Here is a 56,790-nt window from a genome sequence, read left to right on the forward strand (position 1 = left end):
CCGCACGCCGACGCCGCGCTCGGCGGCCCTGCGCTCCAGCGCGAACAGCGAGTCGGGGCTCGGGTCGACGACGGTGACCGCGTGGCCGAGCTCGGCCAGCGGTACGGCGAAGCCGCCGGTGCCGCCGCCCGCGTCGACGATGTCGAGCCGTTCGCGGCCCGTCTGCTTCGCCCGCGCGGCCAGCACCGCCCGCAGCGCGTCCCAGACGACGGCGGTGCGCACCGCCGGGGTCGCCTGCTTGGTGATGCTCTCAGCACGCAACGTCGGCTCGCCTCCTCGATTCGGCCGCGCCCGTGAGCGACGGTGTCGCCGAACGCGTTGTGTCCTTGCACGCGCGCGACGCCTTCCACGCCTGGAGAGCCGCCGCGACATGGGCCAGCCTACGCCGTCTCGCGAGGGCTGGGCATACTAGATCACGGGGAGGTAACGGTGGAATCCGGACACGGGCACGGCCAGGCGAGCGCGACCGCGCGCCACCGCGGGCGGATGATCGCCGTCATCGCCATCACCTCGCTCGTCTTCGTGGTGCAGGTGATCGGCGGCATCGTGGCAAGCAGCCTGGCGCTGATCTCCGATTCGCTGCACGTGGCCACCGACATCACCGGTGTCCTCATGGCGCTGATCGCCGCCCACTTCGCCGCCAGGCCCGCCTCCGACAGGAGGACCTTCGGCTACTACCGGCTGGAGATCCTGGCCGCGGTGGTGAACGCGGCCGTGCTGTTCGGGATCGCGATCTGGGTGTTCAGCGAGGCCTCCAGGCGCCTGTTCGAGCCGCCCACGGTGTCGGCCGGCCTGGTGCTCGTCATCGCGGTCGCCGGGCTGGTGGTGAACGGGATCTGCCTGGCGCTGCTGCACGGCGGGCAGAAGGAGTCGCTGAACGTCAGGGGCGCCTACCTGGAGGTCATGGGCGATCTGATGGGCTCGGCGGCCGTGGTGGTGGCGGCGATCGGCATCCAGCTGACCGGCTGGCAGGTCATCGACCCGATCGCCTCGATCGTCGTGGCGCTGATGATCCTGCCGAGGGCGTGGCGGCTCATGCGCGAGGCGATCGACGTGCTGCTGGAGGCCACACCCAAGGGGATGGACCTGAGCGAGGTGCGCAGGCTGATGCTGGCCGCCGACGGCGTGCTCGACGTGCACGACCTGCACGCCTGGACGCTGACCAGCGGGCTGCCCGTGCTGTCGGCGCACGTGGTGGTGGAGGAGGCGCGCCTGCAGGACACCGGACGCCTGCTCGACGCGTTGCACGGGATCCTGGTGGGCCGCTTCGACGTCGAGCACTCCACGATCCAGGTCGAACCCGTCGGCCACGCCGAGCACGAGGGCGCCAGGCACGCCTAGCTCCTGGCCGCCGCTCAGCCGCCGAAGGCCGCCAGGACGCGTTTGGGGGCGCGCAGCCGCCAGGCGTCGGTGAGCAGTTCGGCGAGCTCCTCGACGCCGACGGCGGCGAAGCGGACCAGCACGGCCGCGTAGCCGTCGTAGTGCGGAAGGGTGAAGAAGACGCCGGGGTCGGCGGCGATCAGCTCCTGCCTGTGCTCCTCAGAGGCCACCGGCAGGACCAGGACGTCGCCCTCCTCCCTGATCCGCGCGAACCACCTGGCCTTGACGTAGAAGGCGGGCGTGCCGTACATGGGGCGCTCGGTGGTCTCCGGCAGCCCGAGCGCGATCCGCCGTACGTCGTCGTCGGTCACCATGCCCCCCATCCTGTACGGCACGCCGCCCCGAAGCCACCCACCGCGGGAAGCGGAACCCGCGGGATGCGGAACCCGCGGGATGCGGAACAGGGTGCGGGCCGTACGACAGACGGGGCGGTCAGAGGGTGAGGCTGGGCTTGAGCTGCTTGAAGCGGGCCAGCAGGCCGTTGATGAACTGGGGCGACTCGTCGGTGGACAGCTCGGAGGCCAGGTGCACCCACTCGCTGATCACCACGCCCTCGGGCACGTCGGGCATCCAGAGCAGCTCGTACGTCCCGCCCCGCAGCAGGTTGCGGTCGACGGCGGGCATGCGCTCCAGCGTCCACCCCTCGGCGTAGGTCGTGATCAGCTCGTCGATGCGCTGGGAGTGCCTGGCCACGCCCTCGACGATCGCCGAGGTGTACTCGTTGACCGGCGGCTCGCGCCGGTCGACCCGCTCGGCGAGGATCTTCAGCGGATCCTCGCCGCGCAGCTCGGCCTCGAAGAGGATGTCGAGCGCCCGCCTGCGTGCTTTGCCTCGCGCGGACACTCAGGCCCGGCCGAGGTATTCGCCGCTGCGGGTGTCGACCTTGACCTTCTCACCGGTGGTGATGAACAGCGGGACCTTGATCTCCGCGCCGGTCTCCAGCGTGGCGGGCTTGGTGCCGCCGGTGGAGCGGTCGCCCTGCAGGCCGGGCTCGGTGTTGGCGATGAGCAGCTCGACCGCGGCGGGCAGGTCGACGTAGAGCGCGGCGCCCTCGTTGAAGGCGATGGTGGCCAGAGTGTTCTCCAGCATGTAGTTGGCGGCGTCGCCGACGGTCTTGGCGGGCACGGTGACCATGTCGTAGGTCTCGGTGTCCATGAAGACGAAGTCTTCGCCGTCCTTGTAGGAGTACTGCATCTCGCGCTTGTCGACGTTGGCCACCTCGACCTTCACGCCGGCGTTGAAGGTCTTGTCGACGACCTTGCCCGACAGGACGTTCTTGAGCTTGGTGCGCACGAACGCGCCGCCCTTGCCCGGCTTGACGTGCTGGAACTCCACAACGGACCAGAGCTCACCGCCGTCGAGCTTCAGCACGATGCCGTTCTTGAGGTCGTTGGTCGTCGCCACTCGCTTCTCCCGGATGCGGCCGCTCTTACAGGACGAGCAGCTCCTTGGTCGTCTTCGTCAGGAGTTCCGCCCCGCCTTCACGCGTCACGAGCGTGTCCTCGATGCGGACCCCGCCCCTGCCCTGAAGGTAGACCCCAGGCTCGACGGTGATCGGAACTCGATCCTCTAGTCTACCGGTCCGCGAAGGGCCCAGGAACGGCTCCTCGTGGATCTCCAGGCCGACCCCGTGGCCGAGGCCGTGGCGGAAGTGTTCGGCGTGGCCCGCGCGCTCGATGACCGACCGGGAGGCGGCGTCGATCTGCGCGGCCTCCGCGCCGGGGCGCAGCGCCCGGCGGCCCGCGCGCTGGGCCTCGCGGACGAGGTCGTAGATCTCCCGCTGCCAGTCCGCGATCGCGCCGATGGCGACGGTGCGGGTCATGTCGGCGTGGTAGCCGCCGTAGAGGGCGCCGAAGTCGAGGGTGACCAGGTCGCCCGCGCGCAGCTCGCGGTCGGTCGGCGAGTGGTGGGGTATCGAGCCGTTCTCACCGCTGGCCACGATCGAGTCGAAGGCGGGCTTGTCGGCGCCGAGCTCGACCATGCGGGCCTCGAGGACGCGGGCGATCTCGCGCTCGGTCACCCCCGGCCGGATCTTCGGGCAGATGTCGGCGAAGGCCTGGTCGGAGATGGCGCACGCGGTGCGCAGCAGCTCGATCTCGGTGTCGTCCTTGACCACGCGCAGGCGTTCGACCAGCGGCTCCAGCGGGACGATGCCCTCTCCGAGCTTGTTGAAGACGGCCACCGTCATGTGCGCGGCCTCGATGCCGACGCCGGGGGCGGCCAGTTCGCCGGTGACGTCGGGGGCCTCGACGGTCTCGATCCCGAGCTCGCGGGCCATCTCGATGTAGCGGGAGTCGGTGGCGAGCTTCGCCGTGCCGTCCGCGCGGACCAGGACGGCGGCGTTGGAGCTGTCGAGCCCGGTGAGGTAGCGGACGTTGACCGGCTTGGTGACGAGGATGGCGTCGACGCCCGCCAGCAGCGCGGCGAGGTTGGCCCGGCGCTGGGCGAAATCGGTGGTCATTTCACCAAGTATTGACCACGTTCGCCGCCGCCAGCTACGGTCTCGATTTGAAGGTTAGGAAGGTTTACTAACTCGTGGAGCAGCCGATGCGGATCGCCTTAGCCCTCACCCTCGCCCTGACAGGAGCCCCAGCCATGGCCTCCGCCGCGCACGCCGCCGAGCCCGCCTCCGCGCGCGCATCCGGGCACATCCGCGTCGACCAGGTCGGATTCGCGCCCGGCGAGGCCAAGCACGCCTACCTGATGACCAGCGGGCGCCCCGCCCCCTTCGCCGTGATCGACCACAGGGGACGGCAGGTGCTGAAGGGTACGGCAGGCCGCGACCTCGGCGCCTGGAACGCCAGGTACGGCCACGTCTACGACCTCGACCTCACCAGGCTGAGGAGAGCGGGCACCTACCGGATCGTCTCCGGCGGCCTCACCTCCGCGCGGTTCACGATCGCGCCCTCCGCCCAGCTGGCGCAGCCCGCCTCGAAGATCGTCACGTTCTTCGGCGGCCAGCGCGACGGCGGCAGGCGGCACGCCAACGACCGCGCGACCCACGTCTACGACTGGCCGACCTTCACCGGGCCCGACACCGACCAGATCAAGGGCGAGCTCACCAAGGTCGGCGGCCCCGTCGACGTCGAGGGCGGCTGGTTCGACGCCGGCGACTACCTGAAGTTCACCCACATCCTGGCCTACGTCGACACGCTGATGTGGGCGGCCCGCAGGGATGGAGGGGCGTCGGCCGATCCGCGCCTGAAGTCGGAGTCGCTCCACGGCCTCAAGTACCTGGACAAGATGTGGGACGGCGCGAGCAAGACCCTCTACATCCAGGTCGGCATCGGCGCGGGCAACGCCGAGGGCACCTTCGCCGGCGACCACGACCTGTGGCGTCTTCCCGAGTCCGACGACTCCTCCTCCGAGAAGTACATCCGCAACCGTCCCGTCTTCCGGGCGGCCGCGCCAGGCCAGCCGATCAGCCCGAACCTCGCCGGCCGTACGGCGGCGGCCTTCGCGCTGGCCGCGCAGGTCGAACCGAACAGGCGGCGGGCGCAGGCCTGGCTCGACCAGGCCGCGGAGATCTACGCGATGGCCAAGACCACCGACGTGGGACAGCTGGTGACCTCGCTGCCGCACGCCTTCTACCCCGAGAGCGTCTGGCGCGACGACATGGAGCTGGGCGGCGCCGAACTGGCGCTGGCCGGTCAACGGCTCGGCGACTCCAGGGCCGGGCAGTGGCTGGAGCAGGCCCAGCGCTGGGCCACCGAGTACATCGCCGGCGACACCGGCGACACCCTCAACCTCTACGACGTCAGCGCCCTCGCGCACGCCGACCTGATCAGGGCGGGCGCCTCCATCAAGGGCGCGCTCGTCGCCGACCTCAGGGCGCAGCTGGAGATCGGCGCGTCCAGGGCCGCGAAGGACCCGTTCAGGGCGGGGGCGCGCTACGACGCCTTCGACTCGGTGCCGCACGCCTTCGGCCTGGCCGCCACCTCGCGGCTCTACCGCGCGGTCTCGGGCGACCGGTCCTACGACGCCTTCGGCACCCAGCAGCGCGGGTGGGCCCTCGGCGCGAACGCGTGGGGCGTGTCGTTCGTGCAGGGCGTCGGCGACAACTCGATCGCCTGCCCGCACTACCAGATCTCCAACCTGACCGGCCGTCCCGCGACCGGCGCGGTCGTCAACGGGCCGAACGCGGCCTCGCTGTTCGACGACGGCCTCGGCGGCCACTTCGAGGAGATGGCCAAGTGCCCCGCCGACCAGGTGGACCGCTACGAGGAGTTCACCGGCAGGGGCAGCAGGTTCGTCGACGACGTGCGCTCGTGGCAGGCCTCCGAGCCCGCCGACGACTTCGCCGCGATCGGGCTCTACGCGCTCACGCTGATGGCCAGGGACTGACCCGCGGCCCCGAGCGGCGTCTCCCTGCGGGGAGACGCCGCTCCGCCGTCCCACAAGCCGCTCAGCGCTTGCGGGCGAGCCCGCCGTACTGGTGGACCTCGCGGTCGGTGTATTCGGTGGCCGCGTCGGGGTACCAGCGCGGCAGCGAGACCACGCCGGGCTCGACCGGGTCCATCCCCGCGAACAGCGCCTCCAGCTGCTCGGGAGTGCGCAGCCTGATCTCGGTCGCGCCGCTGGCGTTCCACTTGGCCGCCGCGTCGTCCATCGACTCGCTGTGGACGCTGTGCGAGACGACCAGGTAGCTGCCCGACGGCATGGCGTCCATGAGCGTCGACATGGCCAGGCGGACCTGCTCGTCGTCCGGCACGAACTCCAGCACGCCGAGCACCATCAGCGCGATCGGCTGGGAGAAGTCGAGCGTCTTGGCCGCCCCCCGCAGGATCGTCTCAGGCTCCCTGAGGTCGGCGTCGAGGTAGTCGGTCGCGCCCTCGGGGGTGCTGTGGAGCAACGCGCGGGCGTGGGCGAGCACGATCGGGTCGTTGTCGACGTAGACGATGCGCGAGTCGGGCGCGGCCCGCTGCGCCACCTGGTGGGTGTTGTCGGCGGTGGGCACGCCGGTGCCGACATCGAGGAACTGCCTGACCCCCGCCCCGACCAGATGCCGTACGGCGCGGCCGAGGAACTGCCTGTCGGCCCTGGCGACGACGACGAGGTCGGGCATGACCTGGAGGATCTCGTCGCCCACGGCCCTGTCGGCCGCGTAGTTGTCCTTGCCGCCCAGCCAGTAGTCCCACACCCGTGCCGGGTGCGGCACGCTGGAGTCGATCCTGTCGAGCCTGTCCCGCGAGTTTTCGGTCACCGATGAGTCCCCCCGCTCGGCCTCGTCTGGTCATGATCAATCTAATGGATGACCTCAAGGCTGGGTATCCCTAGCCTGAAGGCGTGCTGCGACGGACAATCAACGCAATGGACATCGAGTCACCCGAAAAACTGGTCGAGCTGCTCGACCAGCACGCATATCTGGCCGACCAGGGCCTGGCGACGGCGGCCTTCCTGGCGCTGCGCATGGGGCGGCCGCTGTTCCTGGAGGGCGAGGCGGGCGTCGGCAAGACCGAGCTGGCCAAGACCATGGCCGAGCTCCTGCGCGCCCCGCTGATCCGGCTGCAGTGCTACGAGGGGCTGGATGCCGCCCAGGCCCTCTACGACTGGGACTTCGCCCGCCAGCTCCTCCACCTGAAGGCCGCCGAGGCCGCGGGCGTCCACGACGTGAGCAGGCTCGAAGGCGAGATCTACGACCGCCGCTTCCTCATCGCGCGTCCGCTGCTGAGAGCCATCGAGACCCAGCCCGCCGTCCTGCTCGTCGACGAGATCGACAGGGCCGACGACGAGTTCGAGGCGTTCCTGCTGGAGGTGCTGTCGGACTTCACGATCTCCATCCCCGAGCTCGGCACGATCAGGGCCGAGCGCCCGCCGGTGGTGGTCGTCACCTCCAACCGCACCCGTGAGGTGCACGACGCGCTCAAGCGCCGCTGCCTCTACCACTGGCTGGAGCACCCGAGCTTCGACAGGGAGGTGGCCATCCTGCTGCGCAGGCTGCCGGAGTGCACCGAGGCGCTGGCCCGCCAGGTCGCCCGTACGGCGGCGCGGCTGCGCGAGCGGGACCTGGTCAAGCCGCCCGGCATCGCCGAGACGCTCGACTGGACCGAGGCGCTGCTCACGCTCGGCGCCCGCGACCTCGACCCCGGCCTGGCCGCCGCGACGCTCGGCGCGGCGCTGAAGTACCGGGAGGACGTCGAGAGCGTGCTGGAGAGCGGGGTGCTGAAACGTGCGTGAGGTGGCCGCCACGATGACCGGTTTCGCCAGGACACTGCGGGCCGCCGGGGTCTCCGCCGACCTCGAGCGCACCCAGAATCTCATCGAGGCGATCGGCCGGCTCGACGTGACCCGCCGCGAGGACGTCTACTGGGCGGGCCGCCTCACGCTGTGCGCCTCGCCCGACGACCTGCCCAGGTACGACAGGTGCTTCGCCGCCTACTTCGGCGGCCATCGGGCCAGGCCGGGCCGTACCACCGCCAGGACGGTCACCAGGCACCTGGCGGCAGGCGACGGCGAGGCGGGCGAGGGCGAGGAGTCGATGGCCGCGACGGCCAGCCCGATCGAGGTGCTGCGCCATCGGGATGTGGCGGCGCTGACGGAGGCCGAGCGCGCCGAGGTGCACCGGCTGCTGGCGCTGCTGCGCGACCGCAGGGAGCGACGGCGCTCGCGCCGCCTGGTGTCCGCGCCCAGGGGCAGGCTCGACCAGCGCAGGACGATCCGCGAGGCGCTCAGGAAGGGCGAGGTGGCGCTGCTGCGCTACCGGCGGCACACCACCAGGCCGCGCAGGGTCGTGCTGCTGGTCGACGTCAGCGGCTCGATGGCGCCCTACGCCGAGACGTTGCTGCGCTTCGCGCACGCGCTGGTCAGGACCGAGCCGCGGGCGACGCAGGTCTACTCGATCGGCACCAGGCTGACGCCGGTCACCGTCGAGCTGCGCCACCGCGATCCCGGCACCGCGCTGGCGCAGGTGTCGAAGGCGATCCCCGACTGGAGCGGCGGCACCAGGCTCGGCGAGGAGCTGCGCGAGCTGCTGGGCGCGCGCAGCGTGCGCGGCGCCATCGTGGTCATCGCCTCCGACGGGTGGGAGCGCGGCGACCCGACACTGCTCGGCGAGCAGATGGCCAGGCTGGCCCGCCAGGCGCATCGGGTGATCTGGGCCAACCCGCACAAGGGGCACGTGGACTACCAGCCGCTCACCGGGGGGATACGCGCGGCGCTGCCGTACATCGACGACCTGGTGGCCGGGCACAGCCTGGCCGCCTTCGAGGATCTCTCCGAGAGGCTTTCCCATGCGCGACGTGCTGCCTGAGATCATGCGGTGGTGGGAGTCCGGCCTGCGGTTCGGGCTGGCGACCGTGGTGAGCACCTTCTCCAGCGCGCCCAGGCCGCCGGGGGCGGCCATGGCGGTGCGCGGCGACGAGGTGGTCGGCAGCGTCTCCGGCGGCTGCGTCGAAGGCGCGGTGTTCGAGCTGGCGAGCCAGATCGAGACCCCGATCCTGCAGCGGTACGGCGTGAGCGACGACGACGCCTTCGCGGTCGGCCTGACCTGCGGCGGCATCATCGACATCCTCGTCGAGCCCGTCTCCATCGAGACCTATCCCGAACTCGGCGAGATCGCCGCCTCGCTCGACGCGCACGAACCGGTGGCCGTCGCCACGATCATGGCAGGGCCCGGCGCTCTCGGCGCGCGCAGGGTGATCTGGCCGGGCAGGGCCGCGGGCTCGCTCGGCGTCGAGCGCCTGGACGAGGCCGTCGACGACGACGTGCGCGGCATGCTCGCCCAGGGCCTGACCGGCGTCAGGCACTACGGGGGGCACGGCGAGCGCCGCCTGGACGACCTGTCGGTGTTCGTGCAGTCCTTCGCGCCGCCGCCGCGCATGCTCGTCTTCGGCGCCATCGACTTCGCCGCCGCTGTCGCGCGCATGGGCAAGTTCCTCGGCTACCACGTCACCGTGTGCGATGCCAGGCCCGTCTTCGCCACCGCCAAGCGCTTCCCCGACGCCGACGAGGTCGTGGTCAAGTGGCCGCACGACTACCTGGCCGCCACGCCCGTGGACGAACGGACCGTGATCTGCGTGCTCACCCACGATCCGAAGTTCGACGTGCCGCTGCTGGAGGTGGCGCTGCGCACCAAGGCGGCCTACGTGGGGGCGATGGGCTCCCGCCGTACCCACGACGACCGGCTGGCCCGGCTGCGCGAGGCGGGCCTGAACGAGGAGGAGCTGAGCAGGCTGCGCTCCCCCATCGGCCTGGACCTGGGCTCGCGCACGCCGGAGGAGACGGCCGTGTCGGTCATGGCGGAGCTGATCCAGCTGCGGTGGGGTGGGAGCGGACGGCCGCTCAGCGAGACCGGCGGCCGCATCCATGGGGAGGTCTGATGACTCAGGTGGTGGGCCTGCTGCTGGCCGCGGGGCAGGGATCGCGCCTCGGCAGGCCGAAGGCGCTGGTGGAGTACGAAGGTGAGCGACTGGTCGACCGGGGGGTGCGGCTGCTGCACGAGGGCGGCTGCCACCCGGTGATCGTCGTGCTCGGCGCGGCGACCGTGCAGGTGCGCGGCGCGGTGGTGGTGCGCAACCCCGACTGGAGCAGCGGCATGGGCTCCTCGCTGCGCGTCGGGCTGCAGGCGCTGCCCTCGGACGCCACCGGGGTGGTGATCGCGCTGGTGGACCAGCCGTTCGTGGAGCCCGCGGCGGTGCGGGCGCTGATCGACAGCGGGGCCCAGGTGGCGGTAGCCACGTACGGCGGGCGGCGGCGCAACCCGGTGCTGGTCTCGGCCGAGCACGTGGCGCGGGTGGCGGAGCTGGCGGAGGGGGACGTGGGGGCCAGGGCGTTCATGCGGGCCCACCCCGAGCTGGTCACGGAGGTGGAGGTGCCGGGCGACCCGCGCGACATCGACACCCCTGAGGACCTGGCCGCCCTGACGACCCGGACCGACTGAACCCCGCGGGGGCTCAGAGCCGGAAGGAGGCCGTCGCGGCGCGGTGGTCGCTGCCGGTCGCGGGGGCGACCCCAGCGCGGGTCGCGGTCATCCCCTTGTAGAGGATGTGGTCGGGCCGGGTGATCGGGAAGCTCGACGGCCAGGTGAACCCGAACCCCTCCCCCACCTCCTCCTGCGCGTTCAGCAGCGGTGGCGCCAGGTTGGCCAGCCCCCTGTCGTCGGTGGCGGTGTTGAGGTCGCCCAGCAGCAGGATCCGCTCGCTCTTGTCGGCCTCGATCAGCTTGCGCGCCTCCCTCAGGGTCTTGTCCCTGGTCGCGGTCTGCCCTGGCCGGGCCGAGGCCAGGTGCATCACGTAGACGGTGACGTCGCCCGACGGCGTCTTGGCCACCGTCCTGAGCGCCCGTTCCCATCCGAGGCCCACGTCGAAGAAGTCGGGCTCCGACAGCGGGAACCTGCTCCACAGCCCGATCGTGCTGACGCTGCGGTGGTGGCGGAAGAGCTTGCTGAGCGCCTTGGCCGCTGGGCCTCCAGGCGTGAGCTCCTGCGCGGCGACCAGGTCGAGGCCGTCGGCGATGGCGCGCACCGCCGTACCGGAGGCGTTGTTGCGCACGCCCACGTTGACCGTGGCGACCGACAGGTCACTGTCGCCTCCTGGTGAGGAGCGCAGCACGTCGGAGCCGAACATCACCGCCCACACCAGCGCCGGAAGCACCACGACGACCGCGGCGCGGGACGAGCGGGCCAGCAGCGCCAGCAACAGCAGCACAGGTACGGCCAGCCCCAGCCAGGGCAGCAGGCTCTCCAGGATGGGGGTGAACCCCCCGAGTGCTGGAATGAGGCGGTGACCCGCCAGCACCGCCGCGACCACGATCGCCCCCACGATCACCGCACGCTTCAGCACACCGCTCCTCTCGTCCCCGGGTTCGCCCCCCGAATCGGCCCCCGGAGTTGACCAGGGTAGGCGCTCGCCGGGTGACACGCGAAGCAGTAACCTTGGGCCGAACATAGTTCGGTTACTAGGGAGTTCGGCATGCGGATCGGGATGGCGCTCAACTACTCAGGCGGCTTCAAGGAGACGGTCGCCGAGCTGGCCGACTACGAGAAGGCCGGGCTCGACATCGTCTTCGTGGCCGAGGCCTACTCCTTCGACGCCGTGAGCCAGATGGGCTACATCGCGGCCAAGACCGAACGGCTGGAGATCGCCTCCGGCATCCTGCCGATCTACTCGCGCACGCCGACCCTGCTGGCGATGACCGCGGCCGGCATGGACTACGTCTCCGACGGCCGCTTCACCCTGGGCCTGGGCGCCTCGGGACCGCAGGTGATCGAGGGCTTCCACGGCGTGCCGTACACCGCTCCGCTGGGCCGTACCAGGGAGGTCATCGAGATCTGCCGCAAGGTGTGGGAACGCGAGCGGCTCACCTACGAAGGTAAGCACTACACGCTGCCGCTGCCCGCCGACAAGGGCACGGGGCTCGGCAAGCCGCTCAAGCTGATCAACCACCCGGTGCGGTCGCGGATCCCGATCGTGGTGGCCGCGATCGGCCCGAAGAACGTCGAGCTGACCGCCGAGATCGCCGAGGGCTGGGAGCCGATCTTCTACATGCCGGAGAAGGCCGCCGACGTGTGGGGCGCCTCGCTGGCGGCCGGCCGGGCCAAGCGCGACGCCTCGCTGGGCGAGCTGGACGTCATCGCGCAGGCTGCGCTCTACATCGGCGACGACGGCGACGCCCTGCTGGAGCTCGGCCGGTCGATGGCGGCCCTGTACATCGGCGGCATGGGCGCCAAGGGCAAGAACTTCTACAACGAGCTGGCCCGCCGCTACGGCTACGAGAAGGAGGCCGAGCAGATCCAGGAGCTCTACCTGGCGGGCAACAAGAAGGAGGCCGAGGCGCTGGTCCCGCAGGAGCTACTGGAGCGGATGTCGCTCATCGGCACCGAGGGCTTCGTCCGCGACCGGGTGCAGGCCATGAAGGAGTCGGGCGTCACCACGCTGAACGTGACGCCGATGGGCCGTACCCACGAGGAGCGCATCCGGCTGCTGGAGAAGGTCAAGGAGCTGGCGGCCTAGCCTCCAGCGCGTGGAACCACCGCTGCTCGGGCCGTCCCCTGTCGCAGGCCGCCAGGCGCAGCCTGGGGTGGCGGGCGAGCAGGTCGTCCTGGTGCAGGCACCCCTCTGACGTGCTGATGAGGCCGCCGGGGGCGAGCTGCCATCGTTGTTCCTTTCCGCCGTCACAGGCGGCCAGGGCGGGCGTCCGTCGTGCCGACAGGCAGCGCCCGTTCATGGCGCTGCGGAGGGTGACGCCCTGGTGAGTGGAGCCGCGGAGGGTCGCGCTGTGGAGGCTGGCGCTGTGGAGGCTGGCGGCGCGCACGTGCCAGCGCTGGGCGGGCGTGCCGTCACAGGCATGTGTCCGTACGGCGCCGCCTGGCCCGGCCGCCAGGCAGCGCGCGGTGGTGGCGTCGTCGTTGGGCGCGTCGGTGCCGCCCATCCACGACACGATCGTGCCGGGCGCAGGTGAGGGCGGCTCCCGCCGGTACTGCCTGGCGACCCACTCGCGGTCGCCCGCCGCCAGCGTGCCGGCCGGGCAGGGGCCCGCTTTGCATCCGGCGTGCCCGACGTACGCGGCGAAGATCTCGCTCTTGCGCGCCCGCTCGCCGGGGCCGAGGTTGGCGGGCAGCGTCGTGATGCCGTACCCCCGGTAGAAGACGATGGCCGGTCGCAGGCCGGGCGTGGCGGCCATGGCCTGGCGGACGGCCAGCGCCGTGTAGCGCGCCGTCACCGCGTGGTCGCTGTGATCGACCGGCTCGGTGAGGCTGAAGCCGAGACGGGTGCTCTGGTGGTCCAGGGTGCGAACGGTGTCGGGCCGGAACCGCTCGACCAGCTCGCGCAGGGTCGCCACCAGCGTCCGCTCGTCGTAGCGGGCGGTGCCGTCCACCGTGGTGATGTGGTCGAGGTCGCCGCGGAACAGCTTGAGCAGGCTCTGCCGCCCCTGGGCCCGGCTGCCCCGCCCTCTGGGGTAGCCGTCGGGCAGGCCGAGGAACAGCAACTGGATCTTCCCGCCACCGAGGGAGTAGCCGCGGACCGCGCCCACGTCGGACCGCTGCCAGGTGTCTGGCGCCCCTGCCATGAGGGCGTAGGCGGCGCGGACCCCGGCCTCCCTGTCGCCGACGTAGCCGTCGGTGCGCCCGGCGTCGCCCGCCGTCAGGTACACCACGCGCAGGCAGGCCCCCGCGTCGTGGTCGCCGCTGATGGCGGGGTTGATGAACAGCAGGTCGTCGTCCTGGTGCGCCACCGCGACGAGCGTCGTACGCGCACACGCCGCCGCCCTGGTCGAGGCGGGTGCCGGGACACATCCGGCGAGCAGGAGCCAACATCCTGACAGCGCGAGCACAGCTCTGGTCACAGCGCTTCTCCTTCTCCGATTCGGACACTCTCGGTGACCGTTTGATTGTCCTGCGTGACGAGAGCGGGTCCGGCGACTTTCCGGCACGTGGGCGAGTCCTTGCCGCCCGGCGTCCCTGCCGCGGGCCAGCGCAACGTCAAGCCCTCGCCAAATCGCCGTCACGCCTTGGCCCGCTACCGCGCCGGCGCGCCGGGAGGACGGCACGATGGGCATCGCCGTATCCCATGATCGGCTCGCAGCGGCTCAGTGGAGAACCGATGAAGATCGTCTTTCTGATCCAGAATCTGTACGGCATCGGCGGGACGATCCGCTCGACCGTCAACCTCACCGCGGCGCTGGCCGAGCGGCACCAGGTGGAGATCGCCAGCCTCCTGCGGACCGCGGACGAGCCCTCCTTCGCCGTCGACCCCCGCGTCACCGTGCGCGACCTGGTGGACCTGCGCCCAGGCTCGCCGTACTTCGACGGCAAGGACCCGCGCCACTCGCAGCCGTCGACCGGCTACGCCAGGGGCGACACCAAGGGCTACGACCGGTGCTCGCGCCTGACCGACGAGCGCATGGCCGCCTACCTGGCCGCCTGCGACGCCGACGTGGTCGTCGCGACCCGCCCTGGACTGATCGTCTACCTGTCCAGGTACGGCACGCGGCGCTACCTCAAGGTCGGCCAGGAACACCTGATCCACGACGGGCAGAGCCCCGCGCTGCTGCCCGAGCTACGTGAGCACTGCCCCAGGCTCGACGTGCTGGTGACCATGTCAGAGGGCGACGCGGCCGTGTACCGGGCCAAGATGCCGTTCATCGGGACGGCAGTGGTCTCGATCCCCAACGGCGTCCCCGCGCCCGCCGTCGAACCGTCCACGCTCGACACCAGGGTGATCGTCGCCGCGGGACGGCTGACGCCCGTCAAGCGGTACGAGCTGTTGATCGAGGCCTTCGCCAAGGTGGCCGCCCAGCGGCCCGACTGGAGTCTGCGCCTGTACGGCAGGGGCAAGGAGGCTCCCCGGTTGCAGGAGCTGATCGACGATCTGGGGCTCAACGGGCGCGCCTTCCTGATGGGCGCGCGCTCCCCCATCGACACCGAGTGGGCCAAGGGGTCGATCGCGGCGGTGTCGTCCAAGCTGGAGTCGTTCGGCATGACCATCGTCGAGGCCATGCGGTGCGGCGTCCCGGTCGTCAGCGTCGACTGCCCCTTCGGTCCTCGCGAGATCATCGAGCACGGCGTCGACGGGCTGCTGGTGCGGGAGGCGACGGCGTCGGCGCTGGCCGACGGGCTGCTGCGGCTGATCGACGACGAGGCGCTGCGCCGCGCGATGGGCGTGGCCGCGCTGGCCTCCGCGGCGCGCTTCGATCCGGCCGAGATCGCGCTGCGGTACGAGCGGCTGTTCGCCGAGCACGTGCAGGCGCGCCGCCGCGGCCCGCTGGCCCTGCTGGGGGGCCTGCTGAACGGGAAGCGGAAGCTGGACGGCAAGGCGCTTGCCGGGAACGGGAAGGGGGCCCTCGGCGGGAAGGTGCGCTCGGGCGTGCGGGCGTTGCTGCCGTGGAAGGCGGCGGCCCGTCCGCGCGCGGCCAGGCGGCCGATCACCGGCCACTGTCTCGCGCACCCGGACGGCAGCCTGACGATCCGGCTCGACCGCGCCTCGTGGCCCGCGGGAAGGACTCCCGAGGGGTGGTCGCTGAAGCTGCGGCGGCACGGCGCCGACAGCGCGATCGAGGTGCCGTTCACCCCGTCGGGCGAGGCCGTGCTCGATCGGGGGCGGCACCAGCTCGTCGAGGGCCGCTGGGACGTGCACGTGGCCAGGCCTGGCCAGCGGCTGCGGCGGCTGGTCTCGGGGATGTGCGACACCCGCGCCCTGGTGAACGCCTTCCCCGATCTCCACCGGCCGCTGGAGACGTGGACGCCCTACGCCACCGAGCAGGGCGATCTGTCGATCTCCGTCCATGTCAGGAAGGCGCACGCCGAGGTCACCGATCTGGTGTCCAGTCCCGCCAAGCTCATCGTCCACGGCCTGCTGGTGAACCTCCCGCACGGCCCGCTGACCCTGCTCGCCCAGCGGCGCGGCACTGCGGCGGGCGCCGAGGACGACGGCGGGCAGGTGATCCTTCCCGCCCAGGCCCACCTCGACGGCCGGTTCAGCTGCGCGGTGCCGTACGAACGGCTGGTGGCGGCGCGCGAGCAGGAGCACGAGGCATGGGACCTGTATCTGTGCCCGGCCGATCAGGGCGGGCCCATGCGGCTCGGCCGCTTCTGCGACGACATCGCCGACCGGAAGGCCGTGGACCGCTACCCCCGCCATCGCGTGGACGGGGCCCTGGTGCGCGCCTCGTACACCTCGGGCAACGAGCTGTCCATTCACATCACCGCCCGCGAGACCGAGTGACGTGTCTGGAAAAGTCTTGATTTGTGAGGTAGATCACTCATACAGTCGGAATACTGTACTGTTCACTACGGTTTACTGATGCTGTGAGGTTTTCCGTCCTGTCTGTGTGGCTCGTCGAGCGGCTGCACATCGATCTCTGTCGTCTGACCGGCTCCCTCTGTCGCTGATCGCGCTCTGACGAGCGCTCGATCGCCCGACCCCTCACCCACCCCCCTTTCGCATGCCCTCGCCGTGGCATGCCGTCTTTCGGAGCCTTCCTCATCGTGAAGAGATTCTCGTTTTCCCTGCAGTTGCTGCTGGGCCTGGTCGCGGGCGTGGCCCTTGGCTTCGCGGCCCGCATCTGGGAGCTGGCCTGGCTGGCCGACACCCTCACCGAAGTCGGAAAGATCTTCGTCCAGCTGCTCAAGCTGGCAGTGCCGCCGCTGGTGTTCACCGCCGTGGTGGTCAGCGTCGCCAACCTGCGCAACGTCAACGGCGCGGCCAGGCTGGCGGGTAAGACGCTGTTCTGGTTCCTGGCCACCGGGCTGATCGCCGTCGTCGTCGGCATCGGCCTCGGCCTGATCCTCAACCCCGGCCAGGGCGTGACCCTGAGCACCGCGGGCGCGAAGGCGCCCGAGAGCGTCGGCACCTGGGTCGACTTCCTCACCGGCATCATCCCGACGAACATCGTCACGGCGTTCACCGAGCTCAACGTCCTCCAGATCGTCTTCCTGGGAGTCGTCCTCGGCGCGGCGGCCATGGCGGTCGGCGAGAAGGCCGAGCCGTTCCTCGCCTTCAGCCGTTCGATCCTCGACCTGGTCCAGAAGGCGCTGTGGTGGGTCATCCGCCTAGCCCCGATCGGCACCGCGGGCCTGATCGGCAAGTCGGTCGCCACCTACGGCTGGGACCTGCTCGCGCCGCTGGCCAAGTTCAGCCTCGGCGTCTACGTCGGCTGCTTCATCGTCCTGCTGGCCGTCTACCCGACGCTGCTGGCGGTGGTCGGCAAGGTCAACCCGATCACGTTCTTCCGCAACGCGTGGCCCGCGATCGAGCTGGCCTTCGTCTCCCGCTCCTCGGTCGGCACGCTGCCGCTCACGCAGAAGGTCACCATCGAGCGCCTGGGCGTCGACCGCGACTACGCCTCCTTCGCCGTGCCGTTCGGCGCGACGACCAAGATGGACGGCTGCGCCTCGATCTACCCGGCGCTGGCGGCGATCTTCGTGGCGCAGGTCTTCGACGTCCCGCTGGGGATCGGCGAGTACCTGCTGATCGCGTTCGTCTCCGTGGTCGGCTCGGCCGCGACGGCCGGACTGACCGGCGCGATCGTCATGCTCACGCTGACGCTCAGCACGCTCGGCCTGCCCCTGGAGGGCGTCGGCCTGCTGCTGGCCATCGACCCGATCCTGGACATGATCCGCACCGCGACCAACGTCGCCGGACAGATCGTGGTGCCGGTCCTGGTCGCCCGCGGCGAGGGCCGGATCGACGAGGCGGTCCTGAACGCTCCCCCGCAGCCGCTCGACGAGGCTCCGGTGAGCGCGCCGCGCGCCTCGGGTGAGCCCGCGATCGCCTGACGTCCTCATCCGGTACACGAGAAGACGGGGTGGCCCGCGCAGGGGCCGCCCCGTCTTCTCGTGTACCAGGATTGTTCCGAGATGGTGCCGGGAGGGGGTCCACCCAGGCCAAACTGGCCGAATTCCGGTACATTCACACAACCCCTGTCTGTGAATCCGGAGTACGCGCATGGCCCACCTGCTGGACACCTTGGACGACGAGGTCCCCATCACCTATGGGCAGTTCATGCTCCGGGGCGTGAGCGGGCTCCAGGGTGTCGACACCCGGGTCCACCTGGCCGAGCTCGACCGTCAGATCTACCTGTACGCCAGTGCCGAGCACAGCCGCGTCAGGGTGGAGGTGTGGGACGGCCCGCCCCCGCCGTGGGAGGGGCACGGCAAGCTGGTGGCCGACGCCCGGTGCGTGGCCGAGACCGGGGTCGTGGCCGTCACGCCGTACATGTTCGCGGGCTCGGGGCGCAGCGTGCTGATCGGCCCCGCCTTCTTCGAGTACGGCCTGCACCTGTACGCGCACAACGCCGAGCGGCTGCTGCGCTTCTGGCCCATCAGGGACGTCTTCGACCCCGCCCTGCACCTGCGACCCGACGGTGTGGACGCCGACGCGAAGCCGGTGGAGACGGTGGAGGCGCGCTCGACGTTGGGCGACTGGGTCTCCACCAGGGTGCTCGGCTCGTCGCTGCCGCCCGCCTCGCCCGCCTCGCCGAAGGCGGAGGAGGACTGGCCGCTCGACCACGAGCACGAGGTCAGGCTGGCCGAGCTGCTCGGCGACCTGCGGACGCGGCTGATGACCCGCCCGCCGACCTGGCTGCTCGACACCGACGAGGGCAACCGCAGCCGCTACCTCAACGAGCTGCGCAGCTCGGTGGCCACCGCCAGGCGGCTGAACCCGGACGGGCTGCCGACCTTCCAGCTGTCGTTCGGCGAACTGGTGGAGCGCCCGCAGCCGGGGCTGAGCTACCGGCTGTGGCAGTGGCGCCCGATCCTCCCGCCCGCCGATGCGGCCTCCGCAGGCCCGGGATTCCCGGACCGCGAAGGCGTCGCGGCCCCGGGGAAGGAGCGCGACGAGACGGGACACACCCGGACCGACCGCGCCGAGACCCACCGTGCCCTGGCCGACCCCACCGTGACCGATCCCACCGTGACCGATCCCACCGTGACCGATCCCACCGTGACCGATCCCACCGTGACCGATCCCACCGGGATCCAGCCCATCGGGACCGAACCCGTCGGGGCCGAGCGCCACGGGACGGTGTCCGCCGCTACGGCCGCCGTGACCGCGACGGCCGAGCTCGCCCCGCCCGAGCCGGAGCCCGCCGAGACCACTCCCGCCGTGACCACTCCCGTCGAGACCACTCCCGTCGTGACCACCCTCGCCGGGGCTCCCGAGACGCTCACCGCCGAGCGCGAGGTGCGGGCGCTCGACGCGCTGCGCAGGCGCATGCTGGTGACCGGCATCGTGACCGTGCTGCGCGAGGAGAACGGCGTCGTGGAGGCCCGCGACGCCGTACCCGCCGAGGTCACCAGAGTCCTGGCCGCGGAGAGGGCCTGGGCCCTCGACTGACCTACTCCCGCGCCTCGCCCTTGGCCCTGATGAGCGACTCCAGCTCGGCGGTGGCCCGGCGGGCGCGGGCCTTCTCGCTGCCCTGAATGCCCATCGCGCCCACGGTCATCCCGTCGGAGAAGTCGATCTTCGGCCACGGGTCGCCTTCGAGCAGCGTGACGTCGATCACCTCGGGCCAGGTGTAGCGGTGGGTACGCAGCGCGTTGACGAGCGTGATGCCCTCGTCGTCCGCCTCGACCCTGACCCTGCCGAGGCGGTGCAGCACCCAGGCGACCGCGCACCCGAAGACGACGATCATGATCTTGTCGGGGAGCTGGAAGGGCTCCGAGATCAGCAGCGCCATCACGATCGCGCCGACGACGACGACCGACGCGAAACCGTAGGCCACGTATCTCGCCCTGACCGGCCGCCAGGTGAGGGGCAGGGGCGGCGGACTGACTGGCTCAGGCATCTCGGCTCTCGCTGGGTCGAAAACGTACGGGTTGACCAAGGAAAGCTATCGCAGCCCGCGCAGCACCAGCGCCGTCTCCAGCGCCGCCACCGTCGACTCGTAGCCCTTGTCCTCGACGCTGTCCGGCAGCCCGCTCCTGGCGAGCGCCTGGTCGAGCGTGTCGCAGGTGAGCACGCCGTTGCCGACGGGCGTCTCCTCGTCGAGCGAGATCCGCGTGAGACCCGCCGTGACCGAGTCGCAGACGTAGTCGAAGTGAGCGGTCTCGCCGCGGATCACCGCGCCGAGCGCCACCACCGCGTCGTGCCTCCTGGCCAGGGCCTGGGCCACGACCGGGATCTCCAGCGACCCCGCCACGCGCACCACCGTGGCGTTCGCGCCGCTGTCCTGCGCCGCCTGTACGGCCCGCGCCACCAGCTGGTCGGTGATCTTCCCGTGCCAGCTGGCGGCCACGATGCCGACGCTCAGCCCCCCGGCCTCGACCGAGGTCGCCACCGGCCTGCCCTGTCCACTCACAGGCCCTCCTCCGTCGGGCCTGTGAGCCAGACTGCTGTGTTGACTGGTTCGCTCACAAGCTCGCTCACAATTCGTGCCCCAATCGGTCTCGTTTGGCCGCCAGATAGGTCTGGTTGTAGGGATTGACGGCCACCGGCATCGGCTCGCGGCCCAGCACCTTGATGCCGTAGCCGTCCATGCCGCGCAGCTTGGCCGGGTTGTTGGTGAGCAGCCTGACCGACCTGACGCCGAGGTCGGCCAGCATCTGCCCGGCGTTGGAGAACTCCCTCGCGTCGACCGGCAGGCCGAGCTCCAGGTTGGCGTCGACGGTGTCGCTGCCGTTGTCCTGCAGGCTGTAGGCCTTGAGCTTGGCCAGCAGGCCGATGCCCCTGCCCTCGTGGCCGCGCAGGTAGACGACCACCCCGCGGCCCTCCTTCGCGATGGCCGCCATCGCGTGGTCGAGCTGCACGCCGCAGTCGCAGCGCAGCGAACCGAACACGTCGCCGGTCAGGCACTCGGAGTGGGCGCGCACCAGGACGTTCTCGCCGTCGCCCAGCTCGCCGAGCACCAGCGCGACGTGCTCGCCGCCGTCGAGGGCGCTGGCGTAGCCGTAGGCCCGCCACATGCCGTGCTCGTTGGGCAGCCGGGTCTCGGCGACCCTGGTGACCATGCTCTCGGTACGCCGGCGGTGGTCGACGAGCTGCTCGATGGAGATGAGCGCGAGGTCGTGCTGGTCGGCGAAGGCACGCAGCTCGGGCAGCCTGGCCATCGTGCCGTCGTCGTTGACGATCTCGGCCAGCACGCCCGCGGGGCTCAGCCCTGCCATGCGGGCCAGGTCGACGGCGGCCTCCGTGTGGCCCCTCCTGGCCAGCACGCCGCCCTCGTGGTAGCGCAGCGGGAAGATGTGGCCTGGCCGTACCAGCTCCTGGGGTTCGGTGGCGGAGTCGGCCAGCGTGCGGATGGTCCTGGCCCGGTCGGCAGCCGAGATGCCGGTGGTGATGCCGTCGCGGGCGTCGACGCTGATGGTGTAGGCGGTCCGCATCCGCTCCTTGTTCTGGACCACCATGAGCGGCAGGCCGAGCCGGTCGAGTGTCCTGCCCTCCATCGGCACGCAGATGACGCCGCTGGTGTGGCGGATGGTGAAGGTCAGCAGTTCGGGCGTGGCCTTGGCGGCGGCGAAGATGATGTCGCCCTCGTTCTCGCGGTTCTCGTCGTCGACGACCACGACCGGCCTGCCCTCGCGGATGTCGTGCACGGCCCGCTCGACCGAGTCGAAGATCGCGCTCATGCCGGCACCGCCGCCGCCTGCGTGGACCTGTACTGCTTGAGCCAGCTGCGGAAGCCGAGCAGCACCAGCACGAGGAAGACCGCGTAGACCACACCGGAGACCACCAGGCCAGAGGTGAAGGCCAGCGGCACGCCGACCAGGTCGACCAGGACCCAGATCCACCAGAAGTCGATCAGCGCCCTGCCCTGGGCGAACGTGGCCACCGCCGAGCCGACGAAGATGTAGGCGTCGGGCCACGGCGCCCACGAGATGTGCAGGTCCATGGAGTTGAGCCAGGTGAACAGCAGCGCGATCGCGACCGTGCCGACCACCATCGCGCCGACCAGCGCCGAGCGCTCCTTCGTCGAGGCGGGCCTGACGGCCAGGCCGCCGTCGTCGCGCCTGCCCTTGGTCCACTTGTACCAGCCGTAGACGGCCAGGGCGCCGAACAGCACCTGCTTGAGCGCGTTGCCGGTGATGTGGGCGTTGATCGAGGCGATGAACAGCAGCACCGCGCCGGTGAGCTGCACCGGCCACGTCCACACCGACCTGCGCATCGCCAGCACCACCGTGGCCAGCGCCGCGATGTTGCCGATCAGGTCGGTCCAGTAGACGGGTGTGCCGAAGACGGTGAAGTCGCCGCTCACTTGGTCACCACCAGCTTCTCCACGTACTTCGCGATCACGTCCACCTCGAGGTTGACCACGTCGCCCACGCTCCTGCCGCCGAGGGTCGTCAGTTCGAGCGTGGTGGGGATGAGGCTGACGCCGAAGCTGTCGTCGTCCACGGTGGTGACGGTCAGGCTGATGCCGTCGACGGCGATCGAGCCCTTCTCCGCGACGTACCTGTTCAGCTCCGCCGGCAGCGAGAACCGCACGTCGTCCCACCGCTCGCCCGGCTCGCGCGACATCAGGACGCCGGTGCCGTCGACGTGGCCCTGCACGATGTGCCCGCCCAGGCGCTGGTCGGCCCGTACGGCCCGCTCCAGGTTGACCCGCGCGCCGCTCTCCACGCTGCTGAGCGAGCTCCTCCTGAGGGTCTCCCGCATCACGTCGACGGTGAACACCTCGTCGTCGACGTCGACGACGGTCAGGCACACGCCGTTGACCGCGATCGAGTCGCCGTGCTTGGCGTCGGAGGTGACGACCTTGCCGCGCACCGACAGCCTCGCCGCGTCGCCGAGGGGTTCGACGGCCACGATCTCGCCCAGTTCTTCCACAATTCCGGTGAACATCAGTTCTCCTCAGTCACGGGGCGGGCGGTGATCCGCAGGTCCGTCCCGATGGGGGTTACTTCCTCGAAGACCAGCCGGTGGGTGTCGGCGATCGTCCGCGCCCCCGCCTGCCCGAGCGCGGCGCTGCCCGAGCCGAGCAGCGCGGGCGCCACGTAGGCGATGACACGGTCGATGAGCCCTTCCCTCATGAAGGAACCGGCGAGGGTCGCTCCGCCTTCCAGGAACACGCTGACGACCTCCCTGCGGGCCAGCTCGGCCAGCAGGGCGTGCAGGTCCAGGCCGCCGTCCGCCGACCTCGGCAGGCGCAGGACGGGGGTCTGGAGGTCGGTCTCGGCGTCGTCGGCGACGGCCACGAGCGTGGGAGCCTCCGCCGACAGGACGGCGGCGGTCGCGGGGGTGCGGGCCTCGGTGTCGACGACCACCCGCAACGGCTGCCGGTCGGGGTTGGGGTGGGGTGGGGCGGTGGGGGCCGGGCGGGCGGTGAGGCGGGGGTCGTCGGCCAGGACGGTGCCGATTCCCGCGACGATCGCGTCGGACTCGGCGCGCAACCGGTGGACGTCCGCCCGCGCCTGCGGCGAGGTGATCCACTGGCTCGTGCCGTCCTCGGCCGCCGACCTGCCGTCGAGCGTGGCGGCGAACTTCCACGTCACGTGGGGCCTGCCCCTGCGCACGAATGTGAGCCACTCGGCGTTGCCGCGCTCGGCCTCCTCGGCCAGCACGCCGATCTCGACGGCGACCCCGTGGTCGCGCAACCGCGCCGCGCCGCCCGCGGCCGTCGGGTTGGGGTCGGCGACGGCGACCACCACCCTGGCGATCCCCGCCTTCAGCAACGCCTCGGCGCAGGGCCCCGTGCGCCCGGTGTGGGCGCACGGTTCGAGCGTCACGTAGGCGGTGCCGCCCCTGGCGCGCTCACCCGCCTCGCTCAGCGCCACGACCTCCGCGTGCGGTCCGCCCGCGTAGGCGTGGAAACCCTCTCCCGCGTGCGCTCCCGACGCGTCGACGATGACGCACCCGACGACCGGGTTGGGGCTGGTGGTGCCGCGACCCAGCGCGGCCAGCCGGACGGCCCTCGCCATATGGAGGGCGTCCATATGGAGGGCGTCATCGCTCGCGGGTACGGCCATGCCCGGCCGTGACTGGGCGGGTTCGTCCACCCCCGGACCTCCTACTCGCCAGTAGCTCTCAGCTACGGCGGGCCCCGGGGATGACAGGGTGCTGCGACGCATGCACCACAGAGGCGCCCGGCCTGAGACCGGACACCCGCGCGCTTCCTCCCATCCGGACTTTCACCGTCGGTCCCGGAATTTCACCGAGTCAACCGGCCGATGGCATCGGCCGGGTCGCGGACTGTCACCGCCGGTTCGGACTTTCACCGACCCCGGAGCACGCTAGCTCTGTTCTCGTCCAGTGTGCCATGCCCGAAAAGCCCGGCGCGACCGCCCCCGCCAGTAAACCCTAACAAACGCTTGGCCAACAACATTGGCGCAGGCGGGAGCCGCCGGGGGGTCACGCCGCCATGAGGCGGCGGGCGCGGCGGGCGGCGGGGGCGTAGCGGACGTGGGCCGGCACGAATCCGAGCCCCGTGTGCAGCGCCCGCAGCGACGCCGTCGCCCACAGGTCGCCCACCGGCGTCGCCGGCAGCCCGTACAGCCGGCGGGCCCACCGCGGCAGCGTCGCGAACGCCAGCAGCGTGAGCCCGGGCAGCATCGGCTTCAGCGGCGCGAGGTGCAGTGGCAGCGGCGCGTTGAGCGACAACCGCAGCGGGTGCGCCGCCTCTGGCACGAAGCGCAGCCCGGGCCGCGCCGCGTCGATGTAGTCGCGCAGTTCGCCCACCGAGCCCGGCACCTCCGCCGGCGACAGGCCGACCACCTCGGCCGCCGACCGCCATTCGGCCACGAACCTGTCGGCCTCCTCGTCGCTCAGCCGCACCCCCGCCCTGCGGGCCACCGTCAGGTAGGAGTCGACCTCGCCGACATGCACCCAGCGCAGCGCCTCTGGCTCGTCGAGGCGGAAACGCTCGCCGGTGTCGGGGTCGAGCGCCGTCAGCGTGGCGTGGATCTTCCTGACCCTCGCGCCCGCGCGCTCGACCTCGGCGCGCGTGCCGTACGTGCGGACCCTGACGAACTCGGTGGTGCGCTGGAAGCGCGACCACGACTCCGCCGGGTCCATGAGCGCGGAGTTCTGCAGCACGCCGCGCATCGCCCTGGGATGCAGGCCCTGCATGAGCAGGGCACGGAAGCCGCCCACCAGCAGGATGGGCTCCCCCATCACCCGCCAGGTCACCGAGCGCGGCCCGAACAGCCCGTGATCCTCCATAAGTGATCAATTACCCGGAAACCATGATCCTATGTCTGGGATTCGTCGGGTTCGTGTCGCGATTTCGTGACAAGCCGTCCCACACGCCGCCGATTGTCACCGACATTCGCCGGTACAGGCAACCCGGAATTGCGCCCCGAATATGTCCGCGTTGTTCGACAGAATCGTTAAAGAAGGCGCGGGCATTGATTTGCCCGGGGTGCTGATGCGAACGTGCGAACGAGGCACGAACGATCCGGGAGCACCCCCATGACCATCCCGACTCCGGCGCTCGACGTGGCCGCCGTGACCCCGATCCCGCAGGCCGTGGGCCGTTCGCCGGGCAGGCTGATGTGGCTGCGGTTCAAACGCGACCGCACCGGCGTCGCCGCCGCGCTGGTCGTCGCCTGCTTCTTTCTGGTCGCCGTTTCGGCGCCGCTCATTTCACTCGTGTACGGCAGGGACCCGTACACGCTTTACGGCCAGGAAACCCCCGGGCTGCTGAACGACTTCGGATATCCGGTGCAGCCGAACGGCGGCGTGAGTTCCGAATTCTGGTTCGGGATCGAGCCGGGTCTCGGCCGTGACGTGTTCACCCAGCTCGTCTACGGAATCAGGACCTCGCTGCTGATCGCGGTGGTCGCCACGGTGCTGACCTCGCTGCTCGGGGTGGTGCTCGGCATCGTGGCGGGATACGCGGGAGGGCGCGTCGACTCCTTCATCGGCCGGGTGATCGACATCGTGCTGTCCTTCCCCGCTGTGCTGTTCACGATCGCGTTCATGCCGGTCGTGGAGAACCTGTTCGTCAGCCCGAACGAGCAGACGCCCGTGTGGCTGCGCGCGGTCACGCTGGTCGTCGTGCTGACCGCCTTCAGCTGGGCGGGGCTGGCCAGGCTGCTGCGCGGCCAGGTGCTGACGCTGCGGGAGCGGGAGTTCGTCGAGGCCGCCAGGGTGACGGGGGCCTCGCCCGCCAGGGTGGTGTTCAGGGAGCTGCTGCCCAACCTGTGGACGCCGATCCTCATCCAGTCGACGCTGCTCCTGCCGGCCCTGGTGACCGCCGAGGCGGCGCTGTCGTTCCTGGGCGTCGGCATGATCGAGCCGATCCCCGACTGGGGGCGCATGTTCCTGCGCGGCACCGAGGTCTACCAGAACGACATCACCTACCTCGTCTTCCCCGGCGTCGCCCTGCTGGTCTTCGTCATCGCCTTCAACCTGCTCGGCGACTCGGTACGCGACGCCTTCGACCCGAAGATCAAACGATAGGAGAGACATGTCCGTCCGCACGGCCCTCGCCGTACTCGCCGCAGCGGCGCTGGCGCTCACCGGCGCCTGCGCGCCCGGCAACCAGGGCGCTCCTCCGCCGGGGTCCAGCCCGCAGGCGGCGCCCTCCGCCACCTACGTCCCGCCGAAGATCTCGGTCGGCACCGCGGAAGACTCCAGGGGCCCGGCCATCGAGCCCGAAGGCGTCGTCAAGGGCGGCACCGTCACGATGATCGACAGGGACGACTTCTCCCATCTCGACCCCGCCCAGATCTACGTCAACACCGAGGCGAACTTCGGCCTGCTCATCCACCGCGGGCTGACCGGCTACAAGCGGGTGGCCAAGGGCGAGTACAAGCTCGTCGGCGACCTGGCCACCGACGTGGGCACCGCCTCCGACGGCGGCAAGACCTGGACCTTCACCCTCAAGGACGGCGTGAAGTGGCAGGACGGCACGCCGATCACCTCGGCGGACGTCAAGTGGACGGTCGAGCGGATGTTCGCCCCCTTCATCACCCAGGGGCCCACCTACATCCAGCAGTGGCTGACCCAGGAGGACCACCGCGCGGCCTACGAGGGCCCCTACGGCGGCAAGGAGCTCGACGCCATCGAGACGCCGGACGACAAGACGGTCGTCTTCCGGTTCAAGACCCCGCACGCCGACGCCAACTACGCCTTCGCGATGGGCGGCTACGCCATCGTTCCCAAGGCCAAGGACACCAAGGAGCAGTACGACAAGGAGCCCGTGGCCAGCGGGCCGTACATCATCAAGTCGCACGTCGTCGACAAGTCCTACGAGCTGGTCCGTAACCCGGCGTGGGACCCGGCCACCGACCCGATCCGCGGCGCCTACCCCGACGTGTGGAAGCTGGAGTTCGGCCAGGAGGCGCTGCAGATCACCGACCGGCTGGTCGCCGACGCGGGGGCCGACCAGCAGGCGTTCACCTTCTACGCGATCACTCCCCCGGAGCGCCTGCAGCAGGTGCTCGGCGACCAGAGCCTGGCGTCGAGGCGGATGATCAGCCCGTCGCCCTACGGCAACTACTACTACTTCAACCTCGACAGGGTGAAGGACGTCAAGATCCGCCAGGCGATCAATTACGCGTGGCCGGGCAAGCAGATCCAGCAGATCCAGGGCGGGCCGCAGGCGGCGGCGCTGCCGACGACGATCCTGAACGAGAACACCACGGTCGGCTACCAGGCCTACGACGTGTTCGGCAAGAGCGCCAAGCCCGAGGGCGACATCGAGAAGGCCAAGCAACTGCTGGCCGAGTCGAGCGACCCGACGCCGACCATCGTCTACGCCTACAACCAGACGCCCGTCCAGGAGCGGGTGACCGTCGCGATCAAGAACGCGCTGGAGAAGGCGGGCATCAAGGTCGTCACCAAGCCCATGGACCGCAAGACCTACTACGACTCCATCGGCCTGGTGAAGAACGAGTTCGACCTGTACTGGGGCGGCTGGGGCGCCGACTGGGCCTCGGGCGCGACGGTCCTGCCCGTCGTCTTCGGTCCCGTCGCCGACGGCGCGCCGAACTACTCCCACCTGAACGATCCCGCGCTCAAGGCCGAGATGAAGAAGATCTCCGAGATGCCCGACTTCGAGGCGCAGAGCGCCGCGTGGATGGCGCTGGACAAGAAGATCCAGGAGACGATCACACCACTGGTCGTCGCCGAGAACCGCATCGCGACGATGGTGCACGGCTCCAAGGTCGGCGGCGCGGAGATCGATCCGCAGATGTGGATCGTCTCTCCCAACACCATCTTCGTGAAGCCGTAGTGCCCTTGCCCCGGGCGTTGCAGCGCCCGGGGCCCCGCCCGCCGCAGGAGATCTCATGCTCCGGTTCCTCGTCCGCCGCGCCATCACGACCGTGATCACGCTGATGATCATCGCCGCGGTGACGTTCTTCCTGTTCTTCGCCCTGCCGTCCGACCCGGCGAGCCTGGCCTGCGGCAAGGTCTGCCCTCCCGAACTGCTCGCGCTTGCCAGGCACAACCTCGGCCTCGACCAGCCGGTGGTGGTGCAGTTCGTCACCTGGCTCGGGGGCGTCTTCGTGGGGCGCGACTTCCCAGGCCTCGGCCACTGCCCCGCGCCGTGCCTCGGCTACTCGTTCGTCAACCGCGCCCCCGTCTTCGAGACGATCATGGATCGGCTGCCCGTCACGATCTCGCTCACGATCGGCGCCGCCGCGATCTTCCTGACCTTCGGGGTGGCCACCGGCATCCTCGCCGCGCTGCGCCAGGGCCGACCCCTTGACAAGATCGCCAGCATGGCGTCACTGATCGGCGCCTCGGTGCAGATCTACTTCATCGGCACGCTCGCCCTGTACTTCCTCGTTTACCAGGGCCAGGTGCTTCCCGTCCCGAGCTACACCCCGCTCACCCAGAACCCGTTCGCGTGGGCCTCGGGGCTGCTGCTTCCGTGGGTGGTGCTGGCGATCATCTTCACCGCCAACTACACGCGGATGACCCGCTCGACGATGGTGGAGAACCTGGGCGAGGACTTCGTCCGTACGGCACGCGCCAAGGGCATGCCCGCCCGCACCGTCGTCCTGCGCTTCGCGCTGCGCGGCACGCTCATCCCGATCGTCACCATCTTCGGCGTCGACCTCGGCACCCTCATCGGCGGCGCGATCATCACCGAGACCACGTTCGGCCTGCAGGGCATCGGCCGGCTGTCGATCCGCGCCGTCACCTACTCCGACCTGCCCATGCTGATGGCCACGGTGCTGGTCGCGGCGGGCGCGATCGTGGTCATGAACGCCGTCGTCGACGCCCTCTACGCCGTCATCGACCCCAGGGTGAGGCTGACCTAGTGTTCCTTCACGTACGCGATCTCACCATCGACTTCCACACCGAGGACGGCGTGGTCCACGCGGTCGACGGCCTGTCCTTCGAGGTCGAGCGGGGCACCACGCTCGGCGTCGTCGGCGAGTCGGGCTCGGGCAAGTCGGTGACGAACCTGGCCGTGCTCGGCCTGCACGACCCACAGACCTCGCGCGTCTCCGGCCGGATCGTCTTCCAGGGCCAGGACCTGCTGGGCGCGCCCCGCTCGACGATGGGACGGCTGCGCGGCAACGAGATCGCCATGATCTTCCAGGACCCGCTGACGTCGCTCTCGCCGTACCACACGGTGGGCGCGCAGATCGCGGAGGTCTACCGTCGGCACCGGCGCGCCTCCAGGTCGGCCGCGTGGGAGCGGGCGGTCGAGATGCTCGACCGCGTCGGCATCCCGCAGCCGAGGACGCGGGCGCGCGAGTACCCGCACCAGTTCTCCGGCGGCATGCGGCAGCGGGCCACCATCGCCATGGCGCTGGTCTGCGACCCCACGCTGCTCATCGCCGACGAGCCGACCACCGCGCTGGACGTGACCGTGCAGGCGCAGATCCTCGACCTGCTGCGCGACCTGCAGGAGCAGTTCGGCACCGCCATCATCCTCGTCACCCACGACCTCGGCGTGGTGGCCGCCACCGCGCACCACGTGCTGGTGATGTACGCGGGCAGCGCCGTCGAACGCGGCACGGTCCGCGAGGTGCTGCACGACCCCCGCCACCCCTACACGTGGGGCCTGCTCGGCTCGATGCCGACCCTGCGCCGGCCGGTGGCCGAGGAGCTCATGCCGGTGCGCGGCACCCCGCCCAGCCTCATCAACGTGCCGCCCGGCTGCCCCTTCCACCCGCGCTGCGACTTCACCGCGCTGGCGGGAGCGCGGGTGTGCACAGGCGAACGGCCCGCGCTGTCGCCCCCTCGCGGGCACAGCGACGCCTGCTACCTCACCTCGAAGCAGAAACTGGAGGTCCGCCCATGACGCTGCTGGAGCTGTCGGGGCTGCGCAAGCACTTCCCCGTCAGAGGCGGCTTCCTGGTCAGACGCCAGGTCGGCCAGGTGCACGCGGTCGACGGCATCGACCTGTCGATCCAGGCGGGGCAGACGCTCGGCCTGGTCGGCGAGTCGGGCTGCGGCAAGTCGACCGCGGGACGGCTGGCCGCCAGGCTGCTGGAACCGACGGACGGCCGCGTCGTCTACGACGGCCGCGACATCAGCCACGCGGGACGCCGCGCGCTGAAGCCGATCAGGCCCGAGATCCAGATGATCTTCCAGGATCCGTACTCGTCGCTCAACCCCAGGCACACGGTCGGCTCGATCGTGCGCGGCCCCATGGACATCAACGACCTGAACCCTCCCGGCGGGCGCGAGGCCAGGGTCCGCGAGCTGCTGGAGATCGTCGGGCTCAATCCCGAGCACGTCAACAGGTTCCCGCACGAGTTCTCCGGCGGCCAGCGGCAGCGGATCGGGATCGCGCGGGCGCTGTCGCTGGAGCCGCGGCTGATCGTCGCCGACGAGCCTGTCTCGGCGCTGGACGTCTCCATCCAGGCCCAGGTGGTCAACCTGCTACGGCGGCTGCAGCGGGAGCTGGGGATCGCGTTCCTGTTCATCGCGCACGACCTGGCCGTGGTGCGGCACTTCTCGCAGCGGGTGGCGGTGATGTACCTCGGCAAGATCGTGGAGATCGCCGACCGGACCTCGCTCTACGAACGGCCCCGCCACCCGTACACGCACGCGCTGCTGTCGGCCGTGCCCGAGGTCGAGACGGACGGCGCTCCCAGGGAGCGGATCAGGCTGCGAGGTGACGTCCCCTCGCCGATCAACCCGCCCTCGGGGTGCCGCTTCAGGACCCGGTGCTGGAAGGCCCAGCCCACCTGCGCGGTGGAGGAACCGCCGCTGGTACGGCTGTCCGGCGACGCGGAGGGCCACCTGACCGCCTGCCACTACCCCGAACCGCCCCGATCCCCGCACGCCCCCCTGCGCCCGCCGCCCTGACCGGAGTCCTCCGGGAGACTCCCCGGATCCGGGAGACCGAGGTGAGCGGACGTCAGCCGAGGTGCGTGGCCGCCAGTTCCCTGAGCCGGTCGATCGCCAACGCGGGATCGGCCGCCCCGTAGACGGCGCTGCCGGCCACGAACACGTCGGCGCCCGCCTCGGCGCAGCGCTCGATCGTGTCGGCCGCAACCCCGCCGTCGACCTGCAGCCAGACCTGACCGCCGTGCCGCTCGATCAGCGACCTCGCCCTGCGGATCTTCGGCAGGACCACGTCGAGGAACTTCTGCCCGCCGAACCCGGGCTCCACCGTCATCAGCAGCAGCATGTCGATCTCGCCGAGCAGATCCTCGTACGGCTCGACGGCCGTCGCCGGGTTGAGCGCGAGCCCGGCACGGGCCCCCGCGGCGCGGATCTGGCGCAGCGTGCGGATCGGCGCCTTGGCCGCCTCGACGTGGACGGTGACGCTGCCCGCCCCCGCCTCGGCGTAGGCGGGTGCCCACCGGTCGGGGTCGGTGATCATGAGGTGGCAGTCGATCGGCGTCGAGGTGGCTTTGAGCAGGGCCTCGACGACGGGCAGACCGAGGGTGAGGTTCGGCACGAAGTGGTTGTCCATGACGTCCACGTGCAGCCAGTCGGCGTTCGGCACGCGGGCGGCCTCGTCGGCGAGACGGGCGAAGTCGGCGGACAGGATGCTGGGAGAGATCTGAACGGCCATGATGCGCCCGAGTGTAGTGAACGCCCGCCGCCGCCCTCGCACCAGCGTCACCGAACACCGTCCAGCCGCCCCGACCCCGCGCCGTCGCCGAACGCTCTCCGGCCACCCGGCAGCCAGCGTCGCCGAACGCTCTCCAGCCGCCCCGCAGCCAGCGTCGCGGAGCACGCCCCGGCCGCCCCAACATCCGGCGTCGCGGAACACGCCCCGGCCGCCCCACATCCGGCGTCGCCGAACACTCTCCGGCCCCGCAGTCGCGAGGTGGGGTCAGGCGCGTCTGCGGAGCAGGGCGAGGAACATGGCGTCCGTGCCGTGGCGGTGGGGCCAGAACTGGGCGTGCGGGCCCTCCCCCAGCCCGTCGATCCCCGGCAGGAAGGCTCGGGCGTCGAGCTGCTCGACGTCGTCACGGCGCTTGAGCACGTCGGCCACCACGACCTGGGTCTCGGCCAGGTGCGGCGAGCAGGTGACGTAGGCGGCGACCCCGCCGGGCCGTAGCGAGTCGAGGGCGGTTTCGAGCAGGCGGCGCTGCAGCCCGCCCAGTTCGGCAACGCTCGCCGGGTCGCGCCGCCACCTGGCCTCCGGCCGGCGGCGCAGCGCGCCGAGCCCCGTGCAGGGCGCGTCGAGCATCACGCGGTCGAACGAGCCGGGCCGCCAGGCGGGCTCGGTGCCGTCCGCGGTGATCACCGCGGCCTGCCTGGTGGTCTGCCAGACCAGACGGGCCCGGTGGTACTGCACGTCGGCGGCGAGCATCCTGGCCCCTCCGGCGAACGCGAACGCCGTCTGTCCACTCTTGTCCGCGGCCAGGTCACCGTGGGTAGCGATCGCGTCGAGCAGGCCCGCCTTGCCGCCGGGGCCGGCGCACATGTCCAGCCACCGGTCGTCGGGGCCGTCGACCGGCACCCTGGTGAGCGCGAGCGCGACGAGCTGGCTCGCCTCATCCTGTACGGCGGCGCGGGTCTCGGCCACCGCGAGGATCTGCCCGGGGTCGCCCTCCTGCAGATAGGCCGCGTACGGCGAGTAGCGTCCCGGCTCGGCGCCGGCATCCTCCAGCTCCTCGACCGAGCTGCGGCCCGGCCTGGCGACGAGCGTCACCATCGGCCTGGCGTTGTCGGCGGCCAGAAGGTCGGCGGTCTCCTCGGCGTCGGCGCCGAGCGCGTCGCGGAAGGCGCTGACGACCCAGCGGGGATGGCTGTGGGCGATCGCCAGGTGGCCGACGGGGTCGGTGCCGGCCGGAGGCGCGACGATCGCGATCCACTCGTCGAACGTCCTGGAGGCGATCTTGCGGAGGACGGCGTTGGCGAAGCGGGAGGCGCCGGTGCCGATGCGCAGCCGTACCAGGTCGACGGTGGTGCCGACGGCGGCGTGCGGCGGCACGCGCATCTTGAGCAGTTGGTGGGCGCCCAGGCGCAGCGCGTCGAGGACGGCGGGGTCGGGCTCGCGGTCGCCGCACGCGGCGATGATCGCGTCGTAGCTGCCGAGGCCGCGCAGCGAGCCGTAGGCCAGCTCGGTCGCCAGGGCCGCGTCTCTGCCCTTCAGCCCCCGCTCGCGCAGCAGGCGCGGCATGAGCAGGTTGGCGTAGGCGTCGCGCTCGTCGACGGCTCGCATCAGGTCGTAGGCGGCGTTGCGCGCCTCGTCGCGCGTCGGCCGGCCTCCGCGCCCCCCGGCGGCACCCCTGCCGCCCGAAGCACCGCGCCCCCCTGAAGATCCGTGGCCCCCCGACGATCCCCGCCCGCCCGAAGCACCGCGGCCGCCCGAGAATCCACCCGACGATCCGCCGGAGCCACGGCCGCCCGAAGCACCGCGACCTCCTGAAGATCCCTGTCCGCCGGAACCCCGGCCGCCCGACGATCCCTGTCCGCCGGAACCCCGGCCGCCGTGGCCGCGAGGACCAGAGCCCTTGGATCCGCCGCCGGTGAAACCGCCGGACGAACCGCGCCCGCCGGAGGAGGCCCCCCGTTCCGCCATCAGACCAGCCGATCCGTCGCCGTGACGCGCACCCCGCGCGCCCACTCGCCCGCCGTCATGAGCCGCTTGCCCTGCGGCTGCACCTCGCTCAGCTCCACCGGGTGGGTGCCGGTGCCGACCAGCACGATGTTCTTGCCCACCACGAGCTCACCCGGCTCCAGCCGCTCGGTCGAGGCAGAGGTCGCGAGCCGTACCGGACCGATCTTGATCCGCTGACCGCGGAAGGTCGTCCACGGCCCGGGGTTGGGCGTGCAGGCGCGCACCAGCCGGTCCACGCGCATCGCGGGCGCGCTCCAGTCGATCTGCGCGTCGTCCACGGTGAGCTTGGGCGCGACGGACACCCCGTCGAGCGGCTGGGGCCGCGCCTGAAGTGTGCCGTCCTCGACCCCGTCGAGGGTCGCGGCCAGGAGCTCGGCTCCCGACTCGGCCAGCCTGGCCAGCAGCTCGCCGCTGGTGTCGGTGGCCTTGATCTCCTCGGTGACCACCCCGTAGACGGGGCCCGCGTCGAGCTCCTTCACGATCTGGAAGGTGGCCGCGCCGGTGATCTCGTCGCCGTGGAGGACGGCGTGCTGCACCGGAGCCGCTCCCCGCCAGGCGGGCAGCAGCGAGAAGTGGAGATTGACCCAGCCGTGGCGGGGGATGTCGAGCGCGGCCTGCGGCAGCAGCGCGCCGTAGGCGACGACGGGGCAGCAGTCGGGCGCCAGTTCCTTCAGCCGGTCGAGGAAGGCCGGGTCGTTCACCTTGGCGGGCCGCAGCACCTCGATGCCCTCGGCGGCGGCCAGGTCGGCCACGGGGCTGGGGTGCAGCGCGCGGCCGCGGCCGGCGCGGGCGTCGGGGCGGGTGACCACGGCCACCACCTCGTGGCGCGGCGAGTCGATCAGGGCGCGCAGCGAGGGCAGCGCGGTCTCGGGGGTGCCGGCGAAGACCAGGCGCATCGTCAGAGGGCCCTTCCGCCGGTGGCGTGGGGGGAGAACCTGACGGTGGGAGCCGACAGCCCGCTCCACTCCGCCTCGCGGATGGCCTTCATGGCCAGCTTGCGCTGCTTGGGGTCCATCCGGTCGATGAACAGGATGCCGTCGAGGTGGTCGGTCTCGTGCTGGAAGCACCTGGCCATCAGGTCGGTGCCCTCGAGGACGACGGGCTCGCCGTGCATGTTGAAGCCCTTGGCGACCGCGCGGATGGACCGCGGTGTGGGGAACGCCAGCCCGGGAAAGGACAGGCAGCCCTCCTCGCCCTCCTCGTCGAGGTCGGCGCTCAGGTCGAGGTCGGGGTTGATCAGGTGGCCGAGCTGGTCGTCGACGTAGTAGGTGAACACGCGCAGGCCGACGCCGATCTGCGGGGCCGCCAGGCCCGCGCCAGGCGCGTCCATCATCGTGTCGGTGAGGTCTTTGACCAGCTTGCGCAGCTCCTTGTCGAAGTCGACGACCGGGGCCGCCGGGGTGCGCAGCACCGGGTCACCGAACAGCCGGATCGACTGAATGGACAAGGGGTACTCCGTTTCGCATGAGATGGGATCACCCCAGTTTACGGCTAGCCGGACGCGTCGCCCGCCGCCATCGCCCGCATCGACCTGGCCTTCATCGCGGCCTTCCTGGCCGCCTTGGCGACCGCCTGGTCGCCGTGGTGGCCGGCCAGCAGGTCGAGCACGGCGACCGTGTCGGGGTGCTCGACCGAAGCCATCTCGCCGACCAGGCGCACCAGCTCCTCGCCCGCCTCCAGCACGTCGAAGGAGCCCATCGCGCCCGGCGCGTCGGCGAAGTAGAGGAGCGCGGCCAGGGAGTCGATCGCGATCCAGGTGTGGTCGTCGGGGTTGAGCGGGGGCGCGGGCAGGTCGCGGATGTGCAGCCACGAGGCGGCGTAGCGCCACATGAGCGGCTCGTCGAGGGCCTTGCGCACGGGCACCTCGGCCTCGGGGCCCAGCTCCTCCAGGATGGTGCCGACCGCGCCGCGCTGGCCGGCCGTGCCCGAGGCGGCGACCTGGACCAGCTCGTGGGCGGCCGCCTCGGGTGCGCGGCGCTCCAGCCAGTAGGCGACCACGCTCGGTGTGACCGCACCGGTGATCATCGCTTCGACCAGCTCGGCGGCGGCGTAGTCGGAGTAGACCTCCACCTGGGCGGCCGTCGGCGCGTCGTGGCCCTCGCGCAGCAGGTCGCGGCGGACCGCCCACACGCCCAGCGGGGTCAGCCTGAAGTGGCCGGTGGTGGTCTGCTCGACCAGGCCGCAGTATTCGAGCAGCGCCAGCGCGTCGTCGAGCTCGGCGTGCAGGGTGGCGGCCAGGCGGCGCAGCTCGACGGCGCCGGGATCGCAGGCCACCTCATGGGAGTGGAGGATGCCCTTGGCCAGGGTGGCGGCGGCCACGCCGGTGCGGACGGAGTAGACGGTGGCCAGCGTCTCGGCCAGGTGCTCGTCGACCACGGCGGACCCGCTGAGCCCCTCCTCGGCGCGGTCGAGGACGTCCATCACGACGCCGTCCCAGAACTCCAGCGTCGCCTCGACGGGCAGCTGGTGGGAGAGCGGGCCGCGGCCGGCCGTACCCCTCATGATCTGCAGCAGCCCTGTGTTGACTGCGACCACCCACAGCAGGCGCAGGCGGTCAGGCGCCAGGCCGAGCTCGGCGACGGCCGCCTCGGCGTCGGCGGGGTGGAGGTGGCCGTGCTCGGTGACGGGGCGGGTGCCCGTCCAGGCCGTCAGGCGCAGGACGTCGGCGACCAGCGGCACCCTGGGCACTTCCCTGGCCAGGTCGGCGTCGGGCGCGAGGGCGACCGGCGGGAAGACCAGGCCTTCGACGTGCTTGTCCTCGATCGGAGGGGGCTTGCGCAGCTCGGTGAGGTCGAAGACGTTGTTTGCCACCCAGGAAACTTACTGCACAGCCGTCACAGGGATGTACCGATCGCGCGGGAGCGGGCCTTGAAGGCGGCCTTCCTGGCGGCCTTGGCGAGGGTTCCGTCGGGAATGGACCTGCCGAGCAGTTCGAGCACCTCCACCACGTCGGGGTGGTCGACCCGCCACATCTCCTCGATCAGGTGGGCGGGCGGGCCCGAGGCGGCGATGTTCTCGGCGAAGATCTCGGGATCCTCCTCGGCGGCGGGCATCGCCAGGGCGAGCATGTCGACGCTCACCCACAGCAGCTCCTCCTGGGTGAGCGGAGGCGCGGGCAGGCCGCGGGCCGTCAGCCAGTGGATGGCGTGCGGGCGTAGCTCCTGGTCGTCGAGGCACGCCCTGACCGCGCTCTCAGCGGCCGAGTCGAGCCGGTCGACGATGGTGACCGCGATGCCGCGCGCCACCGCGGGCGCGCCGCCCGCGGCCGACAGCAGCTCGCCTGCGGCCTCGGCCGCGCTCCTGCGCGCCAGCCAGCGCTGGATGTCCTGCTCCGCCAGCTCGGTGGGGATGCCCGACAGCAGCCCCTCGATCAGGCCCATCGCGTCGGCCTCGGCCAGGTCTTCGGCCTCCGGCGCGTCGAGGCCGTGGGCGAGGTAGCGGCGGCGCATGCCGTAACACGCCAGCGGGGTGAGCGTGACGGCGTCGCCCGCGCGCTCCAGCAGCCCGCAGTGGCCCAGCCGGGCCAGGGCGGTCTCCACGTCGGCGCCGCTGTATTCGGTCAGCTCTTCCAGGTACTGGTCGACCACGGCCACCGGCGCGGGCGTCTGCAGGCGGTAGAGCATGTCGAACAGGTCGTAGAGCTCCTCGTCGAGCGCGGCCGAGCCGGTGACCTGGCCGCCGGTGTCCTTCTCCAGCAGGAACTCCACCGTGCGCGCCCACGACTCCAGCGGGTCGCCGGCGCCTGACAGGCGCCCCAGGTCCCACAGCAGCCCTGGGTACGGCAGGGGCGCGGCGGCGGCGTCCTTGGCCCGCAGCCGCCCCTTCGCGGTCGGCGTGGAGCCGCGCTCGGCCACCCACGCGCGCAGCCGCCGAGCGTCGGCCAGGATCGGCACGGCCGCCAGCGCCGCCTCCAGCTCCGACCTCGGGGCCGGCCGTACGGCGGGCAGCGGCGCGCACGCCGGACAGTCGCAGGGCGCCTCCCCCAGCTCGGGCAGCTCGCCCGCGGGGATGGCGACCGACTGCTCGAGCGACTCGGGCCCGATCGAGCTGAACAGGCTCTTGGCCATGCCGAAGTTGGCCGGGTCGGCCAGCGCGGTGGCCATCTCGGGCTCGATCTCGGCCAGCTTGGCGCGCATCTCGCCCGCGCTCCGCGCCGAGATCTCGCCGAGGTCGAGCAGGAAGTCGACGAGCGTGCGCGAGGCCGCGACGGTCTCCCGCGCGCTCTCGGGCGGTGCGATGACCTTGCGCGGGTAGATCGACAGCAGCAGCTCTTCAAAGGTGGCGGGAGTGAACTCGCCGAGCTCGGTCACGTTGAGATAGTCGCTGGCGTAGTCGCAGAGCAGACGGATCTCGTCGGCGTCCACGTCGACTTCGTGCGCCCGCCCCCAGGCGCGCAGATCGTCGATGGCTCGGTTCACCCATTCGATCGACACAGGGTGACGCTAACGGAGGACTTACGCACGCGCGAATCGGGGAAAGCGGCTATATCAGGTCGAGAGGGTCAACACTTACCCTCACGACATCCTGCGCCTTACGCGCCGCACGCACCCCTGTGGCCCCTTTCAACGCAATCGCCAACTGCGGCCCCAGCGATCGGGGCACCCGGATCATCGCCCGCTCCTGCTCGCCCTCTGCCCGCCGGGTCTCCACCGGCACCGGGCCGAGGACCTGCGCCTCCTGCGGCAGCCGTACCTCGCCGAGCATCTCCCTGACCGCCGACGGCGCGCCCGTGAGCGTCGCCATGCGCACCGCGGGCGGGAAGCCGAGCTCCCGCCGTTCGGCCAGCTCGCGCTCGGCGTGGGTGATCGGGTCCCAGCGCAGCAGCGCCTGTACGGCCGGCATCGCGGCGTCGGCCAGCACCACCAGCTCGGCGGCGGGACGCAGCAGCGCGGCGGCGTTCATCCAGCGCCGCACGGCCTCCTCTGCGGCCCTCAGGTCGGCCCTGCCGAGCATCGCCCACCCGTCGAGCAGCACCGCGGCCGTGTAGCCGCCCTCGGGGACCGGCTCGGCGCCCGGCGTGGCCACCACCAGCGCGCGTCCTGGCCCGACCGTGGCCAGCACCCCTTCGCGCCCCGACGTCTTCACCGGCACCGAAGGGAAGGCCCGGCCCAGCTCCTCCGCGGTGCGGCGGGCGCCCACCACCGAGGCGCGGATCCTGCTGTCGCCGCAGGTGGGACAGCGCCAGTCGCCCGCGATCCGCCCGCACCACTTGCAGTACGGCGCCGCGTGCCCGCCGCGCAACGCCAGCGGCCCGTGGCACAGCTGCTCGCCGGTGATCGTCGCGCGGGTCGGCGGGTGCGCGCACCTGGCGGCCGCCCTGCACGTACGGCACGCCAGCGACGGCAGGTAGCCGCGCCTGGGCACCTGCACCAGCACAGGCCCCTCCTCCAGCCCCTGCTGCAGCGCCCGCCACGCGATGCTGGGCAGCCTTGCCGCGCGGGCGGCCTGGTCCTTGGCCAGCTCGCCGTCCTCCCCCGCCGGCCTGACGCGGGGCGCCACGGCCCTGATGGCCTGCCTGGCGGCCACGATGGGCCTGGCCCACTTGGTGGCGATGAGCTGGGTGGCCTCGGCCGTACGGGAGTAGCCGCCGATGAGCATGCCCGCCCCCGCCCGGTGGGCGCGCAGCGCGAGCACCTCTCTGGCGTGGGGGTAGGGGGCCAGGCGCTCGGCGTGCAGGTCGTCGCCGTCGTCCCAGATGATGGCGAGGCCCAGCTTCTCCACCGGGGCGAACATCGCCGCCCTCGTGCCGACGACCGCCCTGACCTGCCCGCGCAGCACCCGCAGCCACCTGCGGTAGCGCTCGGCGGGGCCGAGGTCGGCGGTGAGCGAGACGTGCCTGCCGGGACCGAGCGCCTCGGACAGCGCCTCGTCGGCGAGCGTGACGTCCTTGCCGTCGGGGACGACGACCACGGCGCCCCTGCCGCCGTCGAGCGTCGCCCTGACGGCCTCGGCGACGGGCCTGGCCCAGCCCGTGTTGCCGGGCAGCGCGCCCCACACCGCCCTGGGCGACCTGCCGTTCGCCAGGGCGTCGAGGAAGGAGGCGCCCATCGGGTATGCCTCCCACGCGCTGTGGCCGCCGCCGCGCGCCTCCGCCTCCACGTGGCCACCGCCCCGCGATTCCGCCTTCACGCTGCCGCCGCCCCGCGATTCCGCCTTCACGCTGCCGCCGTCCTCGGTGACGACGTCGCGCCGTTCCGCCTCCACGCGGGCGTGTCTGGGCGGGACCGCCAGGCGCAGCACGTCGGCCAGCGTCCCCGCGTAGCGGTCGGCGACGGCGCGGGCCAGCCCGGCGATCTCAGGGGCGAGGACCGGCTCGGGCGAGACGACCCTTTCGAGGGGCATGAGCCGCCCCTCGTGGTCACTGTCGGCCGCCCGTTCCAGCAGGAACCCGTCGACCAGCTTGCCGGCGAAACGCACCCGCACCCGCACGCCCGGCACGGCGTCGGCATCCATGGCCACGGGCACCAGGTAGTCGAAGGGGCGGTCGAGATGCGGCAGCGGACTGTCGACGACGATCCTGGCCACGGGGAGCTCAGCGGCCGCCACAGGGGCGCCGAGGTCGCGCCTGGCCGACTCCGCCGGGCGCACGGCCTCAAGGGGCAGGAGGGCGTCGTCGGAGTCGGTCACAGACTACGTCTACCAGATGCCGCGCACCCTGCCGGACGGCTCCTCGCACGGTGTCAGGCCGGATGACGACTAATGCCGCACCCCTCGCGGAGTGCGGCATCATCGATCAAGCGAAACGCCGGTCGAGCAGGTCGCCCCTCCGACCGGCCACCGGACGACCCGGATCGCTCGTCAAGCGTTCACTGGGGCACCCGTTGAGCGCGGCGCCCATCCAGCAGCTCGATCGCCCATCGAGCGGACCACCGGGTCGGCCAGGGCCACCCGCCGAGCCGACCGTCGATCGACCCAGACCGCCCATCGGGCGTTCACCGGCCGAGCGTTCACCTGTCGAGCGGGGGCTGGTCGACCCGAGTCATCCATCGAGCGGCTCGCCCATCGACGGGTCCGGTCTACCCGGCTCGCCGACCGGGGCTTCCCCAGTCGAGCGGGCCCATCGACCAGATCGACCATCGAGCAGGTCATCGGTCAACCGGATCACGCATCGAGCGGGCCGCCGATCGACCCAGATCGCCCATGGGACGTTCACCGGCCGAGCGGGGCACCCATCGGGCGAAGCACCTGTCAGCCGGAGCGCCATCGAGCAGTCGCCCGTCGAGCGAGTCACCACGGGCGCCGGTCGAACCAGCACCGTCGAGCCGATTCGACGAGCCGATCCGACGGGCGAGCGGTCAGAGACCGGCGGCGGCGCGGAGGGCGTCCGCGCGGTCGGTCGACTCCCACGAGAAGCCCTCACGGCCGAAGTGGCCGTAGGCGGCGGTCTCGGAGTAGATCGGGCGCAGCAGGTCGAGGTCGCGGATGATCGCGGCGGGACGCAGGTCGAACACCTCGGTCACGGCCGCCTGGATCTTCTCCACGGCGACCTTCTCGGTGCCGAACGTCTCGACGAACACACCCACGGGCTCGGCCTTGCCGATGGCGTAGGCGACCTGGACCTCGGCGCGGTCGGCCAGACCGGCCGCGACGATGTTCTTGGCGACCCAGCGCATCGCGTAGGCGGCCGAGCGGTCGACCTTGGACGGGTCCTTGCCGGAGAAGGCGCCGCCGCCGTGGCGGGCCATGCCGCCGTAGGTGTCGACGATGATCTTGCGGCCGGTGAGGCCGGCGTCGCCCATGGGGCCGCCGATCTCGAACCTGCCGGTCGGGTTGACCAGCAGGCGGTAGCCCTCGATGTCGATGTCGATCCCGGCGAGAACGTGGTCGACCACGTGCTCCTTGATGTCGGGCGTCAGCATCTCCTTGAGGTCGATCTCCGCCGCGTGCTGGGTGGAGACGACGACCGTGTCGAGACGGACCGGCTTGTCGCCGTCGTACTCGATAGTGACCTGGGTCTTGCCGTCGGGACGCAGGTAGGGCACCAGGCCGGACTTGCGCACCTCGGACAGGCGGCGGGCCAGGCGGTGCGCGAGCGTGATCGGCAGCGGCATCAGCTCGGGCGTCTCGCGGCAGGCGTAGCCGAACATCAGGCCCTGGTCGCCGGCGCCCTGGCGGTCGAGCTCGTCGACGTCACCCTCGACCCGGTGCTCGTAGGCGTCGTCGACGCCCTGGGCGATGTCGGGCGACTGGGCGCCGATGGAGGCCGACACACCGCAGGAGGCGCCGTCGAAGCCCTTGTGGGAGGCGTCGTAGCCGATCTCAAGGATCTTCTCGCGGATGACGCCGGCGATGTCGACGTAGGTCTCGGTCGTCACCTCGCCTGCGACGTGGACCTGGCCGGTAGTGATCAGCGTCTCGACGGCGACCCTGGACTTGGGGTCGTCCTTGAGCATGGCGTCGAGAATCGCGTCACTGATCTGGTCGGCGATCTTGTCCGGGTGGCCTTCGGTGACCGACTCGGAGGTGAACAGGCGACGTGACAACTCAGTGGCTCCTCATGCAGCGGCTGCTGACGGATGTACGGCTCGGGCGGTCAGGACACGCCAGGGCCATCGCCGAAGTGTAGCCCCACATGCCCGCACGCCGCGAAACTGCTCCCATTCTGCCCCTTGTCAGAGGTCAGGGAGCGGATCGTGAGGCAGAATGTCGGGCTCGAACACCTCCGCGTCTGCCGCGGCGACGACGGCGGCGTACTGCTCCTCGAACTCGAAGAACATCTCGCCGAGCTGGATGACGGGACCGGGCGCCATCGTGATCGGACCCAGCCTGGTCGCACGGGGGAAGGCGGCGTGCAGCGAGACGGGGCGGTCGCTCCTGAGCATCCTGGTCGCCAGGACCGAGACGGTCCGGTCGGTGACGACGATCAGGAAGTTCCCTACGCCGGGCGGGCCTATCGACAGTGCGGGAAAGACGTAGCGGATCTCCTCCCCCTGGCGCAGCAGAGCCCTGCAGCGATCCCTGACAGCCGACGTCACCGGCATCCCCATCCCCCCTCGCCGACCCTCAGTATCCGCAGGCAGAGGGGGTGCCGCAACGGCTGATCAGGTAACCGGCCATGCCGGACGCCGCCGTGGTCGTCGCCATGGGTACGGCGGGCGCCAACCCCAGCGGTCGTCGCTCAGGCGAGGGCAAGGCGGGCGGCTATCTGGTCCAGCGCTCAAACGCCGCCCAAGAAAGACAGCGGCATCCGGCCCGGCGGGCGTCGCCGCTCAGGCGTGGGTGAGGCGGGCGGCTACCTGGTCCCATACGGCGTCGGCGAGGTCCTCCTTGGGGCCGCGCGGCACCTCGACCTGGGATCCGTCGGCGGCCAGGATGGTGGCGGCGTTGTCGGGCGTGCCGAAGGCCAGCCCCGCCCCCACCTGGTTGACCACCAGCAGGTCGCACCCCTTGCGGGCGAGCTTGGCCCGCCCGTTGGCGAGCACGTCGTCGGTCTCGGCCGCGAACCCCGCGATCACCGCCGGGCGCGCCGGGGCGGAACCGCTCGCCCGCCGCCGCTCGCCCAGCTCGGCGAGGATGTCGGGGTTCTTGACCAGCTCGATCGGCTCGGGCTCGCCGGCCGTCTTCTTGATCTTGGAGTCGTGCCGTACGGCAGGCCTGAAGTCGGCCACGGCCGCGGCCATGACCACCACGTCGGCGTCGGCCGACGCCGACAGCACGGCGTCGCGCAGTTCGACTGCCGACTCGACCCTGACGACCTTGGCGCCCGCGGGGTCGGCGAGCGATACGTTGGCCGCGACGAGCGTCACCTCGGCGCCGCGCGCGACCGCTGTGCGGGCGAGGGCGTATCCCTGCAGCCCTGAGGAGCGGTTGCCGAGGTAGCGGACAGGGTCGAGGGCCTCGCGGGTGCCGCCGGCCGAGATGACGACCTTGCGGCCCGCCAGGTCGCGGGGACGGCCCGCCACGACGCGGCGGCAGATCTCGAAGATCTCCTCGGGGTCGGGCAGCCGGCCGGGACCGGTGTCGGCGCCGGTGAGGCGGCCGACGGCAGGGTCGATGACGATCGATCCCCGCTCGCGCAGGGTGGCCACGTTGGCTCGGGTGGCCGGGTGCTCCCACATCTCGGTGTGCATCGCGGGCGCGAACACCACGGGACACCTGGCGGTCAGGAGCGTGTTGGTGAGCAGGTCGCCGGCCAGGCCGTGGGCGGCCTTGGCCAGGACGTCGGCGGTCGCGGGCGCGACCACGACGAGGTCGGCCTGCTGGCCGAGCCGTACGTGGGGCACCTCGTGCACGCCGTCCCACACGTCGGTGGTCACCGGGTGCCCCGACAGCGCCGCCCACGTGGGCTCGCCCACGAACCGCAGCGCGTCGCGGGTCGGGACGACCCGCACCTCGTGGCCCGACTCGGTGAACAGGCGCAGCAGCTCGCAGGCCTTGTAGGCGGCGATGCCCGCGCTGACGCCAAGGACGACCCTCATGGAAGGGTCAGACCGCGCCTTCGATGGGCTCGGCGTTGAGGAGACCGTCGGCGACCTCGCGCAGCGCGATGGACAGGGGCTTCTCCTGGGCGTGGGTCTCGACCAGGGGGCCGACGTACTCCAGCAGGCCTTCGCCGAGCTGGGAGTAGTAGGCGTTGATCTGGCGGGCGCGCTTGGCACCCATGATGACCAGGGAGTACTTGCTGTCGACGATGTCGAGCAGTGAGTCGATCGAGGGGTTGGTGATGCCCTCGGTCGTCGGGGCAATGCCTGCCACGTTGTCAGACCTCTCGTCGGAATGCTATGCGGTCATCAAGGCTATCAGCCTGTGGCATACGTCCTGGACGTTCGTGTTGACGAGCGTGGTATCGAACTCTTTCTCGGCCGCCATCTCGATGCGTCCGGCCTCCAGGCGGCGGGCGATGACGTCCTCGGGTTCGGTGCCGCGCCCTCGCAGGCGCTTTTCCAGCTCCTCCCAGGTCGGGGGGGCCAGGAAGACCAGCAGCGCCTCCGGCATGCTCTCGCGCACCTGCCTGGCGCCCTGGAGGTCGATCTCCAGCACCGTGGGCACCCCGCTCGCGAGCTTGTCGAGTACGGCCTGCCGCGGCGTGCCGTACTTGTTGCCGGCGAACTCGGCCCACTCCAGCAGCTCGCCCGACTCGATGAGCCTGTCGAACTCGTCGTTGTCGGCGAAGAAGTACTCCACGCCGTGGGTCTCGCCGGGGCGGGGCTTCCTGGTGGTCACCGAGACCGACAGCCACACCTCGGGGTGTGCCCGCCGGAGCTCGGCGACGACCGTGGACTTGCCGACGCCTGACGGCCCCGACAGGACCGTCAACCGTCTGGTGGCACCGTGCTGGTGCGCGCTGCCACCAGGGGGAGCGAAACCACCGTGATCCGTGTCTTCACCATCGGACCAGGACCTGTCGGTCACTTCGTTACCCCCGTCGAACCTGCGCCTTCATGTGGTACCGAGGTTAGCCCTCGTTGCCACCGAACTCGCGCTCGAGGGCAGCCCTCTGGTTCGCGCCGAGACCCCGCACGCGGCGGGACTCGGCAATAGCGTGCCGCTCCATCAGCTGCTTGGCGCGGACCTTGCCCACGCCGGGGAGCGACTCCAACAGCGCCGACACCTTCATCTTGCCGATGACGTCGTCGGTCTGCCCATCCTTGAGCACCTCTGCCAGAGAAATTGCGCCGTGCTTGAGTCGGTTCTTGACCTCGGCACGCTCTTTACGGGCCTTGGCAGCCTTCTCAAGGGCTGCGGCGCGCTGCTCGGGGGTCAGGGGAGGAAGAGCCACGCCGGGTCACCTCGAATTTCTGTCGATGTACTCGGACGGGATGGGAAACTAGCTGGTCAAGGCGTCGTTAGCAACGTCAAGCGCCGTTTCTCTCACCATAAAATCCACTTCTTCACTCTGCGTGGTCAATACGCTACGCTCTGCTGATCAAAATGCCCTCACTTCGCGCTTTCCGGCGTTCGTCAACCGAGTTGGCGGGAATGCGATCATGATCACAGAAACCGGCCTCGCAGGTCCCGGTTTTCGGGCGGCCGAAGCACGGATCCGGCGGCGCCACAAGGGTTCCGGACACCGCGAACCGATCACGCGAGAGCGTTTCCGTCCCCCGAGGCCGCGAAACGGGTGTGACAGGCGGGGCCGAAGGGGCTGCCGGAAATGAGACCCTGGGGCGACGTTTCAGGCCCCGCCGGAGTCCCGCTGGAGCATGCGTGAAGGACGGGCGGCCACCCGCGATCAACGGTGGGCTTGACCCCGCGTGCCGTACCGAGAGATGATCATGAGCGGCGCAGCGACGCGGCGATGGACGCCGCGGTCGCGCCCGGGTCTGGCGAGCCCGTGATCGGGCGGCCGATGACGAGCAGGTCCGCGCCGTCGGCCAGCGCCTGCTCCGGCGTGGCCACCCGCGCCTGGTCCTGCGTGGCGGCCCCCTCGGGCCGCACCCCGGGGGTGATCAGCGTGATGCCCGGCCCCACGGCCGCCCGCACGCCGGCCACCTCGTGCGGCGAGCACACCAGTGCCTTCGCGCCCGCCTCCACCGCCATCACCGACAGCCGCCGCACCGCGTCCTCGGGCGTGCCCGCGATCCCGATCGCGGCCAGATCGGCGGCCGACAGCGAGGTGAGTACGGTCACCGCCGCGATCTCGGTGTGCGGAGCGGCCTCTACGGCCGCCTGGATCATCGCGGGGCCCCCGGCGGCGTGCACGGTCAGGATGGCGGGCCGCAGGCGCGCCACGGCCCTCGTGGCCCCGGCCACGGTGTTCGGGATGTCATGGAGCTTCAGGTCGAGGAAGACCTTCACGCCGCTGGCGCCCTGCACGGAGGCGATCACGTCGGGCCCGTAGCGCAGATAGAGCTCCAGACCCACCTTGACGGTGCTCACGTGCGGGGTCACCAGCGACGCCCAGCGGGCCGCGGTCTCCAGGTCAGGTGCGTCCAGGGCGACGGCGATGGGTGCGGGCGTCACGGGGAACTCTCCTCGGAGTCGACGAGCAGGTGCCTGGCGGCGCTGCCCGGTGGCCGGTGTGCCAGGCCGACGGCGTCGGCCAGGCGTTGGAAGCCCCTGGCCTGCAACAGCTCCTCGAGCTCGCGCTCGATGCGCAGGCAGGCGTAGGGGTCGTGGAACAGCGCCGTGCCCACCCCGACCGCGCAGGCCCCTGCGAGGACGAGCTGGAGGGCGTCGTGACCGCTCATCACGCCGCCGACGCCGACGATGGGCACGCCGGGGATGGCGGCGTGGACCTGCCACACGCACCGTACGGCCAGCGGCAGGATCGCCGGGCCCGACAGCCCGCCGGTGCCCGCGGCGAGCGACGGCTTGAGCGCGTCGATGTCGATGCTCATGCCGAGCGGATTGTTGATCATGGAGAGCGCGTCGGCCCCCGCGTCGACGCACGCGCGGGCGACCGCGACGACGTCGGCCACGTCGGGCGACAGCTTGGCGACCACCGGCACGTCGTAGCGCATGACCGAGCGCACCGAGGCGATCACCTCGGCCGCCGCGCCGCCGTCGCGGGCGAACACCCGCCCGCGGTCCTCGATGTTGGGGCAGGCGAGGTTGACCTCGATCGCGGTCACGCCAGGCGCGTCGGTGAGCCTGCGGGCCAGCGCCGCGTACTCGGCGACCGTGCCGCCGCCGATCGACACGACGGTCCTGATGCCGCGCTGGGCCAGCCACGGCAGCTCGCGCTCCAGGAAGGCGTCGATGCCCGGCCCCTGCAGGCCGACGGCGTTGAGCATGCCCGAGGGCGTCTCGGCCATGCGCGGGGTCGGCCTGCCCGCCCTCGGCGCCATCGTGATCGACCGGGTGACCAGCGCGCCGAGGCGGTGCAGGTCGAAGAACTGGGCCAGCTCCCGCCCCGAGCCCGCGCAGCCGGCGGCGGTCGTGATGGGGTTGGCGAGCTCGACGTGGGCCAGGAAGGTCCGCATGTCAACCGACATGTCGCGCTCCACCGCCGGGGGCGCCGAGCGCGTCGAACGGGATCGTTCCGACGTCCTCGAACCGCACTTGTTCCCCCCTGAACACCGGACCCTCCGCGCAGGCGCGCACCATCCTGGTCACGCCGTCGTCGCCGATGACCGGCAGCACGCACGTCATGCAGATCCCGACGCCGCAGGCCATGGCCTCCTCCACCGCCACCTGGACGGGGATGTCGAACTCGATGGCCACCGCGGTGACCTGGCGCAGCGTCTCCATCGGCCCGCAGGCGTAGATGGCGTCGGCGCGCGTGTCGGCGATGACGGAGGGCAGCACGTCGGTCACCTTGCCGCGCAGCCCCAGCGAGCCGTCCTCGGTGGTGAGCGTGGTCGTCTCCGACATCCTGCGGGCCCGCATCGCGCCGAACACCCGGTCGGCCGAGGCCGCGCCGAGCACGAAGTCGATGCGGCAGCCGCGCTCCATCAGCGCGTCGGCCAGCGGGAACAGCGGGGCCGCGCCGTACTCGTCGCCGACCAGCACGCACACGGCGGGGTCGCGGGGCAGCGGGAACGGCCGCCCCAGCGGCCCCACCAGGTCGAGCGTGTCGCGGGCGCGCCGCTCGGCCAGCCACGACGTGCCGGGGCCCGAGGCGGTGAAGACGAGCTCGACGGTGCCGCCGTAGTCGGGCCTGACGTCATGGATGGACAGGGCGCGCCTGGTCACCATCGAGGTGCGCGACCCCCCGACGGCGACCGAGACGAAGTGGCCTGGCCGGAACCGCTCGGCGACCCCGGGCGCCACCACGGTCAGCGCATGGTAGGCGTCGACCCGGCGCGTGGTCAGCACCGTGCCAGTCACCTGCACCGGAGTCCCGGCCAGACCTGATCACCCCCGCAGGGCTCGTGCGTGCTCCTGAAGGGACCGTACGCCCACATCGCCCCGCACGATGGCCTGGATGCCCGCGGCGGCCGCGGCGAGTCCCTGAACCGTCGTGATGCACGGGATGCCGCGCAGCACGGCGGCGGTGCGGATGTCGTAGCCGTCGAGGCGCGGCCCCGACTGGCCAGGGCTGCCGAACGGCGTGTTGACGATCAGGTCCACCTCACCGCCCAGGATGCGCTGCACGATCGTCGGCTCACCGTCGGGTCCCGTTCCCTCGCTCTGCTTTCGCACGATCTTGGCATGGACTCCGTTACGGCGCAGCACCTCGGCGGTGCCCTCCGTGGCGAGAATCTCGAAGCCGAGGTCGGCGAGGGCGCGCACCGGGAAGATCATCGAGCGCTTGTCCCTGTTGGCGACGGAGACGAACGCGCGGCCCTTGGTGGGCAGCTCGCCGTACGCTCCGGCCTGCGACTTGGCGTAGGCGATGCCGAAGAACTCGTCGATGCCCATGACCTCGCCGGTCGAGCGCATCTCGGGGCCGAGCACGATGTCGACGCCGCGGAAGCGGTTGAACGGCAGCACCGCCTCCTTCACCGCGATGGAGGCGTCCAGCGGCAGCGTGCCGCCGTCACCCGACTCGGGCAGCATGCCCTCGGCCCGCAGCTCGGCGATCGTGGCGCCCATCATGACGCGGGCCGCCGCCTTGGCCAGCGGCACCGCCGTCGCCTTGGAGACGAACGGCACGGTACGGCTGGCCCGCGGGTTGGCCTCCAGGACGTACAGGACGCCGGCCGACATCGCGTACTGCACGTTGAGCAGGCCGCGAACCCCCACGCGCCTGGCGATGCCCTCGGTGGCGGCGCGGATGCGCTTGATGTCGTTGCCGCCGAGCGTGATGGGCGGCAGCGCGCAGGCCGAGTCGCCCGAGTGGATCCCGGCCTCCTCGATGTGCTCCATGACGCCGCCGAGGTAGAGCTCCTCGCCGTCGAACAGCGCGTCGACGTCGATCTCGATGGCCTCGTCGAGGAACTTGTCGATCAGCACGGGGTGGCCGCCCTCCTGGGCCGCCATGTAGGTGCCGAGCGTCTCGTCGTCGTAGACGATGGCCATGCCCGCGCCGCCCAGGACGTAGGAGGGGCGGACGAGGACCGGGTAGCCGATCTCCTCGGCGATGCCCAGCGCCTCGGCGACGGTCAGCGCGGTGCCGTGCTTGGGCGCCGGCAGGCCCGCCTCGGCCAGCACGCGGCCGAACGCGCCGCGCTCCTCCGCCAGGTGGATGGACTCGGGTGAGGTGCCGACGACGGGCACGCCCGCGTCCTTCAGCGCCTGCGCCAGGCCCAGCGGCGTCTGGCCGCCGAGCTGGACGATGACGCCGGCCACCGGGCCGGTCTGCTGCTCGGCGTGGACGACCTCGAGGACGTCCTCCAGCGTGAGCGGCTCGAAGTAGAGCCGGTCGGAGGTGTCGTAGTCGGTCGAGACGGTCTCGGGGTTGCAGTTGACCATGACGGTCTCGAACCCGGCCCTGGACAGCTCGAAGGAGGCGTGCACGCACGCGTAGTCGAACTCGATGCCCTGGCCGATGCGGTTGGGACCGCTGCCGAGGATGAGGACCTTGGGCCGCTCGCCGTACGGGACCTCGCTCTCCTCGTCGTAGGTCGAGTAGAGGTAGGGCGTCCTGGCGGCGAACTCGGCCGCGCAGGTGTCGACGGTGTTGTAGACCGGGCGCAGGCCGAGCGCGTGGCGCAGGTCGCGCACCCGCGACTCGCTCATGCCGCGGATCTCGCCGATCTGCGCGTCGGAGAAGCCGTGGTGCTTGGCCCGCTCCAGCGCCTCCCGCGTGAGCTCGGCGGCCTCGCCGAGCGCGCGGGCCTCCTCGTCCAGCAGCATCAGCTGGTCGATGAACCACGGGTCGACGTTGGTGGCCTCGAACAGCTCCTCGGCCGTGGCGCCCGCCCTGATCGCCTGCTGCATGGTGCGCAGCCTGCCGTCGTGGGGCGTGCGGCAGTCGTCGAGCAGCTCCTGCTTGGGCGCGATGTGACCGGCCCATGAGAAGGACGAGCTCTTCTTCTCCAGCGAGCGCAGCGCCTTCTGCAGCGCCTCGGGGAAGGAGCGGCCGATCGCCATGGCCTCGCCCACCGACTTCATGTGGGTGGTGAGCGTCTGATCGGCGCCCCGGAACTTCTCGAAGGCGAACCTCGGCACCTTGACCACGATGTAGTCGAGGGTCGGCTCGAAGGAGGCGGGGGTCTCCTTGGTGATGTCGTTCGGGATCTCGTCGAGCGTGTAGCCGATCGCCAGCTTCGCCGCGATCTTGGCGATCGGGAAGCCCGTCGCCTTGGAGGCCAGGGCCGACGAGCGCGACACGCGCGGGTTCATCTCGATGACGATCATGCGGCCGGTGCCCGGGTTGACCGCGAACTGGATGTTGCAGCCGCCGGTGTCGACGCCGACCTCGCGGATGACCGCGATCGCGACGTCGCGCATGTTCTGGTATTCACGGTCGGTCAGGGTCAGCGCGGGGGCCACGGTGACGCTGTCGCCGGTGTGCACGCCCATCGGGTCGATGTTCTCGATGGAGCAGACGATGACGACGTTGTCGGCCTTGTCGCGCATGACCTCCAGCTCGTACTCCTTCCAGCCGAGGATCGACTCCTCCAGGAGCACCTCGGTGGTCGGGCTGGCGTCGAGGCCGGCGCCGGCGATGCGGCGCAGGTCGCTCTCGTCGTAGGCGAAGCCGGAGCCGACGCCGCCCATCGTGAAGGAGGGGCGCACGACCAGCGGATAGCCGAGCTCGCCCGCCGCGGCCACGCACTCGTCCAAGGCGTGGCAGATGATCGACTTGGCGGACTCGGCGTTGAGGCCGTGCTCGCGGGCGACCTTGGCGACGATCTCCTTGAACCGCTCACGGTTCTCGCCCGCCTGGATGGCGTCGAAGTCGGCGCCGATCAGCTCGACCGCGTAGCGCTCCAGGACGCCCGCCTCGTGCAGGGCAACCGCGGTGTTGAGCGCGGTCTGCCCGCCCAGGGTGGGCAGCAGCGCGTCGGGCCGCTCCTTGGCGATGATCTTCTCGACGTACTCGGGGGTGATCGGCTCGACGTAGGTGGCGTCGGCGAACTCCGGGTCGGTCATGATCGTGGCAGGGTTGCTGTTGACCAGGATCACCCTGAAGCCCTCTGCCCGCAGCACGCGGCAGGCCTGGGTGCCCGAGTAGTCGAACTCGCACGCCTGCCCGATGACGATCGGTCCCGAGCCGATGACCAGGATCGACCTGATGTCCTCACGCTTGGGCACGGCTCATGACCTCACAGAACTCGTCGAAAAGGTAGGCGGCGTCGTGGGGGCCCGCGGCGGCCTCGGGGTGGTACTGCACGCTGAAGGCGCGCCCGTCGAGCAGGCGCAGGCCCTCCACGCAGCGGTCGTTGAGGTTGACGTGGCTGACCTCGGCGCGGCCGTACGGCGTGTCGAACGGCTCGTCCAGCGGAGCCTGTACGGCGAAGCCGTGGTTGTGCGCCGAGATCTCCACCTTGCCGGTGCGCACGTCCTGAACCGGCTGGTTGACGCCGCGGTGGCCGTAGCGGAGCTTGTAGGTCGAAAGGCCCAGCGCCCTGCCGAACAGCTGGTTGCCGAAGCAGATGCCGAAGAACGGGATGCCCGCCTCCAGCACCCTCTTCAGCGTCGTCACGTCGGCCGTGGCGGGGTCGCCGGGGCCGTTGGAGAAGAAGACGCCGTCGGGGGCGATGGCCTGGATGTCCTCGAAGGTCGCGGTGGCGGGCAGGACGTGCACCTCGCAGCCGCGCTCGGCCATGCGGTGCGGGGTCATGCCCTTGATGCCGAGGTCGACGGCCGCGACGGTGAAGCGCTTGTCGCCGACCGCCTCGACGACGTACGGCTCGGCCGTGGCCACCTCGGCGGCCAGGTCGGCGCCCTCCATGCGGGGCTGCTGCCGTACGCGCTCGACGAGGGCCTCCACCGGCTCGGCGGGGGTGGTGAAGATGCCCGCGCGCATGGCGCCGCGCTCGCGCAGGTGGCGGGTCAGCGCGCGGGTGCCGGTGATCGCGATGCCGACGACGCCCTGCTCCTTGAGGTAGTCGTCGAGGGAGCGGTTGGCCCGCCAGTTGGAGACCACGCGGGAGGGCTCGCGCACGACGTATCCGGCGACCCAGACGCGCGAGGACTCGGGGTCCTCGTCGTTGACGCCCGTGTTGCCGATGTGCGGGGCGGTCATCGCGACGATCTGGCGGTGGTAGGACGGGTCGGTGAGGGTCTCCTGGTAGCCGGTCATGCCGGTGTTGAAGACCATCTCACCGAACGTCTCGCCCTGCGCACCATAGGTGCGCCCGTGGAAGACACGACCGTCTTCCAGCACAAGGACGGCGTCGTTACTCAAGCGAGCTTCCCTTCGAGAACGGTGGGCTTGCCGCGCAGGAACGTCGCCAGCACCCGGCCGGGGAGGGTCATGCCCTCGTAGGGGGTGTTGCGGCTCTTGGAGGCGAAGGCGGAGGGGTCCACCTCGGCGCGGGCGGAGGGGTCGTACAGCACGATATTGGCGGGGGCGCCGACCTCCAGCGCCCGGCCGTGGCCGGACAGGCGGCCGATGCGCGCCGGGGTGACCGACATGCGCTCGGCCACGCCCGCCCAGTCGAGCAGGCCGGTGTCGACCATGGCCTCCTGGACGACGCTGAGCGCGGTCTCGAGCCCGACCATGCCCATGGCCGCCGCGGCCCACTCGGTCTCCTTGTCCTCGACCGGGTGCGGCGCGTGGTCGGTGGCCACGACGTCGATCGTGCCGTCGGCCAGGGCGTTTCTGAGCGCCTCGACGTCGGCGCGGGTGCGCAGCGGCGGGTTGACCTTGTAGATGGGGTTGTAGGAGCCGTTGGGCGACTGCTCGACGAGGTCGTCGGTGAGCAGCAGGTGGTGGGGGGTCACCTCGGCGGTGACGTTCCAGCCCTTGGACTTGGCCCAGCGGATGATCTCGACCGAGCCCGCCGTGGAGACGTGGCAGACGTGCAGGCGCGAGCCGACGTGCGCGGCCAGCAGGCAGTCGCGGGCGATGATCGCCTCCTCGGCCACCGCGGGCCAGCCGGCCAGGCCGAGCCTGCCGGAGATGACGCCCTCGTTCATCTGGGCGTCCTTGGTGAGCTTGGGCTCCTGGGCGTGCTGGGCGACGACGCCGTCGAAGGCCTTGACGTACTCCAGGGCCCTGCGCATCAGCACGGCGTCGTCGACGCACTTGCCGTCGTCGGAGAAGACGCGCACGCGGGCGGCGGAGTCGGCCATCGCGCCGAGCTCGGCCAGTTGCCTGCCCTCCAGGCCGACGGTGACGGCGCCGACCGGCTGCACGTCGCAGAGGCCGAACTCCTGGCCGAGCCGCCACACCTGCTCGACGACGCCCGCGGTGTCGGCGACGGGCATGGTGTTGGCCATGGCGTGCACGGCGGTGTAGCCGCCGCGGGCGGCCGACTGGGTGCCGGTGTGGACGGTCTCGGCGTCTTCGCGGCCGGGCTCGCGCAGGTGGGTGTGCAGGTCGACCAGGCCGGGCAGCGCGATCGCGCCCCGCCCGTCGACCACCGCGGGGGCGTCGCCGTCCGCGGTGCCCGCGGGGGCGATCTCCGCGATGAGGCCGTTGACCACCGTGATGTCGACGGGGTCGCCGCCGAGGATCCGTACGTTCTTGATCAGCATCAGATCTCTCCCCCGAGCAGCAGGTACAGGACGGCCATGCGGATGGTCACGCCGTTGGCGACCTGCTCGACGATCGTCGAGCGCGGCGAGTCGGCCACCTCGGCCGCGATCTCCATGCCCCTGTTCATCGGCCCGGGGTGCATGACGATCGCCTCGTCGGGCATCTTGGCGAACCTGTCGCGGTCGAGCCCGTAGCGGCGGGAGTATTCACGCTCGCTGGGGAAGTAGGCGGCGTTCATCCGCTCCTTCTGCACGCGCAGCATCATGACGACGTCGGACTTGGGCAGGACGGCGTCGAGGTCGTAGGAGACCTCGCACGGCCAGGTGCCGACGGAGACCGGCACCAGCGTCGGCGGCGCGACCAGGGTCACGTCGGCGCCGAGCGTGGCCAGCAGAAGCACGTTGGAGCGGGCGACGCGGCTGTGCAGGACGTCGCCGACGATGGTGACCTTGCGCCCTTCGAGCGAGCCGAGGCGGCGGCGCATCGAGAAGGCGTCGAGCAGCGCCTGCGTGGGGTGCTCGTGGGTGCCGTCGCCGGCGTTGACGACGCTGCCGCGCACCCAGTTGGCCAGGCGGTGGGGCGCGCCTGAGGCGCCGTGGCGGATGACGACGGCGTCGGCGCCCATCGCCTCCAGGGTCAGCGCGGTGTCCTTGAGCGACTCGCCCTTGGAGACGCTGGAGCCCTTGGCGGAGAAGTTGATGACGTCGGCAGACAGGCGCTTGGCCGCGGCCTCGAAGGAGATGCGGGTGCGGGTGGAGTCTTCGAAGAAGAGGTTGACCACCGTACGGCCGCGCAGCGTCGGGAGCTTCTTGATGGCGCGGTCCGAGACGCGGGCCAGCTCCTCGGCGGTGTCGAGGATGAGCAGCGCGTCGTCCTTGGTCAGGTCGGCCGCCGAGATGAGGTGCCTGTTCACTTGATCAACTCCACTGCGTCGCGCCCGTCGGTCTCCTCCAGGTAGACCTTGACCTTCTCGCTCTTGGCGGTCGGAAGGTTCTTGCCCACGTAGTCGGCCCTGATGGGCAGCTCGCGGTGGCCCCTGTCGACCAGGATGGCCAGCTGCACGGCCGTGGGCCTGCCGAGGTCGTTGAGCGCGTCGAGCGCGGCGCGGACCGAACGGCCGGAGAAGAGCACGTCGTCGACCAGGACGACGACCTTGCCGTCGATGCCGTCGGCGGGCAGGTCGGTACGGCCGAGCGGGCGCGCGGGCCGCAGCCTGAGGTCGTCGCGGTACATGGTGATGTCGATCGAGCCGACGGGAACCTTCACGTCTTCGAACTGCTCGATGCGCTCGGCGAGCCGGCCGGCGAGAGTGGCGCCGCGGGTCGGGATGCCGAGGAGGACGACGCCGTCGGCGCCCTTGGTGCGCTCGAGGATCTCGTGCGCGATGCGGGTCAGCGCCCGGTGGATGTCCGGGCCTTCGAGAACGGCCCTGGGTTCGGACATGGGTGTAGCTCACCACCTTTCCCGCCTCACAGGACGGGGCTTAAAAGGGTGTTGGGTCGCAGCCACAATACCAGCGCCACCAGCTACGACGTGCGGGGGTGGCCCTGGAGCCGGTGTGGTCTTTCACACGTTGTAGCCGGCGGGTCACGTTGGAGGCTCGGCTTCGCCGGATCCGTCAGCGCATCAGGGCCGTCAAGTCGACCGCAAAGATCATGCGCGCGCAGGAGATCGTCGGGGGCGCGGAGGCGCTCAAGCACGGTTGAACGATTTGGCAAATCCGGACAAAAGAGATAAAACCTCCTCCAAGTCTTTCTCGGGAGGTCCCGGCATGGCCCTGTCGGCACGCGAACGCCAGATCCTCGACGCCATCGCGCGTCAGTTCGCCACAGAGGAGCCCGCGCTGGCGCGTGGCTTCTCCGAGCACGGTCGTGGCCGGGTGACCGCCGAGCGCATCGAGGGGCGCCGGGATGCCTGGCCCGTCGCCCTCATCGCGGTCTGCCTGGCCGTCTTCGCGGTCGTCCTGCTCGTGTCAGGCAACCCGCGCACCTGAGCCGTCGTCCTGCCCCTGCCCGGCGACCCGCGCCTGAGCCGCCGTCCTGCTCCTGCCGGGCGACCTGCGGCGCCCCCGAGGCCGGGGCCGGGACCCGCTCCACGGCCCTGAGCTGGGCGTTTTAGGGGGCTCCCCGGAGGGGAGGTCACCCGACGTCATATGACATCGGGGGATTTCCGCGTCGGGGGGCGCCATGGGAGGACCGCGGGAGCCGGCGGACAGCGGCCTCGGCACGGTCGAGTCCGCGCGCGCCGGTGTCACCGAGGGACCGGGACGCAGCCTCGGCCTCGGCGCGGCCATCGCCCTGGTGATCGGGAACGTGGTCGGCACCGGAATCTTCCTGCTGCCCGCCTCCCTGGCCGCCTTCGGCACCGTCAGCATCGTGGCGATGGGCGCGGTGACCGTCGGCGCCATCGCGATGGCGATGGTCTTCGGCAGGCTGGGCGCGCGCATCCCCGCGGCCGGAGGGCCCTACGCCTACGCGCGCGACGCCTTCGGCGAGTTCGCCGGCTTCTGGAACGCCTGGTCGTTCTGGCTGACCGCGTGGATCGGCAACGCGGCGATCGCGGTCGCGTGGGTCGGCTACGTCCAGCACTTCGTCCGCGAGCTCTTCGGCCTCGACTGGGGCGCCACCGCCGCCGCGATCGTCATCGCGCTGGTGGGGGTCTGGATCCCGGCGGCGGTCAAC

53 protein-coding genes, 1 pseudogene and 1 riboswitch (2 of these 55 running past the window's edge) are annotated in these 56,790 nt (G+C 71.3%); of the genes and pseudogenes, 18 read left to right on the top strand and 36 right to left on the bottom strand.

The features are described from left to right. A protein-coding gene (locus tag ACFXJ8_RS03230; RefSeq protein ID WP_379642153.1) for a methyltransferase crosses the window boundary here: on the bottom strand, positions 1–261 show its 5' portion. Its footprint begins 495 nt before the window's first position; the window shows 261 of its 756 coding nt (coding positions 1–261); it begins with the start codon at positions 259–261; its stop codon lies off the left edge, out of view. 168 nt (positions 262–429) lie between these two features. On the opposite strand from ACFXJ8_RS03230, the gene ACFXJ8_RS03235 reads away from it, so the two are divergent. Then, a complete protein-coding gene (locus tag ACFXJ8_RS03235) occupies positions 430–1,341 on the top strand; it encodes a cation diffusion facilitator family transporter (RefSeq protein ID WP_379642154.1) in 912 nt (303 codons plus the stop codon). A gap of 14 nt (positions 1,342–1,355) precedes the next feature. On the opposite strand, the gene ACFXJ8_RS03240 is transcribed toward ACFXJ8_RS03235, so the two are convergent. The 4 genes from ACFXJ8_RS03240 to ACFXJ8_RS03255 all read right to left on the bottom strand — a co-directional run bounded on the left by ACFXJ8_RS03240 (position 1,356) and on the right by ACFXJ8_RS03255 (position 3,841). Further along, positions 1,356–1,694: an MmcQ/YjbR family DNA-binding protein gene (locus ACFXJ8_RS03240; RefSeq protein WP_379642155.1), complete on the bottom strand. Its 339-nt coding sequence runs from the start codon at positions 1,692–1,694 to the stop codon at positions 1,356–1,358. 118 nt (positions 1,695–1,812) lie between these two features. Continuing rightward, positions 1,813–2,223 carry a transcription antitermination factor NusB gene (gene nusB / locus ACFXJ8_RS03245; RefSeq protein WP_379642156.1) on the bottom strand — a complete coding sequence of 137 codons (411 nt, stop codon included), beginning with the start codon at positions 2,221–2,223 and terminating at the stop codon, positions 1,813–1,815. After that, positions 2,224–2,784 carry an elongation factor P gene (efp, locus tag ACFXJ8_RS03250; protein ID WP_379642157.1) on the bottom strand — a complete coding sequence of 187 codons (561 nt, stop codon included), beginning with the start codon at positions 2,782–2,784 and terminating at the stop codon, positions 2,224–2,226. A 25-nt stretch (positions 2,785–2,809) separates the two neighbouring features. Then, positions 2,810–3,841: a M24 family metallopeptidase gene (locus ACFXJ8_RS03255; protein ID WP_379642158.1), complete on the bottom strand. Its 1,032-nt coding sequence runs from the start codon at positions 3,839–3,841 to the stop codon at positions 2,810–2,812. Positions 3,842–3,927: 86 nt separating this feature from the next. On the opposite strand from ACFXJ8_RS03255, the gene ACFXJ8_RS03260 reads away from it, so the two are divergent. After that, a complete protein-coding gene (locus ACFXJ8_RS03260; RefSeq protein ID WP_379642159.1) occupies positions 3,928–5,724 on the top strand; it encodes a glycoside hydrolase family 9 protein in 1,797 nt (598 codons plus the stop codon). 61 nt (positions 5,725–5,785) lie between these two features. Here the strand turns inward: ACFXJ8_RS03260 and ACFXJ8_RS03265 are convergent, their stop codons facing one another. After that, entirely contained in the window at positions 5,786–6,583 is a 798-nt protein-coding gene (locus tag ACFXJ8_RS03265) for an SAM-dependent methyltransferase (protein WP_379642160.1), read from the bottom strand. Positions 6,584–6,690: 107 nt separating this feature from the next. On the opposite strand from ACFXJ8_RS03265, the gene ACFXJ8_RS03270 reads away from it, so the two are divergent. Genes ACFXJ8_RS03270 through ACFXJ8_RS03285 form a run of 4 tightly spaced genes read left to right on the top strand, consistent with a single transcriptional unit; the run spans position 6,691 to position 10,258 of the window. Then, a complete protein-coding gene (locus ACFXJ8_RS03270; RefSeq protein ID WP_379642161.1) occupies positions 6,691–7,557 on the top strand; it encodes an AAA family ATPase in 867 nt (288 codons plus the stop codon). Then, on the top strand, positions 7,550–8,629 hold the full coding sequence (locus tag ACFXJ8_RS03275; protein ID WP_379642162.1) for a VWA domain-containing protein: 1,080 nt from the start codon (positions 7,550–7,552) through the stop codon (positions 8,627–8,629). Before ACFXJ8_RS03270 ends, ACFXJ8_RS03275 begins: the two co-directional genes overlap by 8 nt. Further along, complete coding sequence (locus ACFXJ8_RS03280; RefSeq protein WP_379642163.1) at positions 8,610–9,698, top strand: XdhC family protein; 1,089 nt, start codon at positions 8,610–8,612, stop codon at positions 9,696–9,698. The genes ACFXJ8_RS03275 and ACFXJ8_RS03280 overlap by 20 nt, the downstream gene beginning before the upstream one ends. Then, entirely contained in the window at positions 9,698–10,258 is a 561-nt protein-coding gene (locus ACFXJ8_RS03285; protein ID WP_379642164.1) for an NTP transferase domain-containing protein, read from the top strand. The genes ACFXJ8_RS03280 and ACFXJ8_RS03285 overlap by 1 nt, the downstream gene beginning before the upstream one ends. A gap of 13 nt (positions 10,259–10,271) precedes the next feature. Here the strand turns inward: ACFXJ8_RS03285 and ACFXJ8_RS03290 are convergent, their stop codons facing one another. After that, positions 10,272–11,159, bottom strand: coding sequence for an endonuclease/exonuclease/phosphatase family protein (locus ACFXJ8_RS03290; protein ID WP_379642165.1), 888 nt, complete (start codon positions 11,157–11,159; stop codon positions 10,272–10,274). Between the two features lie 129 nt (positions 11,160–11,288). Here ACFXJ8_RS03290 and ACFXJ8_RS03295 point away from each other — a divergent pair, with 129 nt between their 5' ends. After that, positions 11,289–12,329, top strand: coding sequence for an LLM class F420-dependent oxidoreductase (locus ACFXJ8_RS03295; RefSeq protein WP_379642166.1), 1,041 nt, complete (start codon positions 11,289–11,291; stop codon positions 12,327–12,329). On the opposite strand, the gene ACFXJ8_RS03300 is transcribed toward ACFXJ8_RS03295, so the two are convergent. After that, positions 12,310–13,551, bottom strand: a complete 1,242-nt coding sequence (locus ACFXJ8_RS03300) for a PIG-L family deacetylase (RefSeq protein WP_379642167.1) — start codon at positions 13,549–13,551, stop codon at positions 12,310–12,312. The genes ACFXJ8_RS03295 and ACFXJ8_RS03300 overlap by 20 nt on opposite strands. A gap of 368 nt (positions 13,552–13,919) precedes the next feature. On the opposite strand from ACFXJ8_RS03300, the gene ACFXJ8_RS03305 reads away from it, so the two are divergent. The 4 genes from ACFXJ8_RS03305 to ACFXJ8_RS03320 all read left to right on the top strand — a co-directional run bounded on the left by ACFXJ8_RS03305 (position 13,920) and on the right by ACFXJ8_RS03320 (position 19,154). Beyond that, entirely contained in the window at positions 13,920–16,040 is a 2,121-nt protein-coding gene (locus tag ACFXJ8_RS03305) for a glycosyltransferase family 4 protein (RefSeq protein ID WP_379642168.1), read from the top strand. Positions 16,041–16,144: 104 nt separating this feature from the next. Next, positions 16,145–16,207, top strand: coding sequence for a putative leader peptide (locus tag ACFXJ8_RS03310; protein WP_350655493.1), 63 nt, complete (start codon positions 16,145–16,147; stop codon positions 16,205–16,207). A 96-nt stretch (positions 16,208–16,303) separates the two neighbouring features. Continuing rightward, positions 16,304–17,593, top strand: coding sequence for a dicarboxylate/amino acid:cation symporter (locus ACFXJ8_RS03315; protein ID WP_379642169.1), 1,290 nt, complete (start codon positions 16,304–16,306; stop codon positions 17,591–17,593). A 169-nt stretch (positions 17,594–17,762) separates the two neighbouring features. After that, the gene (locus ACFXJ8_RS03320) at positions 17,763–19,154 is read left to right on the top strand and encodes a hypothetical protein (protein WP_379642170.1); all 1,392 of its coding nucleotides are present in this window, start codon (positions 17,763–17,765) and stop codon (positions 19,152–19,154) included. Between the two features lies 1 nt (position 19,155). On the opposite strand, the gene ACFXJ8_RS03325 is transcribed toward ACFXJ8_RS03320, so the two are convergent. The 7 genes from ACFXJ8_RS03325 to ACFXJ8_RS03355 all read right to left on the bottom strand — a co-directional run bounded on the left by ACFXJ8_RS03325 (position 19,156) and on the right by ACFXJ8_RS03355 (position 24,914). Further along, positions 19,156–19,605: a PH domain-containing protein gene (locus tag ACFXJ8_RS03325; RefSeq protein ID WP_379642171.1), complete on the bottom strand. Its 450-nt coding sequence runs from the start codon at positions 19,603–19,605 to the stop codon at positions 19,156–19,158. A gap of 45 nt (positions 19,606–19,650) precedes the next feature. Beyond that, the gene (ribH, locus tag ACFXJ8_RS03330) at positions 19,651–20,118 is read right to left on the bottom strand and encodes a 6,7-dimethyl-8-ribityllumazine synthase (protein WP_379642172.1); all 468 of its coding nucleotides are present in this window, start codon (positions 20,116–20,118) and stop codon (positions 19,651–19,653) included. 64 nt (positions 20,119–20,182) lie between these two features. Beyond that, positions 20,183–21,385: a bifunctional 3,4-dihydroxy-2-butanone-4-phosphate synthase/GTP cyclohydrolase II gene (locus ACFXJ8_RS03335; protein WP_379642173.1), complete on the bottom strand. Its 1,203-nt coding sequence runs from the start codon at positions 21,383–21,385 to the stop codon at positions 20,183–20,185. Beyond that, positions 21,382–22,011: a nicotinamide riboside transporter PnuC gene (gene pnuC, locus ACFXJ8_RS03340; RefSeq protein ID WP_379642174.1), complete on the bottom strand. Its 630-nt coding sequence runs from the start codon at positions 22,009–22,011 to the stop codon at positions 21,382–21,384. Before pnuC ends, ACFXJ8_RS03335 begins: the two co-directional genes overlap by 4 nt. Continuing rightward, complete coding sequence (locus ACFXJ8_RS03345) at positions 22,008–22,598, bottom strand: riboflavin synthase (protein ID WP_379642175.1); 591 nt, start codon at positions 22,596–22,598, stop codon at positions 22,008–22,010. The genes pnuC and ACFXJ8_RS03345 overlap by 4 nt, the downstream gene beginning before the upstream one ends. Then, positions 22,598–23,752 carry a bifunctional diaminohydroxyphosphoribosylaminopyrimidine deaminase/5-amino-6-(5-phosphoribosylamino)uracil reductase RibD gene (ribD, locus tag ACFXJ8_RS03350; protein ID WP_379642176.1) on the bottom strand — a complete coding sequence of 385 codons (1,155 nt, stop codon included), beginning with the start codon at positions 23,750–23,752 and terminating at the stop codon, positions 22,598–22,600. The genes ACFXJ8_RS03345 and ribD overlap by 1 nt, the downstream gene beginning before the upstream one ends. Before the next feature lie 106 nt (positions 23,753–23,858). Next, a riboswitch (FMN riboswitch) is annotated at positions 23,859–23,989 on the bottom strand. A 115-nt stretch (positions 23,990–24,104) separates the two neighbouring features. Next, positions 24,105–24,914, bottom strand: coding sequence for an oxygenase MpaB family protein (locus tag ACFXJ8_RS03355; RefSeq protein ID WP_379642177.1), 810 nt, complete (start codon positions 24,912–24,914; stop codon positions 24,105–24,107). A 249-nt stretch (positions 24,915–25,163) separates the two neighbouring features. Here ACFXJ8_RS03355 and ACFXJ8_RS03360 point away from each other — a divergent pair, with 249 nt between their 5' ends. From ACFXJ8_RS03360 to ACFXJ8_RS03380, 5 genes are read left to right on the top strand one after another with little or no spacing between them, the layout of a single operon-like run. Next, the gene (locus ACFXJ8_RS03360; protein WP_379642178.1) at positions 25,164–26,156 is read left to right on the top strand and encodes an ABC transporter permease; all 993 of its coding nucleotides are present in this window, start codon (positions 25,164–25,166) and stop codon (positions 26,154–26,156) included. A 7-nt stretch (positions 26,157–26,163) separates the two neighbouring features. Then, a complete protein-coding gene (locus tag ACFXJ8_RS03365; RefSeq protein WP_379642179.1) occupies positions 26,164–27,933 on the top strand; it encodes an ABC transporter substrate-binding protein in 1,770 nt (589 codons plus the stop codon). A gap of 55 nt (positions 27,934–27,988) precedes the next feature. Continuing rightward, positions 27,989–28,969: an ABC transporter permease gene (locus ACFXJ8_RS03370; RefSeq protein WP_379642180.1), complete on the top strand. Its 981-nt coding sequence runs from the start codon at positions 27,989–27,991 to the stop codon at positions 28,967–28,969. After that, on the top strand, positions 28,969–29,961 hold the full coding sequence (locus ACFXJ8_RS03375; protein ID WP_379642181.1) for an ABC transporter ATP-binding protein: 993 nt from the start codon (positions 28,969–28,971) through the stop codon (positions 29,959–29,961). Before ACFXJ8_RS03370 ends, ACFXJ8_RS03375 begins: the two co-directional genes overlap by 1 nt. Beyond that, a complete protein-coding gene (locus ACFXJ8_RS03380) occupies positions 29,958–30,974 on the top strand; it encodes an ABC transporter ATP-binding protein (protein ID WP_379642182.1) in 1,017 nt (338 codons plus the stop codon). The genes ACFXJ8_RS03375 and ACFXJ8_RS03380 overlap by 4 nt, the downstream gene beginning before the upstream one ends. 52 nt (positions 30,975–31,026) lie before the next feature. On the opposite strand, the gene rpe is transcribed toward ACFXJ8_RS03380, so the two are convergent. The 21 genes and pseudogenes from rpe to pyrR all read right to left on the bottom strand — a co-directional run bounded on the left by rpe (position 31,027) and on the right by pyrR (position 55,552). After that, the gene (gene rpe / locus ACFXJ8_RS03385) at positions 31,027–31,689 is read right to left on the bottom strand and encodes a ribulose-phosphate 3-epimerase (protein WP_379642183.1); all 663 of its coding nucleotides are present in this window, start codon (positions 31,687–31,689) and stop codon (positions 31,027–31,029) included. 264 nt (positions 31,690–31,953) lie between these two features. Continuing rightward, positions 31,954–33,384, bottom strand: a pseudogene (locus ACFXJ8_RS03390) (RsmB/NOP family class I SAM-dependent RNA methyltransferase); the annotation flags it as partial. 266 nt (positions 33,385–33,650) lie between these two features. After that, complete coding sequence (fmt, locus tag ACFXJ8_RS03395; RefSeq protein ID WP_379642184.1) at positions 33,651–34,586, bottom strand: methionyl-tRNA formyltransferase; 936 nt, start codon at positions 34,584–34,586, stop codon at positions 33,651–33,653. 2 nt (positions 34,587–34,588) lie between these two features. Next, entirely contained in the window at positions 34,589–35,137 is a 549-nt protein-coding gene (gene def, locus ACFXJ8_RS03400; protein ID WP_379642185.1) for a peptide deformylase, read from the bottom strand. A gap of 44 nt (positions 35,138–35,181) precedes the next feature. Next, the gene (locus tag ACFXJ8_RS03405) at positions 35,182–36,501 is read right to left on the bottom strand and encodes a hypothetical protein (protein ID WP_379642186.1); all 1,320 of its coding nucleotides are present in this window, start codon (positions 36,499–36,501) and stop codon (positions 35,182–35,184) included. 23 nt (positions 36,502–36,524) lie between these two features. Then, on the bottom strand, positions 36,525–38,123 hold the full coding sequence (locus tag ACFXJ8_RS03410; protein ID WP_379642187.1) for a hypothetical protein: 1,599 nt from the start codon (positions 38,121–38,123) through the stop codon (positions 36,525–36,527). Between the two features lie 49 nt (positions 38,124–38,172). Further along, on the bottom strand, positions 38,173–40,317 hold the full coding sequence (locus tag ACFXJ8_RS03415; RefSeq protein WP_379642188.1) for a primosomal protein N': 2,145 nt from the start codon (positions 40,315–40,317) through the stop codon (positions 38,173–38,175). A 668-nt stretch (positions 40,318–40,985) separates the two neighbouring features. Beyond that, on the bottom strand, positions 40,986–42,173 hold the full coding sequence (gene metK, locus ACFXJ8_RS03420) for a methionine adenosyltransferase (protein ID WP_379642189.1): 1,188 nt from the start codon (positions 42,171–42,173) through the stop codon (positions 40,986–40,988). 129 nt (positions 42,174–42,302) lie between these two features. Continuing rightward, positions 42,303–42,671: a hypothetical protein gene (locus ACFXJ8_RS03425; RefSeq protein WP_379642190.1), complete on the bottom strand. Its 369-nt coding sequence runs from the start codon at positions 42,669–42,671 to the stop codon at positions 42,303–42,305. Between the two features lie 228 nt (positions 42,672–42,899). Further along, on the bottom strand, positions 42,900–44,108 hold the full coding sequence (gene coaBC, locus ACFXJ8_RS03430; RefSeq protein WP_379642191.1) for a bifunctional phosphopantothenoylcysteine decarboxylase/phosphopantothenate--cysteine ligase CoaBC: 1,209 nt from the start codon (positions 44,106–44,108) through the stop codon (positions 42,900–42,902). 7 nt (positions 44,109–44,115) lie between these two features. After that, positions 44,116–44,385, bottom strand: a complete 270-nt coding sequence (gene rpoZ, locus ACFXJ8_RS03435; RefSeq protein ID WP_358123574.1) for a DNA-directed RNA polymerase subunit omega — start codon at positions 44,383–44,385, stop codon at positions 44,116–44,118. A gap of 24 nt (positions 44,386–44,409) precedes the next feature. Next, positions 44,410–44,946: a guanylate kinase gene (gmk, locus tag ACFXJ8_RS03440; RefSeq protein ID WP_379642192.1), complete on the bottom strand. Its 537-nt coding sequence runs from the start codon at positions 44,944–44,946 to the stop codon at positions 44,410–44,412. 139 nt (positions 44,947–45,085) lie between these two features. Further along, on the bottom strand, positions 45,086–45,409 hold the full coding sequence (mihF, locus tag ACFXJ8_RS03445) for an integration host factor, actinobacterial type (protein WP_379642193.1): 324 nt from the start codon (positions 45,407–45,409) through the stop codon (positions 45,086–45,088). Positions 45,410–45,903: 494 nt separating this feature from the next. Then, on the bottom strand, positions 45,904–46,593 hold the full coding sequence (gene pyrF / locus ACFXJ8_RS03450) for an orotidine-5'-phosphate decarboxylase (RefSeq protein WP_379642194.1): 690 nt from the start codon (positions 46,591–46,593) through the stop codon (positions 45,904–45,906). Then, the gene (locus ACFXJ8_RS03455) at positions 46,590–47,567 is read right to left on the bottom strand and encodes a dihydroorotate dehydrogenase (protein WP_379642195.1); all 978 of its coding nucleotides are present in this window, start codon (positions 47,565–47,567) and stop codon (positions 46,590–46,592) included. The genes pyrF and ACFXJ8_RS03455 overlap by 4 nt, the downstream gene beginning before the upstream one ends. Next, positions 47,557–48,423 (bottom strand): dihydroorotate dehydrogenase electron transfer subunit, encoded by an 867-nt coding sequence (locus ACFXJ8_RS03460; protein WP_379642553.1) that lies wholly within the window; start codon positions 48,421–48,423, stop codon positions 47,557–47,559. Before ACFXJ8_RS03460 ends, ACFXJ8_RS03455 begins: the two co-directional genes overlap by 11 nt. Before the next feature lie 6 nt (positions 48,424–48,429). Next, entirely contained in the window at positions 48,430–51,717 is a 3,288-nt protein-coding gene (carB, locus tag ACFXJ8_RS03465) for a carbamoyl-phosphate synthase large subunit (RefSeq protein ID WP_379642196.1), read from the bottom strand. Continuing rightward, the gene (carA, locus tag ACFXJ8_RS03470; RefSeq protein ID WP_379642197.1) at positions 51,704–52,813 is read right to left on the bottom strand and encodes a glutamine-hydrolyzing carbamoyl-phosphate synthase small subunit; all 1,110 of its coding nucleotides are present in this window, start codon (positions 52,811–52,813) and stop codon (positions 51,704–51,706) included. Before carA ends, carB begins: the two co-directional genes overlap by 14 nt. Next, on the bottom strand, positions 52,810–54,108 hold the full coding sequence (locus tag ACFXJ8_RS03475) for a dihydroorotase (protein WP_379642198.1): 1,299 nt from the start codon (positions 54,106–54,108) through the stop codon (positions 52,810–52,812). Before ACFXJ8_RS03475 ends, carA begins: the two co-directional genes overlap by 4 nt. Further along, on the bottom strand, positions 54,108–55,022 hold the full coding sequence (locus ACFXJ8_RS03480) for an aspartate carbamoyltransferase catalytic subunit (protein ID WP_379642199.1): 915 nt from the start codon (positions 55,020–55,022) through the stop codon (positions 54,108–54,110). Before ACFXJ8_RS03480 ends, ACFXJ8_RS03475 begins: the two co-directional genes overlap by 1 nt. Then, positions 55,019–55,552: a bifunctional pyr operon transcriptional regulator/uracil phosphoribosyltransferase PyrR gene (pyrR, locus tag ACFXJ8_RS03485; protein ID WP_379642200.1), complete on the bottom strand. Its 534-nt coding sequence runs from the start codon at positions 55,550–55,552 to the stop codon at positions 55,019–55,021. The genes ACFXJ8_RS03480 and pyrR overlap by 4 nt, the downstream gene beginning before the upstream one ends. A 328-nt stretch (positions 55,553–55,880) precedes the next feature. On the opposite strand from pyrR, the gene ACFXJ8_RS03490 reads away from it, so the two are divergent. Then, positions 55,881–56,102 (top strand): DUF3040 domain-containing protein, encoded by a 222-nt coding sequence (locus ACFXJ8_RS03490; RefSeq protein ID WP_379642201.1) that lies wholly within the window; start codon positions 55,881–55,883, stop codon positions 56,100–56,102. Between the two features lie 193 nt (positions 56,103–56,295). Next, a protein-coding gene (locus ACFXJ8_RS03495) for an amino acid permease (RefSeq protein ID WP_379642202.1) crosses the window boundary here: on the top strand, positions 56,296–56,790 show its beginning. Its footprint extends 903 nt past the window's final position; the window shows 495 of its 1,398 coding nt (coding positions 1–495); the start codon lies at positions 56,296–56,298; its stop codon lies off the right edge, out of view.

The organism is Nonomuraea sp. NPDC059194, from assembly GCF_042754765.1.
Lineage (GTDB): Bacteria > Actinomycetota > Actinomycetes > Streptosporangiales > Streptosporangiaceae > Nonomuraea.

What these genes read in the sequence shown, in the direction of transcription:
- ACFXJ8_RS03240 (WP_379642155.1), bottom strand. Translation starts at nt 1,694, where the DNA reads ATGGTGACCGACGACGACGTACGGCGGATCGCGCTCGGGCTGCCGGAG.
- ACFXJ8_RS03255 (WP_379642158.1), bottom strand. Translation starts at nt 3,841, where the DNA reads ATGACCACCGATTTCGCCCAGCGCCGGGCCAACCTCGCCGCGCTGCTG.
- ACFXJ8_RS03260 (WP_379642159.1), top strand. Translation starts at nt 3,928, where the DNA reads ATGCGGATCGCCTTAGCCCTCACCCTCGCCCTGACAGGAGCCCCAGCC.
- ACFXJ8_RS03270 (WP_379642161.1), top strand. Translation starts at nt 6,691, where the DNA reads ATGGACATCGAGTCACCCGAAAAACTGGTCGAGCTGCTCGACCAGCAC.
- ACFXJ8_RS03280 (WP_379642163.1), top strand. Translation starts at nt 8,610, where the DNA reads ATGCGCGACGTGCTGCCTGAGATCATGCGGTGGTGGGAGTCCGGCCTG.
- ACFXJ8_RS03285 (WP_379642164.1), top strand. Translation starts at nt 9,698, where the DNA reads ATGACTCAGGTGGTGGGCCTGCTGCTGGCCGCGGGGCAGGGATCGCGC.
- ACFXJ8_RS03295 (WP_379642166.1), top strand. Translation starts at nt 11,289, where the DNA reads ATGCGGATCGGGATGGCGCTCAACTACTCAGGCGGCTTCAAGGAGACG.
- ACFXJ8_RS03305 (WP_379642168.1), top strand. Translation starts at nt 13,920, where the DNA reads ATGAAGATCGTCTTTCTGATCCAGAATCTGTACGGCATCGGCGGGACG.
- ACFXJ8_RS03320 (WP_379642170.1), top strand. Translation starts at nt 17,763, where the DNA reads ATGGCCCACCTGCTGGACACCTTGGACGACGAGGTCCCCATCACCTAT.
- ACFXJ8_RS03325 (WP_379642171.1), bottom strand. Translation starts at nt 19,605, where the DNA reads ATGCCTGAGCCAGTCAGTCCGCCGCCCCTGCCCCTCACCTGGCGGCCG.
- ACFXJ8_RS03335 (WP_379642173.1), bottom strand. Translation starts at nt 21,385, where the DNA reads ATGAGCGCGATCTTCGACTCGGTCGAGCGGGCCGTGCACGACATCCGC.
- ACFXJ8_RS03345 (WP_379642175.1), bottom strand. Translation starts at nt 22,598, where the DNA reads ATGTTCACCGGAATTGTGGAAGAACTGGGCGAGATCGTGGCCGTCGAA.
- ACFXJ8_RS03355 (WP_379642177.1), bottom strand. Translation starts at nt 24,914, where the DNA reads ATGGAGGATCACGGGCTGTTCGGGCCGCGCTCGGTGACCTGGCGGGTG.
- ACFXJ8_RS03360 (WP_379642178.1), top strand. Translation starts at nt 25,164, where the DNA reads ATGACCATCCCGACTCCGGCGCTCGACGTGGCCGCCGTGACCCCGATC.
- ACFXJ8_RS03365 (WP_379642179.1), top strand. Translation starts at nt 26,164, where the DNA reads ATGTCCGTCCGCACGGCCCTCGCCGTACTCGCCGCAGCGGCGCTGGCG.
- ACFXJ8_RS03370 (WP_379642180.1), top strand. Translation starts at nt 27,989, where the DNA reads ATGCTCCGGTTCCTCGTCCGCCGCGCCATCACGACCGTGATCACGCTG.
- ACFXJ8_RS03380 (WP_379642182.1), top strand. Translation starts at nt 29,958, where the DNA reads ATGACGCTGCTGGAGCTGTCGGGGCTGCGCAAGCACTTCCCCGTCAGA.
- rpe (WP_379642183.1), bottom strand. Translation starts at nt 31,689, where the DNA reads ATGGCCGTTCAGATCTCTCCCAGCATCCTGTCCGCCGACTTCGCCCGT.
- fmt (WP_379642184.1), bottom strand. Translation starts at nt 34,586, where the DNA reads ATGCGCCTGGTCTTCGCCGGCACCCCCGAGACCGCGCTGCCCTCGCTG.
- ACFXJ8_RS03425 (WP_379642190.1), bottom strand. Translation starts at nt 42,671, where the DNA reads ATGCCGGTGACGTCGGCTGTCAGGGATCGCTGCAGGGCTCTGCTGCGC.
- coaBC (WP_379642191.1), bottom strand. Translation starts at nt 44,108, where the DNA reads ATGAGGGTCGTCCTTGGCGTCAGCGCGGGCATCGCCGCCTACAAGGCC.
- ACFXJ8_RS03455 (WP_379642195.1), bottom strand. Translation starts at nt 47,567, where the DNA reads ATGTCGGTTGACATGCGGACCTTCCTGGCCCACGTCGAGCTCGCCAAC.
- ACFXJ8_RS03475 (WP_379642198.1), bottom strand. Translation starts at nt 54,108, where the DNA reads ATGCTGATCAAGAACGTACGGATCCTCGGCGGCGACCCCGTCGACATC.
- pyrR (WP_379642200.1), bottom strand. Translation starts at nt 55,552, where the DNA reads ATGTCCGAACCCAGGGCCGTTCTCGAAGGCCCGGACATCCACCGGGCG.
- ACFXJ8_RS03490 (WP_379642201.1), top strand. Translation starts at nt 55,881, where the DNA reads ATGGCCCTGTCGGCACGCGAACGCCAGATCCTCGACGCCATCGCGCGT.